Genomic DNA, 55516 nt, shown 5'->3' with positions numbered 1-55516 from the left:
CCTCATCGAGCCTGTACCAGAGCAGAAGCCCGTCCTCCGGACCTGCCTGCGCCGCCGACGGTGCGGCAACTATCGATAGGAGCGTTAACAAAGAAATGGCTGCGCGCCGGACAATCATCGACTCTCCCGCGTATCGGGTGCGTTGCCGAAGTGTTAACGCTCACACGAGTCGCGTCAAGGGTCTCGATGTCTTGCCTGATCACAGGCATGGATCATCCGTTCCGGCAATGCGGCCGGCGGTGTGCGACCGTTAACCTCGGTTGCCATGGAGGGTCCGTCCGGGCTGGACATCGCGGATCAGCTCGGGTCGGTGGTGGGCGCCACGGCAGGCGTGATCAGTGTCCTGCTGGTGCTGCGCTCGCGCGGCACCGCCGCCGGTTCCCGTCCCGCCACGACACGCTGGCTGCGGATCTGTGTCCCTCTCGGACTCCTCGCCGCGGCCGTCGGCGTCGCGCGGCTGCTCGGCGCCCGGACGCCGGGCCCCGCCTGGCTGCCCACCCTGGCGGCTCTCGTCCTCGGCCTCGCCTCGGCCGCGCTGTACCTGGCCGACCGGCGCCGCCCGCTGATCGGTGAGGACGAGCGCCTGCACGCCCTGCTGACCGCCGAGTTGGAGGACTCCACCGGCCACCGCTACGAGTACTTCGGCGTCAACGCCCCGCTCCTTCCCAAGATCTATGTCGAGCAGCGTGCCGATCGAGCCGGTGAGCACTCGGCTGTCCTGACGGTCCCGCAGATGCTCGCCCGCTTCGACGACGTCCTCGTGGTGGCCGAGCCCGGCATGGGCAAGTCCATGATGATCAGGCTGATCCAGCACCGGCAGGCAGACTGGTTGCTCGGCGCCCGCCGCGGCAGCCGGATGTCACGGGCGCCGTTCGGTCCGATCGTCCCGGTAGTCGTGCCGGCGACCGCGCTGGCCGACCGGAACCTGCCGGACGCCCTCGCCGAATACTGTGGCCGTCGCGCGAGCGTCAAGGTCGATCCGGCGCTGTTCCGTACGGCGCCGCTTCCCGGCGTGCGCTGGCTGGTCCTCGTCGACGGGCTCGACGAGGTGCTCAGCGGCACCGACCGCTCCGACGTGATCAATCGCCTGGCCGGCTGGCTCGACCGCGGCGACCCGGCACGGCGGTTCGTGGTCGCCACCCGGCCGCTGCTCTTCGGCGAGCTCTCCGACGTCCGGGGCAGCTCGGTTGCGGAGTTCGCGCTGCGGCGGTTCGACCCGGACGACCTGGTGGCCTTCGCCCGCAAATGGTTCGAGGCGCGCGGCGCGCCGGCCGCCGCCGATCCCTTCCTGAAGGCGGTCGCCGAGGCACGCCTCGGCCCGGCCGTCGAGGTCCCGCTGCTGGCCACGATCGCCGCTCTGGTCTTCGAACAGCGACAGGACAGACCACTCCCGGTCGACCGGACCGGCCTCTACCGCCAGTTCGTCCGGCACCTGCTGGACGGCCGCCCGGAGGTGGTCGACCAGCGGGCGCGGATGCGCGGCGCGTTCGCCCGTTACGGCGAGGCCGGCACCAGCGCCGGCACCTGGCTCGACGATCACCTGGTCGAGCTCGTCGAGCATCTCGCCGACATCCACCTCACCCTCGGCGTGACCGGCCTGGCCGAGGAGGCCCACCGATGGGTACGCGAACAGGCACCGGCCGAGACCCGCGACGCGGTGCCCGACCAGGACCGGCACGTCCGGATGCTGCTCGGCAGCACATCGGTGCTGGTCGAACGACACGGCGAGCTGGCGTTCACCCACCACAGCCTGGCCGAGTACCTGGCCGCCGGCCACCGCGCCCGCCACTTCGACGAGGCCCGCTGGTTCTCCGACGTCCGCGCGCCGGAACGCCGCAACCTGGCCCTGTTCGTACTGGGCCGGCGCACCTACGAACCGGCCGATCCGCTCGTGGCGGCCCTGCTCAGCGGACTCGACACGGATGTGCCGATCGCAGGGGAGATCCTCGCCGACGGTGTCGAGGTCTCCCCGTTCCTGCGGTCGCAAGTGATCATGGCGCTGTTCACTCATCTCCTCAGGGAGGACCCCACGGCGCCCGAGGCGCTGCGTGTGCTCACCGCGCTGGCCGTGGATCCGGTGATCGCGGAGTCCCTGTCCGACCTGGTCACAGACGCTAACACCCGGCCGTGGGTGCGTGTCCTGGTGGCGGAGGCCCTGGATGAGATCGGGGTGACGAGCGGGGGCCTGGAACGGCTCGCAGCCGAGCCCTCACTGCCCCGCTCGATCGCGGAGTGGCTGGGACGGCGGAGTTCCGGAGGCCGGGCGGGACCGATCGAGGACGGGGACGGCCCGGCGCCCAGTCATCTGCAGACCTACGCCTACCGGCGTGCGCTGTCCGAGGGAAGTAGCGAGCCGCGCTATCTGTTGATCATCGCGCTGCAACTGGCGGATGCCGGTGAAGAGTCCGGTCTGACGGCTTTGCGCGGATGCTGCGTCGAGCCGGAGTTGAGGCTCGACCTGCGGCTGCGTGCGGCGCGGGCGCTGCTGCGCGTGGATCCAGCGGGCCAGACGCAGTGGCTCCGGAGCCTTGCCCATGACCAGCGGCAGGCGCTCGACGTCCGAGCGGCGGCGGCGACCGCGTTGGCCGAGGTAGATGATGAGGGCTCGGCCCTGGTGATCCGGGAGCTCCACACCCTGGACGAGACACTGGACTCCCGGCTCCCGCCGATCATCGAGCCGGCACCGGCGGCGGTGACGATTCCGGCCCTGGCAGTGCGGACCGGAACGGACGTCGAGGCGCGCGCCGGTGCAGGCCAGATCATCACGTTCTTCTCCTACAAGGGTGGGACCGGGCGGACCATGGCCCTCGCGAACGTGGCGTGGCTGCTGGCTGCCGGAGGGAGCAGGGTCCTGATGGTCGACTGGGACCTGGAGTCGCCCGGGCTGCATCGATTCTTTCATCCGTTCATCGAGGACCCGATGCTCGAAACGTCCACCGGGGTGATCGACATAGTCCGGGAGTTCTCGTCGGCACTGCTCGAACCTTCCTTTGCCGAGTCCGCCTTCCTGGACTTTGCGGACGTGCGATCCCACGCCGTGCGCCTGAACTACAGCTTCCCCGAGGACGGCCGGATCGATCTTCTCCCGGCGGGTCGTCAGAGCAGGTCATATTCCCGCGCTGTGACCACGTTGGATTGGGGCGCGTTCCTGGACCGAGGCGGAACGGCCTTCCTTGAGGAGATGCGCGACCAGATGCGGCGGAACTACGACTACGTGCTCATCGACAGCGCCACTGGCGTGAGCCGGACCGCCGCGATCTGCACCGTCCTGTTCCCGGATGTGCTGGTCAACGGCTTCACCCTCCAGGTTCAGAGCATCGAGGGCGCGCTGTCGGTCACCCGGTCGATCCGCGCACAGCGAGAGAGGCGGCCGGTGCGCATCCTGCCGGTGCCGATGCGGGTGGACAGCGCCGAGATGCAGTCGACGTTCCTCGGCCGCCAGATGGCGCGTGAGCGATTCGACCCCATGCTGTCAGCGGACGATGTTGAGGATCGCGACGAGTATTGGGCCGAGACTGAGATTCCCTATCGGGCCTACTACGCATACGAAGAGATTCTGGCGATTTTCGCTGAGCGGACGGGGCAGGCGAATTCCCTACTGTCTGCCTACGAGCGGCTGACACGGCACATCGTCGGACGGCCGATCGAATACGCCGCACCGGACGCGGCGGAGCGTCAGCGCTGGCTCGCGATGTTCGAGCGACCCCGCCGCTCACCCAACGGCACGTTGCTGATCAGTTGCGCTCTGCCGGACCGGGTCTGGGCCGAGTGGATCGGGGCGCAGTTCCGGTACAACGGGTGGCACGTGGAGATCCGTGCTGTGCACGAGACGGCGGATGCCCTGGCACAGGCGGATCGGATTATCGTGGTGCTCTCGGCGGCCTATACGGAAGACAGCGGAAGCGAGGCGGTCATCGGCGCCGCCGCCGGCCGGGAACCGACCGAGGAGGGGCGGTTCCTGATCCCGGTCCGTGTCCATCCGGAACGCTCAATCACGCCCACGGCGATGGCGAGGATCCCGGTCGTGGACGTTTCCGGCGTGGGGGCTGACCAGGCACGCGACGTCCTGTTTCGCGCGGTCACGCCGTTTGGGCCGAAATCGCCGGATGTCGTGACGCCGCCGAACTACCCGGGCACCGGAGCCGAGTTCGTCGGCGGGCTCCGCCCCGCGCACCCGCACACGCTCGGCCGGGAACCCGAACTGTGGGACCTGCGCGAACGTTTGCTGGCCGGCGACCGCCGGGTCGTGGTGGCCGGTCCACCCGGTATCGGCAAGACCAACCTGGCCGCCCAGTACGCGAACCGGTTCGCGTCCGCCTACTCCCTCGTCTGGTGGATCGACGCGGCCGGCCGTGAACGGGCCGACGACCTGCTGGATCTGCTCGCCGCGCACCTGAAGACGCCGGAGACCGAAGCGCGGAACACCCTGCGGTACCGGTCGAACTGGCTGGTCGTGGTGGACGGCCTCGGCGGCGGCCTGCCGCCATGGCTGGCGAACATCGACGGCGCCCTGCTCGTCACCGCCCGCGGCGCGGCCGGCTTCGAGGCCGGTGACGTGCTCACCCTCGGCCCGCTGTCTCGCGAGCACGCGGCCGCCGTGCTGGCCGGCCCGGATCAGTCCATGCCCCGTGCGGACGCCGCAGCCATCGCCGGCCGGCTCGGCGATCACCCGCTTCTGGTGGGGGTCGCGGGAGCCGCGCAGCGGGCGGGTTACGTCTCAACAGGCGACCTTCTCCACTCCGCAACCGATGCCGGAACGCTGCTCGGTGCCTCGCTCGCCGGCCTGCGCAGCGCGGACCCGGCTGCGGCGCGCCTGCTCGAGCTGGCCTGCTGCCTCGGACCCGGCGAGATCCCCTTCCCGGCGCTGCGGGAACTGGGGCCGTTCCCGGCGCAGGCGGTCCGAGAGCTGGGCCGTGCCGGACTCGCGGTCGTCGACGCCGGCCGCGAGAAGCTCGTCGTGCACGATCTGATCCGTGACGCGGTCCTGGCCGAGGTGGACGCGGAGCGGATGGCGGCGAACCGGCGACTGGTGCACCGGGCGCTGCTCACGACGGCCGCCTCCGACGACGGGCTGCACCTGGTCCTGGCCCATCTGGAGCCCTCCGGATGCCTCGACTCGACCGAGCCCGAGATCCGCGATCTCGTAACCGGCGTGATCCGGCGCCTGTGGGTCTCCGGATGGCGGGCGACCGCCCAGGCGCTCGCCGATCGGGCACGCCCACCGGTCGGGCTGATCGACGGCCCCGCGGGTTCCGGCCGGGCCGCCGGGATGCTGCGCACCGGCGAACTGCTGCGTGGCCGCATGATCGCGGAGGAGACGGACAGTACCGCCGACGTGGCGGCGCTCGCCTTTCTCCTGCTCGGCGACTTCGAGGCGGCGGCCGCAGCGGACTGGGCGATCTACGGGCGATGCCTGCGCAGCGCCGGGCCGCGCGATCCCCGTACCCTCCTTGCCGCCGAACGCTATGCCCGCGACCTGCGTGCCCTCGGCGATCTCGCCGGCGCCCGGACATTGCTGGCCGAGATCCTCCCGGTAGTGCGTGACGTGCTGGGAACCGACGACCCGCAGACGTTGCGGACCGAATTGAGCTGGAACATCAACTCCCGGCTGCTGGGCGCCACCGGCTCCGAATCGCTGGTCGAGCGATTCCGGGCGGTCTTCGGCGCCGACCACCCCGACACCGCCGCCGCCGAGATCGAGACCGCCCTCGCCACCACCGACACCGCCATGGCCCGGCACGCCCTGGAGATCGTCAACGCCGCATACGGGGACGGGCACCCGACGTCGCTGGCGTTCGCCAACAACCTGGCGGTGGTGCTCTTCGCCGCGGGTGACGAAGTCGCCGCGCGGGAGCTGTTCGCGGCGACCGAGGAGAAGCTCGATGAGGAGCACGTCTACCGGCGAACAGTGGGGATGAACCGCACCGGCGCGAACCCCGCCGCCATTGAACCGGTCATTCTCTGAGCCCCGCTCAGATCCGGCCCGGCGGTGCCGATCCCCTCGGGTATGAGTCTCGACGCACCTCCCGCACAGGGCACCCGCTGGTTCGGCACCGGGCACAGCACGCTGACCGATCCGGCCGCGGCCGGCACCCAGGCTGCCGAGGCGGCGATCGCCGGGCGTACGCCGTCGGTGGTTTTTGTCTTCTGTTCGGTCGGCTATCAGTCGGCTGAGCTGTTCGGGGGGATCCGGGAGCGGGTCGGGCCGGAGACCGTGATCGTCGGGTGCACCACCTCGGGCCAGATCGCGAGCGGTGAGGAGAGCCGGGACGGGGTGGCGGTCACCGCCTGGGGCGGGCCCGGCCTGGAGGTGCGCACCCACGTCTCCCGTGACGTCACGGCCGACCTTCGTGGGGCCGGCGCGGCGGCCGCGGCCGGGCTGGGGACACTCAGCAGCCGGCACCGGGCCCTGCTGCTGCTCTGTGACGGGCTGACCGGAACCCAGCACGAGATCGTGCGCGGCGCCTACTCCGTGGCCGGCGCCGCCGTCCCGCTGGTCGGCGGGTGCGCCGGCGACCACCTGACCTACGTGCGCACCTACCAGTTCCACGGCAACCGTGACGGCGTCGAGATCCTCTCCGACGCGGTCGTGGGTGTCGCGCTCGGTTCGGATGCCCCGCTCGGCGTCGGGATCGCGCACGGGTGGCGCAAGCAGGGTGAAGCCATGATCGTCACGAGCAGCAGCGAGGGGCGGGTCTACGAGCTGGACGGCCGCCCGGCGATGGACGTGTTCCTGGAGCGGCTCGGGATCGACGAGTCGGTGACGCTGGACGAGGAGGCGTTCCGGCAGGCCGCGTTCCTGCATCCGCTCGGGTTGTCGCGGCGCAGCGGCGAGGACATCCGAGTGATCCACGGGGCGGACCGGACCGACCGGTCCCTCATCTGTCTCGCCGACGTGCCGCAGGGTGCCCTCGCGTGGCTCATGGAGAGCGACCAGGACTCCCTCGTGGACGGTGCCGGTGAGGCCTGCGCCCAGGCCCTCGACGCGCTCGGCGGGGAGCCGGCGCTCGGTGTGCTCGTGTTCGACTGCGCGGCCCGGAGGATCACGCTCGGCGAGGACGGCGTCGACCGGGAGAACGTGGCCATCGGCAAGGCGCTCGGCGGTGTGCCGTTCGGCGGTTTCTACACCAACGGTGAGGTCGCCCGGGTACGCGGCGCCCTCGGCATGCACCACTTCACGATGGTCACCCTGGCAATCGCCTGACACCGAGGGATATCGCACTGTGAACCACTGGTCCACCCACCAGCTCACCGAGTTCTTCGCGGCCGTCTGCGCCCCGCAGGACGAGCGGTCCGCCGTGGCCGTCGCGGTCGAACGGGCCACCGAGGTGCTGGAGGCCGAGGTCGGCGCCGTGCTGCGAGACGGCCGGGTGGAGGTGGCGTGGGGCTTCGACCCCGGGGACACACTCGTCCCCGGGGCGGCCGTCCTCGAGGTGCCGGGCCTCGGTGACCTGCACGCCGCCACAGCGCGCTTCGGCACGGCCGCGGGCGGCGCGATGATGGTGGGCCGGGCCGGTGACCCCCTCGACCCGGAGGAGCGGCAGCTGCTGCAGGCGATGGCGCAGTGCCTCGGCCTCGCCCTGCAGAACCTCAGCCTGCTCACCGCCGAGCGCCGCCTGGTCGACTCGCTGCGCGAGGCCCGGCACGACTCGCTGACCGGGCTGCCCACCCGGGTGCTCTTCCTCGAGCTGGTGGCCGCCCGCCCCGGCTCCTGCGTGCTCTTCATCGACCTGGACCGGTTCAAGGCGGTCAACGACAGCCTCGGCCACCCGGCCGGCGATGACCTGCTCGGCCACGTCGCCGCCCGGCTCCGCGGCTGCCTGCGCCCGGGGGACACCGCCGCCCGCATCGGCGGCGACGAGTTCGCGGTCCTGCTGGGGGACTGCGACGCGGACCGGGCGGTCCCGATCGCGTGGCGGCTCATCGACGCGATCAAACGGCCGTTCCGGATCGCCGGCCGTGACGTGTTCATCGGCGCCAGCATCGGCATCGCGGCCGGCGCCGCGGACCCGGGCGAGATGCTGGGCAACGCGGACGTCGCGATGTACCGGGCCAAGAAGGACGGTCCCGGCAAGGTCGTGGTCTTCGAACCGCAGATGCACGCGGAGGCCCTGGCCCGCCTCACCCTCGACGGGGACCTGCAACGGGCGCTCGAACTGGGTCAGTTCCGGCTGCAGTACCAGCCGCTCATCCAGCTGGCGACCGGGCGGCCCGCGGGGGTCGAGGCGCTGGTGCGGTGGCAGAAACCCGATGAAGGGTACGTGTCACCCGCCGATTTCGTACCGCTGGCCGAGGAGACCGGTCTCATCACCGACATCGGCCGCTGGGTCCTGTTCACGGCCGGCGAGCAGGCAGCACGCTGGCGCCGGAGCATGCCCGGCCTCACCCTCAACGTGAACGTGTCGGGCCGACAGCTCACCGATCCACAGTTCGTGTCCGACGTGCAGCTGATGCTCGCCGAGTGCGAGCTGCCCCCGGCGGCGGTGACCCTCGAGCTGACCGAGTCGGTGCTGATGAGCGATCCGCGTACCGCGATCGCCTCCCTCTCCGACCTGCGAGCCCTCGGCGTGGCCGTCTCCATCGACGACTTCGGCACGGGCTACTCGTCCCTGTCCTACCTCCAGCAACTCCCCGTCGACGAGCTGAAGATCGACCGCGCCTTCATCAGCCGCGCCGAACCCACCCGCGAGGACCTGGCCGTCGTCCGCGCGGTCGTCGAACTGGCCCGCACCCTGCGCCTGCGCACCGTCATCGAGGGCATCGAGACCGAGGCCCAGCGCCGCGACATGCGCCGCCTCGGCTGCGACCTGGCACAGGGCTACCACCTGTGCCGCCCCCTGCACCCGGAGGACGTCCTCCCCGCCCTGATGCCGCCGGCCTTGGCGGCCTGAGCCAGTATGGGGCGGTGACCCCTGAGCGGCTGCGACGGTTCGAGGACAATCGGCGGCGGCTGTTCGGGGTGGCGTACCGGATGATGGGCGAGGCGTCCGAGGCGGAGGATGTCGTGCAGGACGCCTATCTGCGCTGGGAGCGGCACGACTCGGCGGTCTCGCCGGAGGCGTGGCTCACCAAGGTGGTCGTCAACCTGTGCCTGGACCGGCTGCGGTCCGCGCGGGTGCGGCGGGAGAGCTACGTCGGGCCGTGGCTGCCGGAGCCGGTTCTCGCGGACGGGCGGGCGCTGGACCCGGTGGAGACTGTGGAGCAGCGCGAGATGCTGTCGATGGGCATGCTGGTGCTGCTGGAACGGCTGACGCCGCCGGAGCGGGCCGTGTTCGTGCTGCGGGAGGCGTTCGGGCACAGCCACCGGGAGATCGCGGACGTTCTCGACGCCGGCGAGCCGCACGTGCGCCAGCTGTACCGGCGGGCGCAGCGGAACGTCGACCTCGACCGCACGCGTTTCCCGGCCGAGCCGGGGCAGCACCGCAGGCTGCTGGAACGGTTCATGGCGGCCACTCTGCGCGGTGACGTGCCGGCGCTGGAGGACATGCTGGCCGAGGACGTACGGGCCTGGGGTGACGGCGGCGGCAAGGCCCCGGCGGTGCGGCACCCGCTGGCGGGCCGCGACGAGGTGCTGCGTTACCTGCTCGCGCTGGCCAGGTTCGCCGGGCGGATCCGGATGACGCCGGAGGTCGTCAACGGCGAGACCGCCGTCGTGATCGAGTTGGACGGCGAAATGGCCGGGGTCACCGTCATCGAGTTCGGCGGCGACCGGGTCACCGCGATCCGCAGTGTGGCCAACCCCGACAAGCTCGCCTTCCTCAAGCGACAGAAAAAGATCTGAGCCGCTGTCACGAATCGCGTCCCTGCCCCGTTCATCCGGTGCCGAACGAGGAAGGGACCTCTCATGACGACTCCGCGCATCGCGGTTCTGGGCGCCGGCTACACCGGTGTGTCGATCGCCGGGCTGCTCGCCAAGCGCACCGGCGCCACCGTCACCGTGGTCAACGAACGGGACCGGTTCGTCGAGCGGATGCGCAACCATCAGCTCGCCGCCGGGCGCCGGCAACGGCATCTCTCGCTGCGAGACCTGTTCGACGGCACCGGCATCCGGCTGGCCGTCGGCCGCGTCACCCGCATCGACACCGGCGAGCGGTCGGTCCAGCTGAGCGGCGGCGTTGCGCCGATCGATTACGACATTCTTGTGTACGCGCTGGGCAGTCAAGCCGAGACGGACGCGGTTCCCGGTGCGGCCGAGCACACGTACGCGATTGGGGTCGCGGAGCGGGCCGGGCAGCTGCGCGAGCGGATGCGCACCGCCGCGAGCGTCACCGTGGTCGGCGCCGGCCCGACGGGGCTGGAGACGGTCACGGACCTGGCCGAGGCGTACCCCGATCGTGCCGTGCGCCTGATCGCCCGCGGGATGCTCGGCGACTACCTGTCCGAACGCGCCCGCGACCACCTGCACCGCGTCATCGACCGCCTCGGCGTCCAGGTGTCCGAGAACGCCGCCGTGGTCAAGGCCGACGCGGGCGGCCTGGTGCTGGCGGACGGCTCCCGCGCCGACGCCGACGCGGTCGCGTGGACGGCCGGTTTCCGGGTGCCCGGCCTGGCGCGTGAGACCGGCCTGGCCGTTGACGAACAGGGGCGCGTGGTCGTGGACGCGACGCTGCGCTCGGTGTCGCATCCCGAGATCTACGCCATCGGCGACGCCGCCGCCGCGCACACCGGTGACGGCCGGGTGCTGCGGATGGGCTGTGGTCCGGGGCAGCTCTCCGCAGCGTGCGCCTACCACGCGATCACCGCTCGGCTGGCCGGGCGCACCCCGGCGCCGCTGCGGGTGACGAACGACGCCCTGTGCGTCAGCCTGGGCCGTCGCGACGGCATCCTGCAGCCCACCGACCTGGACGGCCGCCCACGCGGCCGGGTGATCACCGGTCGTCCGGTGACGGCGCTGAAGAGGCTCGTCCTGTCGGTGAACGGCCGGCTCACACCGCGGTATCCGGGACTGGTCGTGGCCGGTGCACGGCAGGGTTGACGGTCAGACCGGTGTGATCGCGAGCATGTAGCAGCCGTAGGCCACGTTCCGGGTGTGGATCAGGGCCACCGTGGGGTCGGCCAGGATCTTCTCGATGTCCGCGACCGGGTCCTTGCCGTCGGTCAGTCCGGTGGCGGGGTGGATCCAGCCGCGGCTGTCGTAGGCGCGCAGCACCTGCTTGCGGCCGTACCAGTCCGGCGGGTAGGGGAGCGCGTCGGCCGGGCCGGGGCAGGGGAGGGCGTGGGTGAAGACCGCGCCGACCTCGCGGTACGGGCTCGGCGGCAGCGGCGGCTCGTAGTTGAAGAGCATCAGCTCCTCGCCCGCGGCGGCGTCGCGCAGGCAGCAGCGCAGGGGCTCGCCCCCGCCGGCGGTCACGGACTCGGCCTGGCCGGCGGCTCGGACGTCATCCAGCAGGGCGGCCGAAATCGGGTCGATACGGTAAGCGGTCATGCTGTCATCGTCGGCGCGCCGGCCCGCGTACGTCTGGCGGGAATCGGCCGTCGAGGATGAGCCGGGACGGCGGCGGGCGCGGTCTACTCCTGGGGACGAGGAGAGGGGATCGCGGATGAACGTCCTGATGGAGGGGATCTCGTTCGGGGAGTCGCCGCGCTGGCACGACGGGCGGCTGTGGTTCGCGGACTGGGGTGCGGGGCAGGTCATCGCGCTCGCCCGGGACGGCAGCCACGAGGTCGTGGCGAGCGTCGACTCCTCTCCGCTGTGCATCGACTTCCTGCCGGACGGGCGGCTGCTGATCGTCGACTCGGCGCGTCAGCGGCTGCTGCGGCGTGAGCGGGACGGGACCCTGAGCACCCATGCCGACCTGGGCGGTTTCGGCAGCACGCCGTGGAACGACATCGTGGCGGGCGACGGCGGCAACGTCTACGTCAACAACCTCGGGTTCGACTTCCCGGGAGGCGAGGTCAAGCCGGGATTCGTCGTGCTCGTCCGGGCCGACGGGAGCGTCGAGCAGGTCGCCGGCGGGCTCGCGTTCCCGAACGGCATGGCGATCAGCCCGGACGGGACGACGCTGATCGTCGCCGAGTCCTACGCCAACCGCCTGACCGCGTTCCGCATCGACGAGGGTGGCGGGCTCAGTGGGCGGCACGTCTGGGCGGAGACCCCTGATGATCATCCGGACGGCATCTGCCTCGACGCGGAGGGCGCTCTCTGGTACGCCGATGTCGGCAATCGGCGCTGCGTGCGCGTACGCGAAAAGGGTTTGATCCTGGAATCTGTGGATCTCGACCGCGGCGCTTTCGCGTGCGCACTCAGCCGGGGCACTGATCCGCGTCTGTTCGTTGTCGGTCAGCAGTGGGACGACACGCCGGAGCCCAGCGGCCTGGTGCTGACGTTTCCGGCTCCCGCACCCGGCGCTGGACGGCCGTGACCCGCACCCGGCCGGGCGCCCCGCTGCGGACGCCCGGCCGGCCCGGCGATCAGCGCTTGCCGACGGCGGTGGGCCGGACGAAGAAGATCACCCGGTCGCCGGCGTCCTTCGGCACGTCGGTGCCGAACGGCGCGTCGTAGCGCTTGGCCAACTCGACGAAGAACGCGCCGGTGGGGTCGGGCTCGATGCGCTCGACCACGCCGCGGATCTCGATGTAGCGATACGGGTTGTCGCTGTCGATGATGGAGATCGCCACGGCCGGGTTGGCCTGGATGTTGCGGAACTTGCGGCGGAAGTTCGTGTGGGTGAACTTGAGGAACTCGCCGTCCCACGCGTACCACATCGGGTTGTTCTGCGGGGTGCCGTCCTCGCGGACGGTGGCCAGGTCGGCGAAGAGGGGCCGCTCCAGCAGGTCGTGAAGCTCGTCAGGGATGATCTCGGGCAAAGCGCTCTCCAGTCAGATGGTTCCTGCCGATCACCCACAGCCTATTTCGTGTTGCCGGGCGGCATCGTGGTGCCTAGCGTCGGCACCGTGACGCGGGATCTTTTCAACGCGGCCGCGATGTACGACGACGACCGGTCTCGACTCCTCCGCCGTCTTCCTGGACCGGCCGATTCGAGGTGGCACGCACCGTCATCCGCGACGGCCGAGCGCGTCGTCAAACGGCTTTTCGGCTTCCCGGAGATCCGGGACTGGTGCCTGGCCGCCGGTTTCACAACCGTTCAAGGGTACGGGGAGAACGGCACCGCCCTCACCGTCGACGACCGCCGGATGATCGTTGTGGCGGGCCGTCAGGAGGCTTGACGAACGGGTCTCTCGGCGAGCCAGACGTCGGCCAGCTCGTTGAGCGGCACGTCGAGCGCCTGGCTGAGACAGACCACCACGCCGAACGCCGGTGCGGGCAGGCGGCCCGCCTCGATCTTGCGCAGGGTCTCGGGCGAGATGCCGGCCGCCAGGGCCACCTCGACGAGGCTCCGGCCGGCCCGCGCGGCCCGGAGGGCGACCCCGAGGCGCTGGCCCGCTGCGATCTGTTCGGCGGTGAGCGGTTGGCGAACCATGGCAGCAGCATATATCGCGTGGTATAAAAATACCGGTATAAAAATACCGGATCGAGGGGGAGTCTGTCGTGATCGAGCTCAAGTCCGCCGAGGAGATCGGCCGGATGGCGGTGGCCGGCCAGTTCGTCGGTGAGCTGCTCGCCGAGCTGCGGGGCGTCGCCGCGGTCGGCGTCAACCTGATGGACATCGAGCACCACGCCCGGCGGCGGATCAGGGAGCGCGGCGCCGACTCCTGCTACTGGGACTACGCCCCGTCGTTCGGCCGCGGCCCGTTCCGCAACGTGCTCTGCCTGTCCGTCAATGACGCGGTGCTGCACGGCCTGCCGCACAGCTACGTCCTGCGCGACGGCGACCTGCTCAGCATTGACATGGCGCTCGGCATCGACGGCTGGGTGGCCGACTCCGCCCTCTCCGTCGTCGTCGGCACTCCCGACCCGGACGACCTGAAACTCATCGAGGCCACCGAGGTCGCCCTCGAGGCCGGCATCGCCGCCGCCCAGCCCGGCGGCCGCCTCGGCGACATCTCCGCCGCGATCGGCGAGGTCGCCCACTCCTACGGATACCGAGTGAACAACGAGTTCGGCGGCCACGGCATCGGCCGCACGATGCACGAGTCCCCGCACGTCGCCAACAGCGGGCGCCCGCGTCGCGGCATGAAGCTCGAACCCGGCCTGACCCTGGCGATCGAGCCCTGGTTCTGCCGTTCCACCGACCGGATCAGGTACGACAAGGACGGCTGGACGATCCGCTCGGCCGACGGCTCCCGTACCGCGCACTCCGAGCACACGGTCGCGGTCACCCCCGCCGGCCCCGAGGTTCTGACCCGGCGTCCCGCTCGATCCGCAGATCCTGCTCCAGTTCCGCGATCAGCTCCCGCAGGTCGTCCAGCCGCTGACTGAGCCTTTTTCAACGTGGCGAGGGCCTCGGTTGCCGGCGCTGGAGAACGGCCCGGCAGCCTCAGGCCCGATGCCAGGTTGAAAATTGCTCACTGATCATGATCCGGTCGATCTCGTCGGGGACGCCGTCGTGGTCCTCGTCGGTGCCGAGGTGCTCGGTCATCTCGAGCCGGCGCGCCTCCTCCATCGAGTTGACGATGACGGCGATCAGAATGTTGAGCAGAAGATTGACCGTGATCAGCACATAGCTGACGTAGTAGACGAGCGTCCACGGTGACAACTCCATGCCCTGCTGAAGGAGATCCGGGAGCGTCTCCAGGGAGAGCAGGACGAAGAGCGTCAGGACGGCCTTGCCGATGTCACCGTAGTCGTCGGGCTGGCTCTCCCCGAAGATCAGCCAGCCTGCCATTCCGTACACATAAAGCGTCACCAGCGCCAGCGCGAGAAAGCCGCCGACGCCCGGCAGGCTGCGCAGCAGCGCCGTGACAATGGTCCGCAGGCCGGGGGAGAAACGACAGCCTATTCTTCGGCGATCGCGGCCATGACGGTGTCGGCCACCTGCCGCGCGCTCAGGCCGTCGGTGTCGATGCGGAGATCACCGAGCGAGGTCCGTTCCAAGGCTGCGGCTTCTGCCGCCGCACTCCGGGCGACTTCGGAGAGGTACGAGGAAAGCCTCCCGATCAGAGGATCGCCCGGCTGTGCCCAGCCGCCGAGGTGACGCCTGAGCTGGATCCGATCATGCAACTCGCCGGGCGAGGCGTGCAGGCGCGCCACGGTCAGCGTCGCGGCGGGCAGCGCCCGGGCGTAGGTTGCGATCGCCGCCGCGTCCTCGGCCGGCCCGACCATGGTGAGCGTCTCGGCGCCGGCCCGGTGGAACGTGTGCCACATGCCGGCCAGGATCCGCGCGCGCATCTCGTGGCCGCCCGGCGCGAACCCGATCTGGTCCAGGTCCACATAGGCGCCCGGCAGCCGCCGGAGGTAGACGTCGAATCCGGCGGTGGACTTGCCCACGCCGGTCGCGCCGCACAGCCAGAGGATCCGCCCGCCGGGCGGGTGCGGTATTTCGGGCGGCACTTGTTCGCCGGCGCTGTCCAGCCAGCCGGTCGTGCGTTTCTTCACCAGTGCGACCACCTCGGCCACGGTCAGGCCGCTGGTGTCGATCCCGTCGTCGTGGTCCGGAGCCGTCAGCGCCGCCTCGACGAAGCCGGCGCCGGCGTTGCGCCCGACCAGCCGGCGGCGCAGAACCTCGGGGGCGGCGCGCAGGTGGCACCGGGTCACGGTGAGGCCGGGCAGCCGGTCGGTCAGCACACCACGGCCGGGATCCACACATCCCGAGACGATCAGGGCCCTGGCGCCGGCGGCCCGGTGCCCGGCGGCGACCGCGACGAGGTTGTCGGCCGCGATCCCGAAGCGCCCCGGATCCCGCGCGGTCTCCGGGTAGCACATGTTGATCTGGTCGATGTCGACGAACCCGACGTCCCGCTGCTCCTCGCGCAGCGCCCAGGCAACGGTCGTCTTGCCCGCTCCGGGTGTTCCGGTCAGCCACAGCACCGGCATGCTCATCCCCGGATTGTCGTACCCGGCACGTACTCTCGGCGCGTGGGGGAACGAAAGATCGACGTCCTGGTGGTGCGGTGGTATGAGCGGGCCGGCCGCGATGACATCGCCGCACGGTGGCTGGACGCCGCCCGCGAGCACCTGCCCGAGGCGATGCCGCGCCGTTTCGGCGACACCGAGCCGCTGCGGGGCCGCCTGGACCGCGACGGCGAGGAGGGCTTCCTGCGCGCCTACGACAGCGCCGATTCCCTGCTCTTCATCAGCGGCAAAGGTCCCGTCCATCACGCCTCCCTCTCCGCCACCCGCCCTGGCTACTTCGGCCCGACCGTCGCCCACAGCCTCCACGCCGAACTACCCGCCACCGACCCGCGCGTGCACCGATTCGCGCGCGCCCTGCTCCACCCGTCGACCATCTACGTCTCCGCCTCGATCGAGGGCGGCGAGATCCTGGACGGCGACACGCTCTACGGCCCACCCGAACGCCCCGGCGAACCCTTCCTGGCCCCGGTCGGCGACTGGCTCGGCCTCCCGCCGCGGCCGCCGATCTGGTGCTGGTTCGGCCCGGCCTACCAGCGACTCGTCCGCCGCCAGGTGACCGGTGAGAAGGTGGCGGACGGCCTGTTCTGGTCCGGCGGCCCGTGGGTGCGAGAGCCCCTGCACGCCCGCCTCTCCGAACCGGACCCCAACCACAGGGCCGCACTTCGAACACCGCGCGGCCTGCGCCGCTCCACGTTGCAGATCATCATGGCGGGCCTGCACCGATGACCTGAGCACGCCTGCGGGTGGATCAGGCTGTCTGGCGGTAGGTGACTTTCAGCTCCGGGGTCCGGGTTTCGGTGCCCAGGTGGTTCTTGGCTCGGGCGGACAGGCGCCACTCCACCGTGACCGAGCCGCCCGGTGGGGGTGTCTGGGTCAGCTCGGCCGTCAGGTCCAGGGCCTCCAGCATGATGCTGGCCTCGCTTGCCTGCTGGCCGGGGGATCTCTGGGGGACGCTGCTGACGAAGCGAGGGTCGCGGACCTCGGGCTGGGAGACGGAGCAGGGGTCGCCCTCGCAGCGGGTGATGGTCGGGATCAGCCAGATCTCCAGGCTCTGAATGCCACTCTCCGGGTCCTTCGCGGACGCGGCCAGGTTCAGGTGACCGGTTTTGGCGTGCAGCGTCATCGACTGGGCGGAACCACCACCCGACACCGCCGCGCTCTCGCCTCCGCTCGCGGTGGCCGCTGCCTGGAGGGTCAGGGTCGGGCCGGTGCCGTCGGACTCCGGGATCGTGATGCCGCCCGAGTCCGACCCGGGGCGGCCGGGGCACGCGGACACGACAGGCAGGAGCAGGCACAGGGTCACCGCGGGCAGCGCACGTCGTAGCAGCACATCGACGACTCTCCGCCGCGGCGGGATCATGCAGAACCGAGCGGTCCTTGATCGGACAGGCGGGATCGGGCCTGGAGGTTGCCGAGAGCGAGCGCGCAGAAGTAGAGGACGGTCACGACCACCGCCCGCGGGAGGATGTCGGACAGGTCGCGGGTGGGGGTGGAACCGTTCGCCGACGAGAAGGCGACGGCTACCGGGTGCAGCGCGATCGAGATCAGCGCCGGGACCACGGAGACGACGGCGAGCCAGCGCAGGGGACGGCGGGCCGGGAGCCAGCGGGCGGAGCGGTGGCCGAGGCGGAACAGCAGCTCCAGGACGATGGGCAGGCCGATCAGGGTGGAGTACCGCAGGCTCATCGCGACCGAGTGGGCGGGGTCGTCGGCCGGCGGGGGGACGAAGCCGCCCACGACGCCCGCTACCACGGAGCTGACAAGCCAGGACAGAAGAGCCAATGCGAGGGTACGAGACGCGAGCCGGCCGCGGGACATCGGCGGCGGGGCCGGAGTCGCGGCTGAGTGGGCGCGCCTCCACGTCAGCCACGCGAGCGGGACGGCGGCTACGGCGGGTGTCCAGAACGCGGCCGCTGCCTCGCTCGCGCCGGCAGCCAGGAGGGCGAAGTAGAGCGGTACCAGGAGGACGACGATCAGGATCACGATCGAAGTATCCGAATGTCGCGCGAGATCCACAACGGGGAAGCGCTTTCTCGAACAGGCGCCTCGGAGGGTGGTGTGGCGCGACTCCGGCGGTTCCGGAACTTCGCCGGCCTCTTAGCTGCGACAAGCCTCTGAGCTGGGCTAATTCGGAACCGGTGCCGCAACCGGTTCCGGCCGGCCATTGACACTCTTCAAGAGCGATGCCACGGTGTCGGGCAAGAGAGCGCTTTCACAGGTTGTTCCCCACCTGGAAACAGCTTCGACACACCCCCGAGGAGTCCCGTCCATGATCGCTCCTGTTCGACAACCGGCGCGCTTACGCCGTACCCGTGCTGTTGCTCTTGCCGCAAGCCTCGCCGGCCTGATGGCCGGGTTCCTCAGCCTGACCACATCCCCGGCCTCCGCCGCTGAGGTCCTGGTCTCGCAGGGCAAGCCGGCGACGGCCTCGTCCACCGAGATCGCCGGCGCCTACCTCGCCGCCGAGGCGGTCGACGGCAACAACGGCACCCGCTGGGCCAGCGCGTTCTCCGCATCACAGTGGTTCCAGGTCGATCTCGGCACCGCCACCGCGGTCAGCCGGATCGCGATCAACTGGGAGGCTGCCTACGCGCGAGGCTTCACCATCCAGTTCTCGACGAACAACAGCACCTGGACGCAGGCCTACGCGACCACGACCGGTGGTGGCGGGCAGCAAAGCATCCCTGTCTCGGGCACCGCGAGGTACGTGCGGATCAACCTGACCCAGCGCGCGCTCGAGGCCTACGGGTACTCGTTCTGGGAGTTCCAGGTGTACACCGGCGACACCACGACGCCGCCGAGCACGCCGCCGACCAGCAACCCGCCGGGCACCGCTCGGCTGCTGTCCTATGCGAAGCCCGCGCAGGCTTCCACCTGGCAGAACGACGTGAACTGCAACCCGTGCAGCCCGGACAAGGCGTTCGACAACGACCCGGCCAGCCGCTGGGCGACCTCGTCGACGAACGGCTGGGTGGACCCGGGCTGGATCTCGGTCGACCTGGGCGCCACCGCTCAGATCAGCCAGGTCGTCCTGCAGTGGGACCCCGCTTTTGCGCGTTCCTACCAGATTCAGGTTTCCGGCGACAACGCGAACTGGTCGCCGATCTACACGACGACGACCGGTGACGGCCTCAAGGATGTTCTGAACATCTCGGGCACCGGCCGTTACGTCCGGATGTACGGCACCGCCCGCAGCAGCGTCTACGGCTACTCCCTGTGGGAGTTCAGCATCTACGGCACCGGCGGCAACCCGACGAACCCGCCCGCCAAGCCCGCCGACCCGGCCTTCCCGGCGACCCGGCTGGTGTTCTCGGACGAGTTCAACGGCGCCTCCGGATCCAAGCCGGACGGCTCCAAGTGGACGATGGACCCGGGTGTCCCGCAGAACGGCGAGATCCAGTACTACACGCCGAACAGCGAGAACGCGTCCATGAACGGCGCCGGCCAGCTGGTCATCGAGGCGCGGCGGCAGGACTACCAGGGCCGTCAGTACACCTCGCACCGGATGAACACCAGCAACAAGTTCAGCGTCCAGTACGGCCGTATCGAGGCACGGGTCAAGGTGCCGAAGGGCAACGGGCTGTGGCCGGCGTTCTGGCTGATGGGTGACGACTTCCTCACCGGGCGCCCGTGGCCGTACAACGGTGAGATCGACATCATGGAGGTCCTCGGGCGCAACACCAGCGAGGCCTACTCGACGCTGCACGCGCCGGCCTACAACGGCGGCGGAGGGTACGGCCAGAAGTACGCAACAGTGGACCTGTCCCAGGACTTCCACGTGTGGGCGGCCGAGTGGGACAGCAAGGGCATCCGCTTCTTCCTGGACGGCCGGCTGGTCTTCGACGCCAACAAGGAGACCGTGGAGAACACCCGCGGCCCGTGGATCTTCGACCACAAGTTCTACCTGATCCTGAACCTCGCCGTCGGTGGTGACTTCCCCGGTCCGATCGACGCCACGACCCCGTTCCCGAGCCGGATGCTGGTGGACTACGTCCGCGTCTACCAGTGAGATGAACGCTAGGGCGCCCTGGGACTTCAGGGCGCCCTAGTATTTTCGGCATGGCTGAGTGGATCTACTTCCTCCATCCACCGCGCACCGACTTCGCGGCGACCATGACTCCCGCGGAGCAGGAGGTCTGGGGCCGCCACTTCGAACGGCTGCAACGGCTGCTGGCCGAGGGCGTGCTGATCCTGGCCGGTCCGACGCTCGGTGAGACCAACACCGGGGTGTGCGTCTTCTCCGCGCCCGACGAGGACGCGGCCCGCCAGATCATGAACGACGACCCGGCGATCGCGAGCGGGTTCGCGACCGGCGAACTGCGCCCGTTCCGGGCATCGCTGCTGCGAGGGCGGACCAGCGTGCGCAGTCCCAGCCTCGTCATCGACTGCCCGGACGCGGGGGAGCTGGCCCGCTTCTACGCGGCGTTCCTCGGCTGGGAGGCGGACATCGACGACGGGTGGGCCGACATCCGCTCGGACAACGGGCAGTGCATCTCGTTCCAGCAGGTCGACGTGTTCACCCCACCGTCGTGGCCGGATCAGGAGCACCCGCAGCAGATGCATCTCGACCTGGTGGTCGAGGATCTCGACTCGGTCTCGGCCGAGGTCATCAGGCTGGGCGCCAGGAAGCACGAGCACCAGCCCGGCAAGCGGTTCCGGGTCTTCCTCGATCCGGCGGGGCACCCGTTCTGCCTCTGCCTGGACTGACCTAGGCGATCCGGTCGTCCGGTGCTGCGGCCAGGGCCTCGAAGCACGGCCGCAGCAGATCGGCGATCTGTTCCGGTGCCGCGTCCGCCAGGTGACCGAACCCGAGCAGGTACCGATCGATGATGATCCCGTGCACGATCGCACTCAGCAGACTGGCCCGCAGGTCCGCATCGGCGGCCGGGATCGCCGCGCTGATCTGTCCCAGCTGGGCGTGTGCGGCTGATCGGTAGCGGTCGGCTGCGCTCTGGTTGGTGAGCATCGAGCGCAGTAGCGCCAGCGATTCCAGGGGTTCGCTCTCCAGCCTGCTGGTCAGCGATGACAGCAGCGTCTCCACCATCTCGCCGGTCCGGGCGGGCTTCCCGGTCTGCGTGGGTTCCCCGGGTGGCGTGGGCTTCCCGGTCCCGGCGGGCTTCCCGGTCCGCGTGGGCTCCCCGGGCGGTGCGGGCTCTCCGGGCGGCGTGGGCTTTCCGGGCGGCGCGTGCTCCCCGGATGGCGCCTCCCCGGATGGCGCCTCCCGGGGTGGCGCCTCCCGGGGTGGCGCCTCCTCTGTGGCGCGGGCGAAGAGGTTCTCCTTCGAGCCGTAGTAGTGCATGACCAGGCCGGGATCGACGCCGGCGGCCTTGGCCACCCCGCGGATCGTCGTGCGGTCATAGCCGAGCTCAGCGAACAGTCCGCGGGCGGCGTCCAGGATGGCCTCTTCGGAGCGGCGGCGCTGTTCGGCACGGGTCGGGGGAGTCACGTGTTCATTCTACGGATGTTGAGCGAACGCCGCCTTCGTTCTACGGTCGTTGAATGACGACAACACGCAAAATCGTGGAACGAGTGCTCCGGGCCGGCCGCGACACGGACGTCGAGGCGATCGTGGAGTTGATGGCACCGGACGGCTACATCGAATGGCCGTACCGGCCGCCCGGTGTTCCCGCGCGAATCACCGGTCGTGCCGAGATTCGCGCGTTTCTCACCGAGGCGGCGCACGGTTTCATCAGGTTCGACGAATACAGAGACGTGGTCATCCACGAAACCGCCGATCCGGAGGTGGCGATCGTGGAGTACACGGCGCACGGGACCGTCCTGCGTACCTCCGCGCCCTTCGAGCAGACGGTGATCGCGGTGTTCCGGGTGCGGGGCGGCCTGATCGTGTCCTATCGCGACTACATCAACCCGCTGCCGCTGGCGGAGGCACTCGCAGGCCGTTGATCAGCACGCCGATCATGCGCCGAGCGTCGTACCGGGGGTCACGCCCGGCACCGATGCACAGGTTGCCGACGGCGTGCATCACCTCGACCGCCTCGTACCCTTGCTTGATCTCGCCCGAAGCGACCGCCGCGCCCAGCAGATCGGCGCAGACCGGGACGAGGCGGTCGAGGAAGTACGCGTGCAGCGACAGGAACGTGGCGTCGCCCGACTGCAGTGCCTCGGCCAGGCCGTGTTTGGTGACCAGGAAGTCGGCGAAAACGTCGATCCAGTGGACCAGGGCGGCGTGCGGACTGGCGGCCTCGGCCAGTAGTGCTGGTCCCGCCGCGGCGCACTCCTCGACCTGGTGCCGGTAGACGGCCACGACCAGATCGGCGCGCGTGGGGAAATGCCGGTAGATCGTGCCGACACCCACTCCGGCTCGTGCCGCGATGTCGCGTACCGGCGCGTCGACCCCCGCCGCGACAAACGCCGCGGCCGCCGCCTCGAGCAGCGTCTGTTCGTTGCGCCGCGCGTCGGCCCGCTTGGCCATGGGTTACCTCCGTCACACCACGGGCATAAACGGAACCATGTTCCGTATCGTCGTCTGTGGCGGAACGCGGTTCCGCTTAGCCCATGATCTCAGGGAGTTGCCACCATGCACCACCCGACCCCCGTCCTCTCCATCGCGCCGATCGACCTGCCCGCCGTCCAGGTCCGCGCCTCCGCTCCCGCCGCTCCCGCCGCCGCGACGAACGCCGCCGCGACGAACGCCGCCGCGACGAACGCCGCCGCGACAAACGACGGTGCGACAAACGACGCCGCGACAAAAACCGGCGCCGCACTGCCGCTCATCGTCTTCTCGCACGGATTCGGCCAGTCCATGCGGGCCTATCAGCCGCTCGCCGACCACTGGGCGGCCAACGGTTTCGTCGTGGTCCAGCCCACCCACCTCGACTCCCGCACCCTGGGAGTCGGCCCCGACGACCCGCGCTACCCGGACATCTGGCGCATCCGCGTCCAGGACCTGCGGCACGTCCTCGACGAACTCGACCGGATCGAGGCCGCCGCCGGAGTTCGCATCGACCGCAACCGCATCGCGGTCGCCGGCCACTCCTGGGGCGGGCAGACCGCAAGCATGCTGCTCGGCGCGAGGGTGGCTGGTGACGACGCGGACTTCACCGATCCACGGGTCAAAGCCGGCGTACTCCTGGCCACAACCGGAACCGGCGGCCCGGACCTGACCCCGTTCGCCGCGGAACACTTCCCGTTCATGAGCCCCGAGTTCGGCGGCATGACGACTCCCGCGCTGGTGGTCGCGGGCGACAAGGACCAGTCGGCCCTGTCGACCCGGGGCCCGGACTGGTTCACCGACGTCTACCACCTGAGCCCCGGCCCGAAGGCCCTCCTCACGCTGTTCGGCGCGGAACACTCACTCGGCGGGATCGTCGGCGAGTCGGTCACCGAGACCACGGACGAGAGCCCTTCGCGCGTCGCCCTGATCCAGCGGATCACCACGGGCTACCTGCACAGCGTGCTGGGGCCGGCACCCGCCGACTGGACCGAGCAGTCCGAACTCGGAGTCATCGAGTCCAAGTGAGCCACTTGCTCGCATAGTCAGATCATCTTTATATTGGCGCTCATGCGCGAACCCACCTTCTGGATCCTGACGGCCCTGGCGGCTGTGCCCCGGCACGGTTACGGCGTCATCCGCGAGGTCGAGACCCTCTCCCAGGGCCGGATCAGACTCCAGGCGGGCACGCTCTATGCCGCGCTGGACCGCCTGTCCGCCGAGGGCCTGGTAGAGCTCGACCGAGAGGAGACGGTGGACGGCCGGCCGCGCCGTTACTACCGGCTGACCTCCTCCGGCGCGACGGCTCTCGACGAGGAGGCGACACGTCTGAAGGCGGGCGCCGAGGCCGCATCGGCCCAGCTGGCAGCCCGCCGCCGGTTCGGGCTGGGGTTGTCGTCATGAGCGATCGGCTGGCGCGGCGTTACGCGATCCTGCTGCGGGTCCTTCCACCCGGCGCGCGGCGAGCCGAGATGCTGGGGACGCTGACCGAGTGCGCACCGCCGGGCCGCACGCGACCCACGCTCCGGGAGTTTTTCAACATCATTGCGTACGGGCTACGCGCCCGACTGGGACGACCTGCCAGCCGCGCCGTCGTCGTCCTGGCCGGGCTCGTAGCCGTCGCATCCGGGCTGCTCGGCGCGGCGGGCGCGGCGGCCGCCGGTTGGACCGTCGCCCCGTCCCTGGCCTCCCATGCCGCCATCGGCACCACCGTCTTCCCCGGCCTGCAGGTGTTCGGAGGCGGTGACTCCGAACCGTTCGTGTCCTCAGGCGACGGCGAGTCCACCATCTACGGCTACGTCGACTACTGGGTAAAGAACACAGACGAGACACGAGATGTCCGGACATATGCTGGCGGTGCGCGTGACCGGCTTGAGGCAGCCGGGTGGGACGTCCGCAGTGACGTGATCTTCTCGCAGGAGGTGGCATCCGAGCCCCCCACCTCGACCGCGTCCTTCTGGGCGACGAAGGGCGACCTGGTCCTCTCCTACGAGGGCGTCTACTGGGAGAACCGCGCCTGGTACGACTCCGACGGCGCAGCCAGCTACACCCTCTCCCGATCCGCACCCTGGTGGCTGACCGCCCTCGCCGTCACCGGTTTCACTCTCGGCGCCCTTTTCGGCTGGCTGCTCACCGGCTGGGCCAGCCGCCGAACCGAGCAGAAACCGTCACGATCGATACCCGCGTCCGCCCTGGCCTGGACCGCAACCCTGCTGACCCTGTTCACCACCCTGATCGGCGCCCTGTGGTCCTGGAACCCCGACCGCCCCGGCGACGAGGTCATCTGGCTGGGCCTCCACACGCTGACCACCCCAACCGGCGCATTCATCCTGCTGCTGGCCCTCACCGCCCTGGCCGCCGTAACCCTCCGCGCCCTGATCCCCGGCGCTCTGGCCCTCGTCGTAGCCGGCGGCGCAACCTGGTGGCCAACCGCGGCCCTGGCCTCCTGCACCCCGTCCGGCCCACCCGCCCCGGCCCCGGCCTCCGCCGTCACGCACAGCCGCCTAGCCCACGTCTACATCGCGCAGAACTCGACAACCGACCAGCGAAACCTGGCCGAAGCCGCCATCTTCAGGGTCTGGGGCACACGATCGCTCTGGTTCCACTACGACCCGACAGATCCGGAATACCGAACCGCCTACTGCAACGGCGGCCACCTGACCACCGACTCCGGAATGCGCATGCCCTACTTCTGGGACGTCGGCCTCTCCAGCCCAGGCGTCTTCCCCGCCCTGCAAGCCGAACTGACCCAAATGCCCGGCATCCTCGCCGTCCGCCAAGCCCCGGAGTAGCCCGCCCCGCCCTCGCCCCCGCCCGGCGCGACCGCCCACTCGTCCCCACACCACCTCGCGCCGCCACCTCGCGCCGCCACCTCGCGTCGCGCCGTCGCCTCGTGCCGGCCTCGTCGCGCCGTCACCTCGCGCCGTCGCCTCGTGCCGGCCTCGTCGCGCCGTCACCTCGCGCCGGCCGCGTCACGCCACGCTTGGCCGTGTCCCGTCCCAGCCCGGATCCGCAGACCTCGGGCGGGCGAGCCGCTCCCGCCTGGTTCTGATGCCCATGATCGCTAAGTGTTCTGGCTCATCATTGACCACACCTCACAGATCTTGGGCGTCTTTGCTGCGAAGGTCCCTCGGCGCCGGCGGCGGACGACGGCCTGGGGTGTTCAGCGGGTGCGGCGGTAGCGGCCCGGTGCCAGGCCGAAGCGCCGTTTGAAGGCGGCCGCGAAAGCGAACTCCGACGCATAGCCGACCTGGGCCGCGATTCCGCTCAGCGGTGTATCGGTGCGGCGCAGCAGGCCGGCGGCGACCGTCATGCGCCACCAGGTCAGGTACGTCATCGGCGGCTGACCCAGCACCTCCGCGAAGCGGCGCGCGAAAGGTGCCCGCGACAGCCCGGCCTCGGCGGCCAGTGAGGCGACCGTCCAGTCGTGGGCGGGTTCGCGGTGTATCGCCTGCAGGGCCGCGGCGGTGACCGGGTCGGCGAGGGCTGCCGCCCAGCCGGTCGGGTGGTCGCCGCTCAGCCAGGTTCGCAGGAGATAGACCAGCAGCGTGTCGAGAAGTGCCGGGATCAGCGCCTCGGTGCCAGGCCCGGGGTGGGCCAGCTCGCCGGCGAGAAGGTCCATCGTGGCCCGCAGATGCGGGTGCCGGCCCAACTCGGCAGGAACGTGGATGAGGTCCGGCAGATCGCGCATCAACGGATGCACAAGGTCAGGGTCCAGCTCATAGGCGCCGCAAAGCGTGACCGCGACGCCGGCAAGAGCGCTGCCGGCCGACCCTGCGACTGCGCGGCGCGGCTGGCCGGGCGAAGGGGCGGCTGAGCCGGCGACCGCGGGGTGCACCTGATCGGGCGGGGCGGTGGGTGGGTTCGTGGGGGAGCCGACGACCGCGTAGCGGGGCAGGTTCACGAGATCGGACGGGGCGCAGGGTGGGGTTGCCGAGTGGGTGGTGGGGGCGTCGGCGAGGGTGTGGCTGTCGCCGTGGGGGCGGAACACGATGTCGCCCGCGGCCAGGGGGAGGGGAGCGGCGTCAGCGCGCAGAAGTACGCACGAACCACGTAACACCACGTGGAAACCGGCGGAACCGGGGACGGCTGCGAACTCCTGGGCCCACGGCGCGTGCCAGGTCACGAGCGCGGAGCGCACGCGGCCGGTTCGCATCACCGCCAGTACGTCGCTGAGGACATCCATGCGCGCAGCATACTGATGGCGAGACGATCACGTATAAAACCGGGATCCGAGCGCATGGATCATCCTGGGTGGGACGCTTACGGTCGGTGCATGAGGGCGATGCGCATGCATGAGTACGGCGGAACCGACAAAATTCGACACGACGAGATCGATCGGCCGGCTCCGGGACCCGGTGAGGTGCTGGTGAAGGTGGCGGCCACGTCGTTCAACCCGTCGGAGATCGGGTTGCGCCGGGGACTGCTCGCCGCGGTGATCGAGCTCGATCTCCCGTACGTCATGGGTTGGGATCTGTCGGGAACCGTGACCGGAACGGGTGAGCGAGTCATCGGCCGGCTCGATGGTGGCGCAGCCGCCGAGTTCGTCGCCGCACCCGCGAACCTGCTGGTCCGCGCCCCGAAGAATGTCCCGCTCGCCGATGCCGCAGCCCTGCCGATCGCCGGAGTGACCGCGTGGCAGGCCGTTTTTGAGCATGCGAACGTCAAGCCCGGCGACCGCGTGCTGATCAACGGGGTGGGCGCGATCGGCCGCTACGCGATCCAGCTGGCCCGGCATGCCGGCGCCCATGTGATCGCGAGAACGCGCAATGTGGACGCCGCGCGAGCCGCCGGCGCCCACGAGGTGGCGGACCCGGCAGAGCCGCAGACCGCCGCCGCCCATGCGTTGGGGGACGCGAGAAAGCCGCGGGCCTCCAGCGTTCCCGCGGTGGCGGACGCGAGAAGGCCGGTGGCGGATGCGGGAAGGCCGGTGGCGGAGCCGACGGAGCCGCGGGCTGCTGACGCCGATGCGGTGGCGGAACCGATCGAGCCGGTCGACGTGCTGATCCACCTTGTTCCGGCGCCGCCGCCGATCGGGTGGCTGCGGACCGGTGGCCGGCTGGTCTCCGCCACGACGCCGGCGGCCGAGTTGCCGGACGGTGGGATCCACTTCGTCGTGCGCAACGACACCGCTGACCTCGCCGCGCTGGTGGAATTGGTCGAGGCCGGGATCGTCACGGTCGACGTGGCCGGGCGGAGGCCGCTGGCCGACCTGCCGGACGTGCATCGCGAGGCCGAAGCGGGGCGGTTGGCGGGGAAGACCGTGCTCCTGGCCTGAGCCTGCGGCCGCAGCGGTTACAGCACACCGGTGGGCAAGCCGGTGTCCAGGGCGTGCAGGGCGTTCTTGACGCGCGGCGGAACGTCCACGGTCACGTCGCTGAGGATGCCGTCGTCCGGCTGTGTGCTGGGTTTGTCGGCCGGTGTGTCGGTGGGTCTCTCGGCCGTGCCCGCCTCCGCCGGGACGCACAGCAGCAGGGCTCCCGCCGCCGCCATGCCGACCAAGCCGACTTTCACAGCCTTCTTCACGTTTCTTCCTCCTCGTGCCCGATTCTGCCGGGCACTCTATGGGAAACACGGACGTTATGGGTTGTTTACCCGATTTGGTCGCTCCGCGTTTCTCTCCGGTCGCGCCGTGGCCCTGGGACCGGGATCCCAGGGCCACAAAGGCACTCAGGTACGGAACGGTCCGGTGACGCAGTAGGTGATTCCGCCCGACGACGAACCCGACGTCCCGCGCTGCGAGGAGAAGTACAGGCGATTGCCGGCCGGTGTGAACGCCGGGCCGGTCAACTCCGACGAGCCCTGGCCGCTGACCCGCAGGAACACCGAGATCTTGTCGTCCGGAGTGATCAGGCAGATCTCCATGTTTCCGCCGTCCTCGGCCACATAGAGATCGCCGAACGTCGAACCTGTCACGTTGTCGACACCCGTCAGCGGCGCGGTGCCGGGGGTGACCAGGTTGTCGTCGTACGCAAGCTCATATGTGCCGGTCAGCAGATTGACCTGCCAGACCCGGTTGTCACCCTTGGTCGTGAACCACACCGTGTCGTTCGCGTAGTGACACCCCTCGCCGCCGTTGAACGACTTCGACCCGGACACCTGATTGCGGGTCTGCGTCGGCGAACCGTCCGGGTCCGGCACGTTCTGCCAGGTGAACGAGCCCGACGTCGCCGTGCCGGCCTTGAACACCTGCAGCGTCCCCGAGGACAGGTCGCCCCAGGTCGTGGGGATGAACCGGTAGAACCGGCCGTCCGTCTCGTCCTCGGTCAGGTAGATCACCCTGCGGACCGGGTCGGCCGCGGCCGCCTCGTGCTTGAACCGGCCCATCGCCGGCCGGACGACCGCGGTGCCGCCGAGCGGGTACGTCTCCCACACCCGCCCGAGCGAGACCTCCTCACAGGACAGCCAGGTGTTCCACGGGGTCTTGCCGCCCGCGCAGTTCTGATTGGTCCCGCTGAGGATCCGTGACGCGCCGGTGACGTTGCCGCTCGCGTCGAAGAGGATCCGCGACGCCCCGCCGCCCGCCGAGGAGGACACCTCCGAGTTGGACACGTAGATCCATCCGCTGCCGTTGGGGATCACCGCCCCGCCGTCGGGCGCGTCGTGCCAGGTGTACGACGTACCCGGCACCACCTGCCGCGACCGCGCGATCACCCGGCTGGTGAAGCCGGCCGGCAGCTGGATCCCGTTCGCGTCGGCGGCCTGGAGTGGCCCGTACGGCCCGGTCGCGTTCTGTGCCGGTGCGGCGTACGCGGCCGACCACGCGGTAAAGGGCAGGGCCAGACCTCCCGCTCCCGCCATTGTGGCGCGCAGCAGTGATCGCCGGTCCATGGAACCTCCTGGATTTCCCGTTCGAGGGGTGAGGTTCCAGATAGCCGGGCGTTGCTGTCCGGCGGCCGAGTGCGCGGTGAACGACCAGGAAAATCAGCGAGTATCAATGAGGAGGTCGAGCTGGTGCCGGACGGCGGCGGTCACGCGCTGTTCCTCCCCGGTCGCCAGCAGGTCGAGCAGCCCGCCGCGGAGCACGGCCAGGACCAGGGTGTGGCGGACCGAGCGGTCCGGACCGTCCGGTTCGGCCGCGGCGAGGAAGCCCAGCCAGTCACGCACCGTGGTCTCGGCGAATCCGGCCCACGCGCCGCCCGGCTCGACGAGTGATCGCGCGTAGGCCTCCACCCAGAGCCGCAGCAGCGGCCGGTGCTCCTCAGCCGCGAGCCACGCCCAGACCCGCTCCGCCGCGGACATCAGGCCCAGGGGCCCACCGCCGTCCCGCAGAAACCGCAACTCGTCCTCCCGTGCCCGCGCCAACAGTGCGCGAACCAGGCCCTCCTTGCTGCCGAACAGATAGATCAGCACCCGCGGGCTGGACCCGATCGCGGCCGCGAGAGGCCGTAGCGACACGTCGGCGAGCCCGTTGGCGAGCGCGTACCGATATGCGGCCTCCAGCAACTCGGTCTGGCGGGCGGAGGACATGAGGAGTAGCTTACCGTTACTGAAACGACCGTTTCAGTGGGGTGGGAGTCAGCATGACGCAGCAGACGACAAGGGTGACGGTGCGCCGCGCGGACCGTCCCGGCGACCTCGGCTGGGCGGTGATGGCGCACGGCGAGATCTACCACCGCCAGTTCGGATACGACATGGCGTTCGAGTCGCTGGTCGCGGGCATCGTCGGCGACTTCGCCACCGATCACGACCCGGCCCGCGAGGCGATCTGGATCGCCGAGGTCGACGGCGTCCGCGCCGGCTGCGTCATGCTGATCGCCGACGCCGAGCCGGACACCGCCCGCCTGCGGATCCTGCTCGTCACACCGGTCGCGCGGGGTCACGGCATCGGCTCCCGGCTGGTCGGCGAGTGCCTCATGTTCGCCCGCGAGGCCGGATACCGCCGGATGGTGCTCTGGACCACCGACGATCAGACCGCCGCCCGCCGCATCTACGAGAAGGCCGGCTTCACGCTCAGTGCCGAACGGCCGGAACACCGCTGGGGTCACGACGTGATCGCCCAGGACTGGGCGCTGAACCTGACCTGACGGCCTGCCCGGCGGAGGCCAGCAGCGCCAGCTTCTCCGCGTCGGCCGACCCGGCGTCCGGGTGGAACACGACCAGCATCAGCGCGTCGGTGCCGCCGATGCTCAGCCGCTCCCGGTTGAGGGTCAGCTCACCGACCTGCGGATGGTTGATCCGGATCGGCGTACCGCGCTGGCCGCGCACCTCGTGCCGCGCCCACAGCCGGCGGAACCGGGGACTCGCCAGCGAGAGCTCGCCGGTGAGCTCGATGAACCGCGGATCGTCGATGTCGTTGCCGATCGCCTGCCGCAGGTTGGCGACGAAGCACTCCGTGACGTTCTCCCACTCCGGGTGCAGTGCCTGTTCCGCCGGATTTAGGAACAGGTCGCGCAGTTGATTGCCGCCCGCCGCCAGGCCGGGCGAGAGCGCCCGGGCGAGATCGTTCGACGCCAGGATGTCGAAATACCGGTCCTCGATGAACGCGGGCTGGGTCAGGGCGTCCAGCAGTTTCAGCGCGCCGGGCGGCGGGGTCTCCCGGCGGGCCCGGCGCGGGTGTTTCCGGGAGACCTCCGAGACCAGCGTCAGCAGATGCGCGAAGTGGTCCTCGTCCAGTTGCAGCACCCGGGCGATCGACTCGATGACCTGCAGCGACGGGTTGCGGTTGCGCCCACGCTCCAGGCGCAGGTAGTAGTCGGCGCTGATCCCGGCGAGCATGGCCACCTCCTCCCGCCGCAGCCCGGGCACCCGCCGCACGCCCACGTCCGGGATGCCCGCCTGCTCCGGTGTCACCAGCTCGCGGCGGGCGCGCAGAAAGGCGCCCAGGGCATTCGTCTCGCTCACCCGACCAGCGTAGGTCGCCGCCCGCACGACAGAGGGGGTCCTCTCATACCCCTGGCACGGCAGTCACTGGTTGGTGCCGCGAGCCCCGCCTAGCGTTCCCGGCGGCACAAGCGACAGGAGACGAGAATGACCGTCACATTGATCACCGGGGCCAACAAGGGCATCGGTTTCGAGACCGCCCGCCAGCTGCGGGAGCTGGGTCACGTCGTCTACGTCGGCGCGCGGGACGTCGAGCGCGGTGAGAAGGCGGCCGCGACGCTGGGCGCGCGTTTCGTCCAGCTCGACGTGACCGACGACGCCTCGGTGAGTGCGGCGCTGGCGGCGATCGACGCGGCCGAGGGCCGGCTTGACCTGCTGGTGCACAACGCGGGCGTTCTCGCGGACGGCGCCGTCGACGGACCGGCGGCCCTGCGGGCGTTCGACACCAACGCGGTGGGCGTGGTCCGGGTCACCGAGGCGGCGCTGCCCCTGCTGCGCAGGGCGGAGAACCCCGCGGTGGTCACGGTTTCGAGCAGCATGGGATCTTTCTGGGCGGTGACAAACCCCGAGAGGCAAGAGTACGCGCTGCCGCTCAAGCTGTACGCGGCGTCCAAAGCGGCGGCCACCATGCTGACCGTCCAGTACGCCAAGTCCGAGCCCGGCATCCGGTTCCACGCGGTCGAACCGGGCGCGACGGCCACCGACATGACCGCCGCGTACGGTATCGGCCGCGCTCCGCAGGAGAGCGCCCGCGTCGTCGTGCGGGTGGCCACCCTCGGCGCGGACGGCACCCTGGTCGACGAGAACGGCGTGCTCCCGTTCTGATCCAGGGCAGGGAGCTCGGACTTAAACCAGACCGCGGTCGATCAGGCTGCTCGCGGCGGCGAGGATGGCCTCCCCGGCCGGGCGGGCCTGCCAGCCGAGGACCCGCCGGGCCTTCTCGCCGGAGACCTTGCGGACGAGACCGAGGTCGGGCAGCGGCGGCGTGACAAGGGAGTCCGGGATCACGTTCGCCGGCACCTTCGCCGCGGCGTCGCCGAGGTTGTCACGCAGCACAGCCGCGATCTCGCTCATCGACATCGCCGGGCCGCCGGCGGCGAGGAACCGCTGGCCGGCGGCTTCGGGGCCGGTCATCGCCAGCAGGTGGGCGGCGGCGACGTCGCGGACGTCGACGATCGGGAACCAGAGGTTCAGCAGTCCGGGCATCTGCCCGGTGAGCAGCCGCTGGACGACGTGGTTGGCGCCGGAGACGCTGTCGCCGGTCAGCGGTCCCATCACGGCGACCGGGAGGATCGTGGTGAGCTCGGTGGCGCTGCCGTCGAGCAGATCCCAGGCGGCCCGCTCGGCGAGGGTCTTGCTCCTGCCGTACGCGTCCACCCCCGGCCCGTCGAGCACCGTCCAGTCGTCCTCGGTGAACGTGTGACCGGTACGCGGGTGACCCCAGCCCACCGCGTGGAACGCCGAGGTGAGCACCACCCGCTTCACACCGGCGTCACGGGCCGCCCGCAGGACCCGGAGCGTCCCCTCGCGGGCCGGGACGATCAGGTCGTTCTCGTCGGCGACCGGGCCGGGCCGGACCGGGGACGCCACGTGCAGGACGTAGTCCCGATCCGCCACCGCCTCGGCCCAGCCGTCGTCCGCGGTCAGGTCGGCCCGGACGAACTCGGTCGCGCCGAGGCGCGGCGCGCGGCGCGGGTCGCGGGCGGTCGCGCGGACGTCGTGACCCTGGTCCAGCAGCTGCCGGATGATGTGGCCGGCGAGAAACCCGGAGCCGCCGGTCACCAGCACTCGTGATGTCGTCATGTCATCACTGTCCGGCGCCGCCCGGAGCCCAGCCAGGGCTCTGCCAGGACCCCCTCTGTTCGGCGGGCCCGCGCCTACCGTGGGAGTCATGAACCTGCTGGGGGAGTTTCTTCGGGCGCGCCGGGAGCTGGTCACACCGGAGGAGGCGGGTGTTCCGGTCATCGGCGTGCGGCGCGTGCCGGGGCTGCGCCGGGAGGAGGTGGCGATGCTGGCCGGGATCAGCTCGGACTACTACCTGCGGCTGGAACGCGGCCGGGACCGGAACCCGTCGGTGCAGGTCCTCGAGTCCCTGGCCCGGGTGCTGCGCCTGGACGCCGCCGGCCGGGAGCATCTGCTCGGGCTCGCCTCGGAGAAGCCTCACCGCCGTGCCCGCCGCCGGGTGGAGAGGGTGCCGCCGAGCACCGCCCAGTTCGTCTCCCTGATGCCGTTCCCGGCGTTCGTCGAGGGCCGGTGCATGGATGTGCTGGCCGCCAACCCGCTGGCCGGGGCGCTGTCGCCGTGCCTCACCGCCGGGCGCAACCGGCTCAAGGACGTCCTTCTCGACCCGGGGGAGCAGGCGCTCCTCCCGTTCTGGGAGGAGGGTGCCGGGGTGATGGTCGGTCATCTGCGCGAGGCCGTGGGCACCGACACCTCCGACCCGCGTTTCGTCGAGCTGGTGGGGGAGCTGTCGGTGGCGAGCCCGCTGTTCCGGACCCTGTGGGCTCGGCATGACGTGCGGCCACGGGGTTCGGCGGCCGTGCCGTTCGAGCATCCCGTTGTCGGAAACATCGTTCTCAACCGCGAAAAACTACACATCAGCGGTACGGACGGCATGATGCTCGTCGCCTACCACCCCGACCCGGGCTCGTCGCACGCGGAGAAGCTCGCCCTGCTCTCCTCGCTAGCCCAGGTCCATCTTGGCGACCGTGGTGACCTCGCCGCGGCGGATCGTCACGAGGGCGGGCCACGGTGACGTCTCACCGTCGGTCGTCGCGAACTCGTCGAAGCTCACCCGGCAGGTACCGCCGAGCGTCTGCCGATCGACGCACTTCGCCCGGTCCCGCCGGTAGTCGAGATACACCGGCTCGGCGGCGATCGGCACGGTGACCTGAACCCCGCTCGCGACCGGCACGAACCTGTCCGCGCACTTCGGCGATCCCTGCGCCTGCGCGAACCGCCGGCAGTACTCCTCGCCGGTGAGGAACTCGGCCGGCTCCAGGATGGACACCCGGCCGAGGTCGTACAGCATGTGCACCCCCGCGGTGAACTGGGCGTCGCCGCTGGTGAACGCGGGCAGCGGCGGGACGGCCGGATCGGCGCCGGACCGCAGCTGGGCGTCGGTGAACGTGACGTCGGCGCGACCGCCGGACGGGTTCACCGCGCCGATCAGCACCCGCCCGCTGAGCAGCGACGACTCGGTCAGCACACCCTCCAGCACCGCGTTGCCGTCGATCGAGACGACGCTGTCGCGCTCGTCGGCGACGACCTGGATCCGCTGCGCGGCGCCGACCGGGCTGTTCCGGTCCACCGTGGCGACCACGTTCTCGTCGCCGTCCCGCGTGCTGATCAGCGTCACCTCCGCCGGGCACACCGTCACCCGGTAGGCGTCGGCGAAGGCGTCCTCGGGCTCCTCCGGCGAGGCCCGGAACCAGATCCCGGCGCAGGAGCGGTCGCTGTTCAGGGTCGCGGTCACGCTGACGTTCTGGCTCGAGGCAAAGACCGTTCGGGGGTACGGGCCACAGAGCATCGACCGCCCTGCCCTGGCGGTGACGCGCAGCCCGCGCCGGTATCCACACTCACCGTTGTCATCCTTGACCGCGCTGAACAGCGAGTCCTTCCGCAGCGAGTCGAATATCGCCGGCCCGGTGACCGGCGGTCGTGCCGCGGCTGCCGGCTCCGGCGCCCTGGGTTCGTCACGCTGCCGCAGGCCGGCCCCGATGGTCGCCCCGGCCACCGCCACCGCGACAACAGTGGCCGCGGCGAGCACCGCGACCCGGCGGCTCCGGCGGGCCCGCTTCGCCCGCTCGCCGGTGCCGGATGTTCTGGACTGCTCGGTCCGGCGGCGGGGCTGGAGCGGGCCGGCGTGCTGGGCGGCCTCGGCGTCGCGGCGCAGGCCGGCGGGGAGCGGGGGAGCGCTGGGTGCGCCCGAGACGAGCAGGCGGTCGAGGAGTTCGGGTGCGGTCGGCCGGTTCTCCGGTTCCTTGTCCAGGGCGGCGATCACGAGCTCGGCCAGATAGGGCGGCAGGTCACCGATCCGGGGTGGCTGCGTCAGGATCCGGGCCGCGGTCACTGCCGGGCTGTCACCGCCGAACGGGGTGCGGCCGGTTCCGGCGTACGTGACGACCGCGCCCCACGCGAACACGTCCGCCGCCGGAGTGAGGAGCCGGTCCGTCTGGGGGTCGAGGCGTTCCGGCGCCATGTACGCCAGAGTCCCCACCATCTCCTCGGCCCGGGTGTGAAAGCTCGTCGGTTCCAACGGCCGCGCGATCCCGAAGTCGATCACCTTGGGCGTACCGAGCGCGAACAGCACGTTGCGCGGCTTCAGATCACGGTGGATCACGCCGGCCCCGTGGATCGCGGCGAGCGCGGCCGCCACACCGACGGCGACACCGTGCAGGCTGCCGCCGGTGAGCGGGCCCTGGTCGGCGACGACCTCGCTGAGGCTGGGGCCGTCGACGTACTCGACCACCAGGTACGGCGTCTCGTGGTCCGGATCGGCGTCGAGAACCTCGGCCGTGCAGAACGGCGGGACCTCCCGCGCCCGGCTGACCTCGCTGCGAAAACGCGCGCGGTACTGCTCCTCGTGCGCGTACTCGGCTCTAATGATCTTGACAGCGACAGGCCGGCCGGCGGGGTCCTCGGCGAGGAAGACCGAGCCCATCCCGCCCTCGCCGATCCGGCGCAGGATGCGATATCGCCCGATCTGCCGGGGATCGGTGGGTCGCAGGGGATCAGCCACGATAGGACAACCTACGCCGATCGCATGGATGGGATGGAGTGGCCCACTTCCTTCGCCCCGTGAAATCCGGTTGCCGCCGCCGATAGTCTCGGGTCATCCAAGCGGGGGAGCAGCGGCGATGGCACGGCAGCGGGTCGGACAGCGGGCAGCTCAGCCGCGCGCCCCCTATCGCGGACCGGGCTGGAAGCAGCTGCCCACCCTCGGCGTCGACGTCGGTGGCGTGATCGTCACCCTCGCCGGCCGCGACGCCGACACCTCCTTCTTCGGCACCCGCCCCTTGGCGACCCCGGCGGTCGACGGCGTCTTCGAGGCCCTCGCCCTGCTGACCGCCGACCCCTTCGCCGGCCGAGTCCACATCGTCTCCAAGGCCGGCCCCAAAGTCGCCGCCAACACCCGCGCGTGGCTGGCCCACCACGACTTCCACACCCGCACCGGCATCCCCGCCGCCAACGTCCACTTCGTCCGCGAACGCCGCGACAAGGCCCCAGTCTGCGCCCGCCTCGGCATCACCCACTTCATCGACGACCACCTGGACGTCCTCGCCCACCTCGACTCGGTCGACCACCGCTACCTCTTCCTCGGCGGCACCACCGCCCCCGCACCCCGGCAGCCCCTGCCCCCCTGGGCCACCGCAGCCACCCTCTGGACCGATTTGGCAGAAGTCCTGCGTGCCAGCGGCCGAGGGGAGTAACACGCCGACGACCCGAACGTGCCCGCCGGGGACCGCGCCGGATCTGGGCGCCGTCACCGATGCGTGCAAGGGGGACTGGGAACAACGGTGTAACTCCTGATCAAGGAGACGCACCTGATGACCGTCTGACGGATGCCGTGGATACTTCCGCGGTGGCGAAGAAGAAGGATTCGGCGAGCACGCCCGAAGGTGTGGACGCCGAGCTGGTCGGCCGGCTGGTCGAGCAGGCCCGCGCTGACTGCCGTCGAACTGGTCCGCTCCTTCGCCGACATGATGACCCATCTGCACGGCGAACGTCTCACCGCGCGGATCACTGCAGCCGAGCAGGCCGCATTACCCGGAATCAGCCGCTTCGCCACGCGTCTGACCGCCGACCTCGCCGCGGTCAACGCCGGCCTGAGCTTGCCTTTCAGCTCCGGGCCGGTCGAAGGCAACGTCAACCGGATCAAAATGATCAAACGACAGATGTATGGCCGAGCCGGCTTCGACTTACTCCGCAAGCGCGTGCTCCTGACCAGATAAGCCCGATCAGGCGCGGAGGGCGCGCGTCGCCGTGGAGGACACGGTCGCCACGCCGGGACGTGCAGGGACCAACAACGTGGTGATGCCCAGGTTCTCGTTCATCGCCGCCAGCTGATACTCGTGCCCCAGGTCGGTGGAGTTCCGGACGCCGCGGACGATGACGCCGGACCGGTACTCATGACAGAACGCGGCCGTCAGCCCCGCCCATGCCATTACTGCCACGTTGCTCCAGTCCGCCGGGAGCGAAATACGCAAAGCCTTCAGCCGCTGCTCCAGCGTTGTCGCTGGTTGCTTGTCCCCGTTCACCGCCACAAGCACGGTGACTTGATCGAACAAGCGCCGCACCCGCTCGACCACGTCCGCATGCCCGGCTGTGAAGGGGTCGAATGTTCCCGGATAGACCGCATGCGCGCCGCGCTGGCCACTCCACGTCAGGTCGGACATCGATTGAGGCTAGCCACATCGGGCTGACGGCCGGTAAGGACGGCGGGAACTCCCGCAACGGTGCCCGTGCCAAGACGGTGCTCACCGATGTCGGCCCGGTCGAGATCACCGTGCCGCGGGATCGGGACGGCTCGTTCGAGCCGCAGATCGTCCGTAAGCGGCAGCGTCGGCTGACCGGGGTCGAGGACTCGGTCCTGTCGCTGTCGAGGAAGGGCCTGACGACCGGGGAGATCAGCGCTCACCTGGCCGCGGCAGACGATCTCCACGATCACCGACAAGGTTATGGAACGGCATGGCCGAGTGGCAGAACCGGCCGATCTATGTCGTGTTGGCGGTCACCGTCGAGGGAACCCGTGACATCCTCGGGCTGTGGGCCGGCGACGGCGGTGAGGGCGCCAAGTTCTGGTTCAGCGTGTGCACCGAGCTGAAGAATCGTGGTGTCGAGGACGTGCTGATGGCCGTCTCTGGCCGGCCTGCCTGAGGCGATCAACACTGTCTGGCCGAAGACCGTCGTGCAGACCTGCGTGGTGCACCTGCTGCGCAACTCGTTCAAGTACGCCGGCACCTGTTCACGAAACGTCCGTCGCGGGCAGGAGTGCGCTGCGCAGACCAGGCGCCGGACTCGCAGCTGCACGACGACCGCGCGCCCGCCGACCGGAAGATCAGCCAGGCACCGCTGGTGATAGGCATGCACCCGCTCGCTGAGCTGCCCGCAATCCGGGCAAGCCGCCGCAGCCGAGGATGTCCGGGCGACCACGCCCATAGTCGTCCCCTGATCAATCACCTGCTCGATCACCGGCGAAGACAGGCCAGGGAAGATCGTCCCGATCAGATCACACGGGCATCATGATCACGATCCGTCGGACCACGAAGGACGGCGGGCCGCCCGACCACCGTCTCTGCGCCAGAGCCGTTTTTCTTGACGCTCCCGGGCAAGGACGAGTCAGCCCTTGATGGGGGCCTGGAAGCGGATCTGGACTCCGCTGCCGCCGGCGTAGTAGCCGTAGGAGCCGTCTGGGGAGCAGGCCAGGGTGATGGGTTCGGTGGTTACGCGCCAGTCGGACCAGACGGTGTATTCGGGTAGGCCGCCGGTGGGGTCGTAGGTGCAGTAGATCTCGATGCGGTAGCCCCAGATGCGGCTGGCGTTGGTGCAGGAGCCCTCGATCTGCTGCAGGCCGGTGGGGCGGGTGGTGCAGACCGGCGGTTCGATGGCCGCGGCGGCGGGTGCGGTGGTGGCGAGGGTGCCGGTGGTGGCGAGGAAGAGTACGGCCAGTGTCCTTCTCATGGGCGCGAGCGTGGCAGGGCGGTGCGGGGTGGTGCTTCGGTGGAATCACGCAATTTCGTACCGGGTCCAGATCGAGCCGTGGCTGCCCAGGGTCACGTCGACGGTTCGGAGGTGGCGGGGCGGGAGGGGTGGGCCGTCCATGATCGAGGGGGTGGTGAGGCCGCCGACCAGGGCCGGGACGGTGATGACGTGTAGTTCGTCGACCAGGCCGGCTCGGAGGAGGGCGCTGTTCAGGGTGCCGCCGGCCTGGGAGTGGACGCAGGTGACGTTCAGGTGCAGGTGCATTTTCGACAGGGCGGCGGGAAGGTCGACGTGGTCGGTGCCGGTGATGAGGTACGGGATGTTCTCGCGGCGCAGGTAGGCGAGGTAGGGCCGGGGTGTGGCGGAGCTGACGAGCAGGAGCAGGTGGGTGTCCCCGTCCCGCTTGTAGGACCACTCCACGCGTCCACGGCTGTCCACCACGGCGAACCACTTCGCGCTGTCGAAGGGCAGGAAGTCCTCGGTGAGGTCGTCGCCGGTGGGCGGCAGGTCGAGCGGGCCGCGGTCGTCGGGCACGAACGTTCCGCTGCCCTCGAGGATGACGGTGGGGCTGTGGAGTTCTTCGATCAGCGCGGTTCGTCGTGCCAGGAGGTCCTCGACGTCCGGTGGCCACAGCGATCGCCAGCGTTCACCCGCTGCCGGGTCGAGCAGGCGTGACTCGCGGTCGAGCGCCACGCGGCCGTCGGCCGTGGCGGTGACCGAGAGGATGACGCGGGGACGTTGATCAATGCCCATGGCTCGACACGGTAGTCGCCGGACCACCCGGCGCGGCGCCGTAGGTCGCCGGGCGGCCCGGTGCCGCAGTCCGGTCGCGCCGACTCATGAGAGGTGGTGGGTCGGCTCGTACCCTATGTTTTTCGCCCTGCTCGCCTTGCCGCGTCGATCACCGGATCCGTCTCGTCGTCGAACTGGCCGATGACCTGCTCGAGGAGATCTTCCAGGGTGACCAGGCCGATGACGCCGGAGTCGCCGGAGACGAGCGCGAGGTGGCTGCGGCGCTGGCGCATGGTGGCGATCGCGTCGAGGACGCTGGCGCCGGCGGTGAGCGTGACCGGTTCCGACATCAGGGAACCGGCGGTGGCGGGCACGTCGTGGCTGGTCGCCTTCGCGGCGTCGCGGATGTGGACGACCCCCGCGATGTCACCGTCGGGGCCGGTCACCGCGAGGCGGCTGCGGCCGGTGCCCAGGCTGCGGAGTTCCACGGTACGCGCGTCCGCGCCCACCGGCACCGAGACGATCTCGCCGATCGGGACCATGACCTGCTGGATGCTCGTCGACTGGATCTGGAGCATCGCGGTGAGCAGCTCGTGCTCGGCCTCGGCGATCGTGCCGTGTTCCCGGGACGTCTCCAGCAGCATGCGCAGCTGCTCGGCGTTGTGCACCTGGGCGAGCTCGTCCTGCGGGGTGACCTTGACGAGGCGCAGGCACGCGTTGGCGAGGCCGTTGAGAGCCGCCAGGATCGGGCGCAGGACGGTGGTGAAGCCGACGAAGGGGATGGCGAGCAGCTGGGCGGAGGTCTCCGGATGACTGATGGCCCACGACTTCGGGGCCATCTCGCCGACCACGACATGCAGAAAACCGACAAGAGCAACAGCAAGGACAAAAGCGATAGCGTACGCGGCGCCATCCGGAAGTCCGGCCGCCGTGAACAGGGGTTCGAGCAGGTGGGCGACGGTGGGTTTGGCGAGCGCGCCCAGCCCCAGCGTGCACAGGGTGATGCCGAGCTGTGCGCCGGCCAGCATCATCGACAGCCGGCGGGTTCCGGCCATCGCGGCGCGCGCACCGCGGGAGCCGTCGGCGGCGGCCTGTTCGAGGCGGTGGCGTTTCGCGGCGACCAGGGCGAACTCGGCGGCGACGAAGAACGCGTTGAGCGCCAGCAGCACCAGCGAGACGATCAGGGCCGAGGTGGTGCTCATGACGTGACCGTCAGCGAGACGCGGTCGGGGACGTGCCGGTGGATGCCGAGCACGGTGAGACGGGCGACGCCCTGGGGCTGGGGTTCGCCGTCCTCGTCGACGAGCGGGGGCAGTTCGACGTGGATCTCGTCGCCGGGTTCGGGCAGGCGGCCGAGGCGGGCCAGGATCAGCCCGGAGACGGTGTCGTAGACGTCGTCGTCCGGCAGCCGCACACCGGTGGCCTCGGCGATCTCGTCGACCCGGGCGCGGCCGGGGACGCGCCAGCCGCCCTCGTCGCGTTCGATGACCGGTTCCGGCAGGTCGTCCTCGTCGCGGATCTCGCCGACCAGCTCCTCGGCGACGTCCTCGAGGGTGATGATGCCGGCGAAGCCGCCGTACTCGTCGACGACGATCGCCATCTGCCGGTGCGCGGCCTTGAGCCGGTCCAGCACCTCGGGCAGCCGGGCCGACTCGGGCAGGTCGACGGGCGGGGTGGCGAGATCGCGCACCGGCGTGGTCAGCCGGGCCGGCGGCTCCAGAGCGACCACGTCGGCGATCGCCACGACGCCGATCACGTCGTCGAGACCGTCGCCGGTCACCGGGAAGCGCGAGTGGCCGGTGTCGAGCAGGTCGACCACACGGGAGGCGGGCTCGCCGGCACCGATCGTGGTGACGTCGACGCGGGGGCGCATGGCCTCGGCGGCGGTACGCGCCCGGAAGTCCAGCCCGTGGTCGAGCAGCCGGGCGGCACGGGAGTCGAGGGCGCCATGCGTGCCGGCGGTGGCGATGATCCGGTCCAGGTCCTCGGCCGTGGCGCCCTGCGGCAGCTCCTCGACCGGTTCGATGCCGACGGCGCGCAGCAGCCTGTTCGCCGTGGCGTCGAAGAGGCGGATCACCGGCCCGGCGACGGTCAGGTAGATCATCGTCGAGCGCGACAGCACCCGGGCGAGCGTCTCCGGCTTGGCGATGGCCAGGTTCTTCGGCGCCAGCTCGCCGAGGACCATCTGCACGACGGTGGCGAACAGCAGCGCGATCACCATGGAGACGGATGCGGTGACGCCGTCCGGCAGCCCGGTGGCGCCGAGCAGGCCGGCGGTGCCCCGGCCGAGGAACGGCTCGGCGACGTACCCGGCGAGCAGCGCGGTGATCGTGATCCCGACCTGCGAGCCGGAGAGCACGAACGAGAGCTTCTGGGTGACCTGCAGAGCCCGCGCGGCGGAGGCGTCGCCCTGGTCGGCCATCGCCTTGAGCTGCTCCCGGTCGACCGCGACGTAGGCGAACTCCTGCGCCACGAAGTAGCCGGTCGCCGCGGTGAGCAGCACGATGCTCAGGATTCCGATGGTGATCAGCATGGGTTGTCCCAAACTATCAGGTCCGGCGGAGCGGAAATCCGCTGTCCGCGCGATCGCGCTGCTGGCAGGATCGGCCGCCGTGGGGAACTCGGCGGTGTACCGGATTTCTACCGGCGACGACATGGACGAGGCGCTGGCGATGGCGCGACGGCTGCTGGCACTGCGGTCGGTCGGCTGCTGCCCGCAGGACGTCTCGGCGAATGTCTGGACGCGGGCGGCGGGCGGCTATCTCGGTGTGGACGGGCTGCTGGTGAGTGGCACGGTCATGGAGGAGCTGACCGAGGAGGTCGTCGCGGGGCTGCCGGAGGGGCCGGTCGAGCTGTGGACCAGGGACCTGCCACTGGACAGCGGCATCGTGGAGCAACTGGTCGCGGTCGTGGGCCCGGATCCCGCGACGATCAGCTGGGACGTCTGCTGGCCGGGGAACCACACGCGCTGCGGGTTCGAGGTCGGGCTGAACGGGGCGGCCCTGTGGCATCCGGTGTCACCGGCGGGGCACAGCGTCTATGTACACGTGTCGCCCTCACATGCGGAGCAGGCGCATGAGCTGGCCGCGGCGGTCGGCGGCCGGGTGATGGGTGAGCCCGCGACGGGCTGGTAGGACGGCTACCTCTGATGACCACCGGCGAGTGAGGCGGCTGCCGGGATCTGGACGCGCCGGGAACGAGCGTGCGGCGGCGCGCTTACGCTCCGAGCCGGGAGGCCGGGATGCGCGATCGTCTGGTGCTCGGTCTGTGGGACCGGCTGAACAGGTATCAGGATTCCGGGAGCCCGGGGCCGGTCCTCGACGATCAGGCGATGAACGAGGCGACGGAGCTGGCCGTCACCTTCGAGGGCGACGCGACGTACGTCGATGCCGAGGCCCTCGCCGCGGTGGTGTATCTGCACCTGGCGCGGGCCGCCGCCCTGCCGGAGGCGGAGCGTGGCCGGGACCTGCGCTGGGCCGTGCTTTTCCACCGGTTGCTGGCCGGCGCCGACGTGCTGCCGGAACCGGTCGTGGCGCACCTCGACCGGCTCGACGCGGAGCTGCCGGCGTGCGGCTTCGTCCACGACGACGGGTACTCGCTGCTGCGGGAGGCCGGTGACGACCGCGAGGCGGTGGACCGCGCCGTCCGGACGCTGCGGCAGGCTGTCGACGCGGCACCGGCGGACGAGCCGGAACGGAACGGCCCGTCTTCGGTGCCTGTCGTCGCTGACCGCGACGATGCCCCGGCTACGGGAGAGATTCCTCGCCGACGGCCTGCCCGTCATCGACAGTCCCCTGCTGGAGACGCTCACCCGCGAGATCTACGACGACGTGCTCGACCTCTACAGCGTCGCGGCCACGGCGCGGGTCGCCGAGCGCGAGCGGGCGACGGCCGCGCGCAACCGGCTGCGTGCCACCGGCCTGCGGTCGATCTTCGGCAGAGACGTCACCGCCGTCCGCCTGGTCGCCGCCATGAGCCTCGTCGGCGACCGCTTGGCCATGATCACACCCGATCTGGCGGGAGACACCTACGGCCAGCTCATGCTCGCCAAGCTCTACTTCCTCCCCGACGAGGACGACGCGAGCCTGAGGGCGTGCCTGGACGGGGTGGTCGCCCGCGACGCCGACTCCCTCGTGCTGGCGCAGCTCGAGGATCGCCTCGTGATCTTCGCCTAGCGGGCCGGTCAGGACTGGGTGAGGAGGTGGCGGGAGGGTAGGTAGTCGATTTTGGTCTCGGCGTAGACGCCCAGCGTGCCGTCGGTGAGGCAGCGCAGGCCGACGCTCATCCAGTACACCTCGCCGTCGTCGGTGAGGGCGAAGCCGACGGCCACCGCGAACTCCTCGCCGCCGCACGGGCAGGCGCAGTTGTCGTAGTCGTCCTCGTCCCAGTAATCCGCGCTGTCGCCGATGAACGTGGTGGTGTCGCAGGTGCGGCACACCCGGCGGGTGTTCTCGTCCTCGTCGATCTCCAGGACGAAGGCCCGGCCGTCGCAGGAGGCGCAGCGGGACTCCACGACGGTGTCCACCGGATAGCCTCCGGCGGCGAAGTGACGGATGTAGGCGGCGAGGTCGTCGAAGGTTTCCCCGCGCCACAGCTTGCCCGACTTGTCGATGGCCACGGTTGGATTCTGCCACCTCGTTGAATAGTTAAAAGATGATCTCCGTAGTCACAGCGCCGAGGTCGGGCTCTGGCTTCTGAAACGATCCATACTTAACCCGCCGGAAACCGTTGACCGTCGCGGTGTGGCGGTGCACACTGCCAGGAAAGCGCTTTCCTACTGCGATGTGCATCGATGCGAAGGGGTGCGAGTGAGCGCGCTCGGTGAGCTCCACAAACTGCGACATTCCCGATCCGGCGCGCGGCCCAGGGACAACAGGGCGGCGTTTCTGTTCCTGTTGCCGTGGTTCGGCGGTCTCGTGCTGATCACGGCCGGCCCGATCGTGGCGTCGTTCGTGCTCGGGTTCACCGACTACAACCTGATCCAGCCGCCGGAGTTCAACGGCGTCGAGAACTGGACCCGGATGATCGGCGACGAGCGGCTGCACCAGGCCCTCGGCGTCACGTTCAAGTACGTGTTCGTCTCGGTCCCGCTGCAGCTCGCCGCCGCACTCGGGCTGGCGATGCTTCTGGACCGGGGGCTGCGGGGGCTGGCCTTCTACCGCTCGGCTTTCTACCTGCCCTCGCTGCTCGGCTCCAGCGTGGCGATCGCGGTGCTGTGGCGGCAGATCTTCGGTGCGGACGGTCTGGTCAACCAGGCGCTCGCCCTGATCGGCGTCGAGGGGAGGGGCTGGATCTCCGATCCGGACACCGCGCTGGGCACGCTGATCGTGCTGAACGTGTGGACCTTCGGCGCCCCGATGATCATTTTCCTGGCGGGGCTGCGGCAGATCCCGGTCATGTATTACGAGGCCGCGCAGGTCGACGGCGCCGGCCGGTGGACGCAGTTCGCGCGGATCACGGTGCCGCTGCTGTCACCGATCATCTTCTTCAACCTGGTGCTGCAGATCATCCACGCGTTCCAGTCGTTCACCCAGGCGTTCGTGGTGTCCGGGGGATCGGGCGGCCCGTCGGACTCCACGCTCTTCTACACGCTCTACCTGTACCAGCGCGGCTTCAACAACTTCGACATGGGCTACGCCTCGGCGCTGGCCTGGCTGCTGTTGCTGATCATCGCGGCGTTCACCGCGGTCAACTTCTGGGCCGCCAAGCGATGGGTCTTCTACGATGACTGACCTCCGGGACCGCCTCGCTCCGGTGATCCCGGCCGAGGACCCATCACCGGCGCGTGCGGGACTGCCGCCGGCGATCAGATCCACGATCAAGCACACCGGCCTGATGATTCTCACGCTGGTGATGCTTTACCCCGTACTCTGGATGGTTGTAAGTTCTTTAAGGTCGAATAATGCGATATTTCGGTCGCCCGGGCTGGTCCTCAGCGACCTGGAACTGCAGAACTACGGCGAAGGTTGGAACGCCCTCTCCTCACCCTTCGGACATTTCCTATTAAATTCGGCAATAGTCGTTGTCGGCTGCATCATCGGCAACCTGGTGTCCTGCTCGATGGCGGCCTACGCGTTCGCCAGACTCGAGTTCTCCGGCAAGCGGCTCTGGTTCGCGATCATGCTCGGCACGATCATGCTGCCGATCCACGTGCTCATCGTTCCGCAGTACATCATGTTCTCCAACCTCGGCTGGGTGAACACGTTCCTGCCGCTGATCGTCCCCAAACTCCTGGCCACGGACGCGTTCTTCGTCTTCCTGATGGTCCAGTTCATCCGCGGCCTGCCCCGTGAGCTCGACGAGGCCGCCCGGATCGACGGCGCCGGCCACCCGCGCATCTTCCTGCGGGTCATCCTGCCGCTGATGCTCCCCGCGCTGGCCACCACGACGATCTTCACGTTCATCTGGACCTGGAACGACTTCTTCTCCCAGCTGATCTATCTGACCGACCCCGACATGTACACCGTCCCGGTCGCGCTGCGCTCGTTCGTCGACGCCACCGTCGCCACGTCCTGGGGCTCGATGTTCGCGATGAGCGTCGTCTCCCTGCTCCCGATCTTCCTCGCGTTCCTGATCGGCCAGCGCTACCTGATCAAAGGCATCGCCACCACCGGCATCAAATAGGAGGTTCCCCCGTGCGAAATGCGATGACGCGCCGCTCCCTTCTCTCCCTCGGTCTCGGAGTCGGCGCGGCGGCCACGCTCGCCGCCTGCGGCGACAGCGGTGGCGATGCGAGCGGAGAGATCTCCTCCGACGCCGTGAAGCTGCGGTTCACCTGGTGGGGGTCGGACGCCCGGCACAAGCGGACGCAGCAGGTCATCGACCTGTTCACGAAGAAGCACCCGAACATCACGGTGTCCGGCGAGTTCAAGGAGTGGAACGGCTACTGGGACAGCCTGGCCACCACGGTCGCCGCCAACGACGCGCCCGACATCATCCAGATGGACGAGCTCTACCTGGCGTCCTATGCCGAGCGAGGCGCCCTGCTCGACCTGGGCACGGCGAGCAAGCACCTCAAGACCACCGACATCGACGCCGCCGCGCTCGACACCGGCAAGGTCGGCGGCAAACAGTACGCGATCCCCACCGGCCTCGCCGCGTACTCGATCATCGTCAACACCGACCTGCTCGCCCAGTACAGGATCCCGGTCCCGGACGACAGCAAGTGGACCTGGGACGACCTCAAGCGGATCGGCGCCGAGATCTCCAAGGCGTCCGGTGGCAAGGTGACCGGCGTGCAGTCGTGGGGCTTCGACTCGGGTGGCGTCAACATCTGGGCGCGTCAGGCCGGCGCGGCCCTCTACGACGCCGACGGCAAGGTCGCGATCCCGCCGGAGGTGCTCGCGTCCTACTGGCAGTACCTTCTGGACCTGGCCAAGCAGGGCATCGCCCCGGCGCCGTCGGTCACCGTCGAGCGCGCCGGCGCGCCGCTGGACCAGTCCGGCACCGCCACCAACACGTCCGCGTTCGGCACGTGGTGGAACACCCAGCTCACCTCGGTGTCCGCGGCGTCCGGGCAGAACCTGAAGCTGCTCAAGCTGCCCACCAACGGCCAGCCCGCCGCGGCCACCGCGCCGTACTACAAGCCGTCGATGTTCTGGTCGGTGTCGTCGCGGTCGAAGCACCCGGCCGAGGCCGCGCTGTTCGTCGACTTCCTGCTCAACACGACCGAGGCCGGCGACATCCTGCTGACCGACCGGGGCGTGCCGTCCAACGCCACGGTCCGCACCGCGATCACCCCGAAGCTGACCGCCACCGACAAGGCCGCCGCCGAGTACCTCACCACGATCTCGGTCGGCGAGGCGCCGCGGGTCACCCCCAACGGCGCCAGCAGCATCGAGGCCATCCTCAAGCGGCACACCGAGGAGGTGCTCTTCGAGCGCCAGACGCCGCAGAACGCCGCCGCCGGCTTCATCAAGGAACTCCAGGCCGAGATCGACGCGGCCTGACGCCGCATCCCCCGAAGGAGAACCGCCATGAATCCCCGCATGGTGGGCGTCGCTGCCGTGTGCACGACGACCCTGCTGCTTCTCGGATCACCCGGCACGGCCGCCCCCGCACACGGCCGCACCGGCATCACTCTCGAACGTCTCGACCGCGGCCTGGTCGCCGTCCCCACGGCCGAGGGCGTCTTCCTCAGCTGGCGCCTGCTGAAGCAGGAGGCCACCGGTGCGTCGGCGACCGGCCTGACCGGGCGGAACTTCCCCGTCTACCGCGACGGCAGGCGCATCGCGACGGTCACCGACAGCACCAACTATCTCGACACCGGCGGCACGGCGACCTCGCGCTACCAGGTCGGGGGCGCCACGGTCACCCCGTGGGCGACAAACTACAAGGAACTGCCGCTGCGCAAGCCTGCCGACGGGGTCACGCCCAGCGGGGAGATTTATTCGTACGCGGCAAACGACATGAGTGTCGGCGATGTCGACGGCGACGGGACGTACGAGTACGTCGTCAAGTGGGATCCGTCGAACTCCAAGGACGTGTCGCAGGTCGGGTGGACCGGGCCGGTCTACATCGACACCTACCGGGCGGACGGCACCCTGCTGCACCGCATCGACCTGGGTGTCAACATTCGTGCCGGTGCGCACTACACCCAGTTCCTGGTGTACGACTTCGACGGCAACGGCCGGTCGGAGATGATCCTGAAGACGGCGCCGGGTGTCCGCACGATTCGCTACGACAAATCGGGCAATGTCGTTTCCGAGCGCTTCGTTCGCGGCGAGAGCGGCCCCGACTATCGCATGAGCGCCGCCGACTACTACGACCACATCGTGTCGACGTTCCAGGGCTGGCACTCCCACCCCGAGGTCCGGAACGGCCACTGGCCGGCCACCCTGGAGCAGGCGTTCGGCATCGCGCCGGCCTATGAATACCCTCTGAGCAGGGAAGATGCTTCGAAGCTCGCCGACTATTTCATGGACGTCTACGCACCGTCGCGCAGCACCCGCAACAATTTGCGCGCCTTCGAGGGCTTCATCGTCGACGGCCCCGAGTACCTGACCGTCTTCGACGGCGCGACCGGCCGTGAGCTGCAGACCATCGACTACCAGCCGGGACGCCACGACGACGGGCTGATGTGGGGCGACTACGCGATGGCCCGCATCGAGCCCGGCAACCGCGTCGACCGGTTCCTCTCCGGTGTCGCCTATCTGGACGGCAAGCGGCCCTCCGCCGTGTTCGCGCGCGGCTACTACACCCGGTCCACGCTGGTCGCGTACCACTGGGACGGCCGGCGGCTGAAGCAGAACTGGTACGTCGACAGCGGCTGGGCGCCGATGACCAACCCGTTCAACGACTCGCCGCACGGCCGTGACGGCACCGATCCGGTCTACGGCACGCTGACCACGCAGGGCTTCCACTCGCTCAGCGCGGCCGACGTGGACGCCGACGGCAAGCAGGAGATCGTCTACGGCTCGGCCACCATCGACCACGACGGCAGCCTGCTCTACTCGTCGTTCGGCACGCTTCCCGAGGGGAGTGCCGCGCCGGGCACGCCGGCACGCCTCGGGCACGGCGACGCCATGCACGTCACGGACATCGACCCGGATCGCCCCGGCCTGGAGATCTTCACGGTCCACGAGGGCGCGACCTGGGCGCCATACGGCATGGCGATGCGCGACGCGGCTTCCGGAGAGGTTTTGTTCGGTACGTACTCCGGGCGCGACACCGGACGCGGGATGATCGGGGACGTCCTGCCCGAGGTGCGCGGCATCGAGTCGTGGGCGAGCATGCCCGGCGGGTCGGAGGCACTCGGGCTGCACAGCGCCACCGGTGAGGTGCTGACGAACACGATTCCCGGTACGAACCAGAGCATCCGGTGGGCGGCCGATCTCACCACGCAGATCGTCAACGGTGCCGGGGACGTCACCCCGACGATCGATGACTGGAAGCGGGGGCGGTTGCTGACGGCTGAGGGTACGCGTACGAACAACGGCACGAAGGGCAACCCGAGCCTGGTGGCCGACATCCTCGGCGACTGGCGTGAGGAACTGCTGGTGCGCACCGCCGACAGCAGCGCGATCCGGATCTATCTGAGCACCGAGGTGACGAACCACAAGCTCTACACGCTGATGCACGACCCGCAGTACCGCGTCGAGGTGGCGCGTCAGCAGACCACGTACAACCAGCCGTCGTACCCGAGCTTCTACCTCGCCACCGACGCCGACTGGAATCGGGTGCCATGATACTTCCGTGACTTATCCACCACCGATCTATCACGGCGACAAGGGCGAGGTCAGCGCGCTGTACCGCCCGGACGGAACCGAGCCGGAACTGGTCTATCCGAACGGCACCCGCGTGCACTACCTGTCGTCGGGTGAGTCGACCGGTGGCCTGTTCGGCCTCTATCGCTGGGAGTGCGGGCCGGGCGTGACCGGTCCCGACCCGCACTTCCACAACACGATCACCGAGTCGTTCTACATCCTCTCCGGACGGATGCGGATCTATAACGGCGAGGAGTGGCTCTCCACCGGGCCCGGCGACTATGTGCACGTGCCGGCCGGCGGCATCCACGGCTTCAAGAACGAGTCCGGGGAACCGGCGTCGATGCTGCTGCACTTCTCACCGGGAGCACCCCGGGAGGGCTACTTCGAGGGCCTGGTGCGGCTCGCCGAGATGAGCGACGAGGAACGCCGGGAGTTCTACCTGGAACACGACAACCACTGGCTCGACGGGCGTTAGGGCCGTCTTCAGGCGACGTCGAGCATTAAGGGGCCGTCCTCAGGCGACGTCGAGCACCCAGGTGACGCCGAAGCGGTCGGTGACCATGCCGTACAGCGGTGACCACTGCGACGGGGCCAGGTCGACCACCACGGTGGAGCCCTCGGCCAGCCTCTTCCAGTAGCCGGAGACCTCCTCGGTGTCCGTGCCGCGGACCGAGACGAAGAACGGGTTCTCGCCGCGGCTCCATGGCTGGGAGGGCGGGACGTCGAAGGCCATGACGTGGAAGCCGGCGGGGGAGGTGACCTGGCCCCACAGGACCTGGCCGGGGTCCTCGGCGTGCGGGATCGCGACCAGGTCGCCGCCGAACACCCGCTGGTAGAACTCCAGCGCCTCCCGGGCGTTGCCGCGCAGGTTGATGTGGGTGACGGTCGTGATGCTCATCGTTGCTCCTTCTCGGTTGCGGACAGGAACCAGGCTGTCAGCGGTAGAGGACAGGTTGTGGCCTCTACTTCCGGAAGGATCGGGAGCATGCCGAAGACGTCGGGACGGTTGCTCTCGCTGCTCTCGCTGCTGCAGGCGCGGCGGGACTGGCCGGGCGCGCTGCTGGCCGCGCGGCTGGAGGTGAGCCCGCGGACCGTGCGGCGCGACATCGACCGGCTGCGCGAGCTGGGGTACGCGATTGCGACCGTCAAGGGTCCCGACGGCGGCTACCGGCTCGCTCCGGCCAACCGCATGCCGCCGCTGCTCTTCGACGACGACCAGGCGGTGGCCATCGCGGTGGGCCTGCGGGTCGCGGCTGTCTCCGGTGCCGGTGTCGAGGCGGCGGCGGCGCGGGCGCTGAACACGCTCCGGCAGGTCATGCCGAGCCGGTTGCGGCAGCGGATCGACGCCCTCCCGATCGTGCCGGTCGCGGGCGCCGCTCCGGTCGTGGACACCGCGGTGCTCACGGCCGTCGGCGCCGCGGTGCACTCCCGGGAGATCCTGCGGTTCACGTACGGTCCGGACGTGCGCCGGGCCGAGCCGCACCACCTGGTCACATGGGGCGCGCGGTGGTACCTCGTGGCCTGGGACACCGACCGCCGCGACTGGCGTACCTTCCGGCTGGACCGCCTGACCCCGCTGGCACCGGCCGGTCCGCGCTTCACACCGCGCCCGCTGGACGTGACCGCGTTCGTGATCAGCCGGTTCCGCGGTTCCGCCGGTGGCTGGCCGTGCCAGGGCGAGGCCGTCCTCGACCGGCCCGCCGCGGAGATCGCGCCGTTCGTGCCGGACGGTCTCGTCGAGGAGGCCGGCCCCGGACGGTGCCGGGTCGTCATGGGCTCCTGGTCGTGGGTGTCGCTGGCCGCCGCGTTCGGCAAGTTCGACGCGGACCTGTCGGCTGTCGGGCCCGCGCCGCTGGTGGAGGCATTCGCCCGCCTCGCCCAGCGGTACGCCACCGGCTCGGGGCGATGACGATTTCGTCAGGCGGACTTGACGACGGTGAGCAGGAGAACGCTGTCCTCCAGGGCGTCGAGGCGATGGCGTACGGCGGGGATGACCAGCAGCTCGCCCGCGCCGGCCTCGGCGGATCCGGAGCCGGCGGTCAGGCGCACGTGTCCGCGCAGCACCTGAAGCGTGGCCTCGCCGGGGCTCTCGTGGTCGTCCAGCCCGCGGCCCGCGACGATCGCGATGACGGTCTGGCGCAGGGCGGCGGTGTGGCCGCCGAGCACGGTCTCCGCGCTGCGGCCGCTGGTGGCGCCCCGGGCAAAGGCGAGCTGCTGATCACCGAGGGCGGTGAGCGAGGTCTTCTCCATGCGGCCAGTCTGTCCCGGGGATCGGCACGGTGAACGGGTCGTACGGTACCGGCCGGGCGGGTCTAAAGACCCCCGCATCCGTGGCCCCTACAGGTCAGGCGTTCGGGTGAGCCACCATCAATCATCGATCTGTCACTATGCGAAGAAGATCCCGGTCGTAATACGCCTTGTCCTATCCCTTTGGGACACTTCCGGGCATGCCCGCCGGGGATCTTCATCTGGCCGTCGACATCTCCGCATGGTGGACCACCGCGGTGTACGAGTCCGGCGGAGTCGTTCAGCCAGTCGTCTTCGATGGCCAGCCCCGGCTCCCCAGCGGAGTGTTCCAGGCGCCCGACACGCACGCCCTCAGCACCGGCACGCCCGCGCTGGTGGCCAGCGCCGCGCTTCCGGAGAACTACCGCCCCGACCCGATGACCCTGCTGCACACCGGCACGCCGTCGCCGGGTGCCCGCTTCAACCCGGTCGCGGCCGTGTCGGCGGTGCTGGCCCAGGTTGCCGAAGCGGCTGTGGCGCAGGCGGGTGGGGCGGTCACGGGGCTCACCGTCCTGACCACGCAGACCTGGGGACACCGGGCCCGCCAGCGCCTGCACCAGGCGGCGGCGGGCGCCGGGCTGCCGCCGCCGCACATCGTCACGGCGGCCGCGGCGGCAGCGGCGGCGGCGCTGGGTGAGAGCGTGCGGCCGGGCTCGTTCGTCACGGTCTGCACCACCGGCGACGCGACCCCGGAGCTCACGGTTCTCGACGCCGGGCACGGGTTCCGGCAGCTGTCCGCGGCGCCGGTCCGCGACCCCGACGCCCCGACTGTCGACGAGGCGCTCATCCAACTGGCGGCGGAACGCGCCACGCCGGGAGCGGACCCGTCGGCCGCCCTGGACGACTGGCGGGTCGCGCGGGAGATCCAGCAGGCGCGCCTGGCCCTGGCGGTTCAACAGCGCGCGCCGATGCTGCTGCCCGAACCACACCCGGCCGTCGTGCTGACCCGTGAAGACCTGACGACGGCCACGGCGGTGCACCTGGCTCGTTTGCGAGAGACCGTGAAGCAACTGCTCGCGGACGCGGATCTCGACACGCGCGACGTGGGCGCAGTCGTGCTCGTCGGCGACGACGGAACCCTCCCGGAGATCCAGGCGGGCCTCACCGCGGCCGGGCTGCCACCGACGGTCACGGTCCGCGACTCGCACGCGGTGCTGACCGGCGCGGTGCGCCTGAGCCGCCCGCTGACGGGCCTGACGGCAACTACCGTACGACTGCCGCGCAGCCGCCCGACCCTCTTCGGCGCCGGGGGAGTGGTGGTCCTGGCGGTCAGCTCGGTCGTGATCCTGTTGCAGGCTTTGAGTGCTTACGCCGTACCCTTTCCTCTGGAGAACCTGACGTTGGCAGCGGCCCTGGCCGCGCTGACCACCTGGGCCGCCGCCCAGCTCGCGCCGACCGCACGTCCGGAGCCGGCCCCCGCCCAGCCCGCTCAGCCCGGCCGGCCCGCTCAGCCCGCTCAGCCCGGCCAGCCCGCTCAGCCCGGCCAGCCCGCACAGCCCGGCCCGCCCGCTCAGCCCGCCCAGCCCGCGCCGACCGCCCGTCCGGAGCCGGCTGCCGCCCGGCCTGCGCCGACCGTTCGTCCGGAGCCATTGGACGCCGGCCTCCTCCTCCGCCGTGCCTTTCTCGCAGCGTCCGCCGTCGGTGTCGTGCTCGCCTGGGCGTGGGGTCTCGTCGCCGGGATAAACGCCGACGGCAGCCTGCGCGCGGCCCTGGCCGGAGCCCTGCCGATCGCCGCCTGCGCAGCGGTGATCGGATTGGCAGCACCGCGCATACCGGCCGATACCCTGCCGGAGTGGTTACGCACGGCCCGACCACCCATCCTGGCGATCGTGGCAGCGGCAACAGGCGTCCTCCTTCAGCCGTTCAGCGACGCCGACATGCCCCTCGACATGATCGGCGCGACACTGCTCGGCATCGCGACCGGCCTGACGGTTCCCCTCGCCCCGACACTCCGCCTGGTCACCGCCCTCCTGCTGGGCGCCGGATACGCCCTGGTCACGGCAGCGGGAACGATGCGCTACCCGACAATCGCGTACGTCGCGGTACTCGCCTGGTGGGCCGCAGCAACAACGGTCAATGCGGTGACCACCCCGCCCCGCTCACCCTGAGCGGTGTTTAGAGTCTGCGCTGTGACAGGGCTCTCTCAGCGCGCGCAGGCCATGGCGCCGTTCTACGCGATGGAAGTCGCCAAGCACGCCGCGATGCTCGAGGCGGACGGCCGCTCCGTGATCCGCCTGAACATCGGCGAACCCGACTTCGGCGCACCCCCGATCGTCCGCGAGGCAATGCGCGAGGCAATGGACGGCAGATCCATGGCCTACACGGCCGCCCTCGGACTCCCCGCACTGCGAGAGGCGATCGCAGGCTTCTACGCCACCACACACGACGTAGCCGTCGCACCCGAACAGGTAGTAGTGACCGCCGGCGCGTCAGCGGCACTCCTCCTCACCACGGCCGCCCTGGTCGACGACGGCGACGAGGTGATCATCGGCGACCCCTCCTACCCCTGCAACCGCCAGATCATGGAGAGCTTCGGCGCCCGCGTGAACCTGGTACCCACCACCCCCGCCACCCGCTTCCAACTGGACGAGGACCTGGTCCGCTCACACTGGACACCACGCACCGCCGGCGTCATGGTGGCAACACCCTCCAACCCGACCGGCACCTCAGTGCCATTGGCCTCCCTGGACGCGATCTGCTCCCTGGCCCGCTCCCGCGGCGCCTGGCGACTGATCGACGAGATCTACCTCAACCTGCACACGCTCGCGCCCTTGCAGACCGCCCTGGCGATCGACCCCGGCGCAGTAGTCATCAACAGCTTCTCCAAATACTTCGGAATGACAGGCTGGCGCCTCGGCTGGTGCGTGCTGCCTATGGACCTGGTGCCGGCCATGGAACGCCTCGCCCAGGACTACTTCATCTGCCCGTCGACGCCGGCCCAGGTAGCGGCCCTCCAGTGCTTCACACCCCAGGCCCTGGAGGTTTGCGAACAGCGCCGTCTGGAGTTCGTCACACGGCGCGACCTGGTGCTGGAGGGACTCGCGCGCATCGGGTTGCCGGTGCCGGTGCGCCCGGACGGAGCCTTCTACGCCTACATCGATGTGAGTGGCACCGGACTCTCATCGTGGGAGTTCTGTGAGCGAGCGCTGCAGGAGGCGGGGGTCGCGCTGACACCCGGCCGCGATTTCGGCTCGCACAGCGCGGAGACACACGTGCGACTCTCATACACCGCGTCCGCCGACGACCTCCGCGAGGGCTTGGCCCGCCTGGGCGAGTTCGTCACGGGCCTCCCCACCCCTTCGAGCTAGCGGTAGTTTGTCGCCTTTATGGGGGTAGATAGAGGTTGAGGGCGTGGCCGTTTCCGACGGCGTTGAGTAGTTGCTGGAGTTCGCGGGGTGG

At 70.2% G+C, this 55516-nt stretch carries 57 protein-coding genes and 2 pseudogenes (1 of these 59 cut by a window edge); 32 read left to right on the top strand and 27 right to left on the bottom strand.

Annotated features, from left to right (window positions below; genetic code table 11):
• Positions 1-91 carry the beginning of a family 43 glycosylhydrolase gene (locus AB0M02_RS38635; protein ID WP_364236504.1) on the bottom strand. 4799 nt of this gene lie to the left of the window's left edge, so only the first 91 of its 4890 coding nucleotides appear in the window; the start codon lies at positions 89-91; its stop codon lies off the left edge, out of view.
• Between the two features lie 174 nt (positions 92-265).
• On the opposite strand from AB0M02_RS38635, the gene AB0M02_RS38630 reads away from it, so the two are divergent.
• The 5 genes from AB0M02_RS38630 to AB0M02_RS38610 all read left to right on the top strand — a co-directional run bounded on the left by AB0M02_RS38630 (position 266) and on the right by AB0M02_RS38610 (position 10975).
• On the top strand, positions 266-5965 hold the full coding sequence (locus tag AB0M02_RS38630) for a TIR domain-containing protein (protein WP_364236502.1): 5700 nt from the start codon (positions 266-268) through the stop codon (positions 5963-5965).
• Between the two features lie 42 nt (positions 5966-6007).
• Positions 6008-7204 (top strand): FIST N-terminal domain-containing protein, encoded by a 1197-nt coding sequence (locus AB0M02_RS38625; protein ID WP_364236500.1) that lies wholly within the window; start codon positions 6008-6010, stop codon positions 7202-7204.
• Positions 7205-7223: 19 nt separating this feature from the next.
• A complete protein-coding gene (locus AB0M02_RS38620; RefSeq protein WP_364236499.1) occupies positions 7224-8891 on the top strand; it encodes an EAL domain-containing protein in 1668 nt (555 codons plus the stop codon).
• Positions 8892-8905: 14 nt separating this feature from the next.
• Complete coding sequence (locus tag AB0M02_RS38615; protein WP_364236497.1) at positions 8906-9781, top strand: RNA polymerase sigma-70 factor; 876 nt, start codon at positions 8906-8908, stop codon at positions 9779-9781.
• Between the two features lie 63 nt (positions 9782-9844).
• A complete protein-coding gene (locus AB0M02_RS38610; protein ID WP_364236495.1) occupies positions 9845-10975 on the top strand; it encodes an FAD-dependent oxidoreductase in 1131 nt (376 codons plus the stop codon).
• Positions 10976-10978: 3 nt separating this feature from the next.
• On the opposite strand, the gene AB0M02_RS38605 is transcribed toward AB0M02_RS38610, so the two are convergent.
• Complete coding sequence (locus tag AB0M02_RS38605) at positions 10979-11425, bottom strand: DUF1203 domain-containing protein (RefSeq protein WP_364236492.1); 447 nt, start codon at positions 11423-11425, stop codon at positions 10979-10981.
• A 115-nt stretch (positions 11426-11540) separates the two neighbouring features.
• On the opposite strand from AB0M02_RS38605, the gene AB0M02_RS38600 reads away from it, so the two are divergent.
• Positions 11541-12362 (top strand): SMP-30/gluconolactonase/LRE family protein, encoded by an 822-nt coding sequence (locus tag AB0M02_RS38600; protein WP_364236490.1) that lies wholly within the window; start codon positions 11541-11543, stop codon positions 12360-12362.
• Positions 12363-12411: 49 nt separating this feature from the next.
• Here the strand turns inward: AB0M02_RS38600 and AB0M02_RS38595 are convergent, their stop codons facing one another.
• Positions 12412-12807: a PPOX class F420-dependent oxidoreductase gene (locus AB0M02_RS38595; protein WP_364236487.1), complete on the bottom strand. Its 396-nt coding sequence runs from the start codon at positions 12805-12807 to the stop codon at positions 12412-12414.
• Positions 12808-12894: 87 nt separating this feature from the next.
• Here AB0M02_RS38595 and AB0M02_RS38590 point away from each other — a divergent pair, with 87 nt between their 5' ends.
• The gene (locus AB0M02_RS38590) at positions 12895-13167 is read left to right on the top strand and encodes a hypothetical protein (RefSeq protein WP_364236485.1); all 273 of its coding nucleotides are present in this window, start codon (positions 12895-12897) and stop codon (positions 13165-13167) included.
• On the opposite strand, the gene AB0M02_RS38585 is transcribed toward AB0M02_RS38590, so the two are convergent.
• Positions 13155-13421 carry a helix-turn-helix transcriptional regulator gene (locus AB0M02_RS38585; RefSeq protein ID WP_364236482.1) on the bottom strand — a complete coding sequence of 89 codons (267 nt, stop codon included), beginning with the start codon at positions 13419-13421 and terminating at the stop codon, positions 13155-13157. The two genes, AB0M02_RS38590 and AB0M02_RS38585, sit on opposite strands and share 13 nt — an antisense overlap.
• 68 nt (positions 13422-13489) lie before the next feature.
• On the opposite strand from AB0M02_RS38585, the gene map reads away from it, so the two are divergent.
• Positions 13490-14320, top strand: coding sequence for a type I methionyl aminopeptidase (gene map / locus AB0M02_RS38580; RefSeq protein WP_364236479.1), 831 nt, complete (start codon positions 13490-13492; stop codon positions 14318-14320).
• A gap of 58 nt (positions 14321-14378) precedes the next feature.
• Here the strand turns inward: map and AB0M02_RS38575 are convergent, their stop codons facing one another.
• Together AB0M02_RS38575 and AB0M02_RS38570 are read right to left on the bottom strand one after the other, a co-directional pair.
• A complete protein-coding gene (locus AB0M02_RS38575; protein WP_364236740.1) occupies positions 14379-14840 on the bottom strand; it encodes an ion transporter in 462 nt (153 codons plus the stop codon).
• Positions 14837-15880, bottom strand: a complete 1044-nt coding sequence (locus AB0M02_RS38570; protein WP_364236477.1) for an AAA family ATPase — start codon at positions 15878-15880, stop codon at positions 14837-14839. The genes AB0M02_RS38575 and AB0M02_RS38570 overlap by 4 nt, the downstream gene beginning before the upstream one ends.
• A 36-nt stretch (positions 15881-15916) precedes the next feature.
• On the opposite strand from AB0M02_RS38570, the gene AB0M02_RS38565 reads away from it, so the two are divergent.
• Positions 15917-16639, top strand: a complete 723-nt coding sequence (locus AB0M02_RS38565; RefSeq protein ID WP_364236474.1) for a hypothetical protein — start codon at positions 15917-15919, stop codon at positions 16637-16639.
• 22 nt (positions 16640-16661) lie between these two features.
• Here AB0M02_RS38565 and AB0M02_RS38560 read toward each other — a convergent pair whose 3' ends face one another.
• A complete protein-coding gene (locus tag AB0M02_RS38560; RefSeq protein ID WP_364236472.1) occupies positions 16662-17243 on the bottom strand; it encodes a hypothetical protein in 582 nt (193 codons plus the stop codon).
• A 26-nt stretch (positions 17244-17269) separates the two neighbouring features.
• The gene (locus AB0M02_RS38555; protein WP_364236469.1) at positions 17270-17896 is read right to left on the bottom strand and encodes a hypothetical protein; all 627 of its coding nucleotides are present in this window, start codon (positions 17894-17896) and stop codon (positions 17270-17272) included.
• 286 nt (positions 17897-18182) lie between these two features.
• Between AB0M02_RS38555 and AB0M02_RS38550 the strand changes: the two genes are divergently transcribed.
• The gene (locus tag AB0M02_RS38550) at positions 18183-19922 is read left to right on the top strand and encodes a discoidin domain-containing protein (RefSeq protein ID WP_364236466.1); all 1740 of its coding nucleotides are present in this window, start codon (positions 18183-18185) and stop codon (positions 19920-19922) included.
• 50 nt (positions 19923-19972) lie between these two features.
• Positions 19973-20620 carry a VOC family protein gene (locus AB0M02_RS38545; RefSeq protein WP_364236464.1) on the top strand — a complete coding sequence of 216 codons (648 nt, stop codon included), beginning with the start codon at positions 19973-19975 and terminating at the stop codon, positions 20618-20620.
• 1 nt (position 20621) lies between these two features.
• On the opposite strand, the gene AB0M02_RS38540 is transcribed toward AB0M02_RS38545, so the two are convergent.
• Positions 20622-21359, bottom strand: a complete 738-nt coding sequence (locus tag AB0M02_RS38540) for a TetR family transcriptional regulator (protein ID WP_364236461.1) — start codon at positions 21357-21359, stop codon at positions 20622-20624.
• A 53-nt stretch (positions 21360-21412) separates the two neighbouring features.
• On the opposite strand from AB0M02_RS38540, the gene AB0M02_RS38535 reads away from it, so the two are divergent.
• Entirely contained in the window at positions 21413-21817 is a 405-nt protein-coding gene (locus AB0M02_RS38535) for a nuclear transport factor 2 family protein (protein WP_364236458.1), read from the top strand.
• Here the strand turns inward: AB0M02_RS38535 and AB0M02_RS38530 are convergent.
• Complete coding sequence (locus AB0M02_RS38530; protein ID WP_364236455.1) at positions 21777-22346, bottom strand: helix-turn-helix domain-containing protein; 570 nt, start codon at positions 22344-22346, stop codon at positions 21777-21779. The two genes, AB0M02_RS38535 and AB0M02_RS38530, sit on opposite strands and share 41 nt — an antisense overlap.
• 105 nt (positions 22347-22451) lie before the next feature.
• Between AB0M02_RS38530 and AB0M02_RS38525 the strand changes: the two genes are divergently transcribed.
• The 3 genes from AB0M02_RS38525 to AB0M02_RS38515 are packed head-to-tail and all read left to right on the top strand — an operon-like array spanning position 22452 to position 25156.
• Positions 22452-23393, top strand: coding sequence for an alpha/beta fold hydrolase (locus AB0M02_RS38525; protein WP_364236452.1), 942 nt, complete (start codon positions 22452-22454; stop codon positions 23391-23393).
• Positions 23394-23435: 42 nt separating this feature from the next.
• Positions 23436-23768, top strand: a complete 333-nt coding sequence (locus AB0M02_RS38520) for a PadR family transcriptional regulator (protein WP_364236450.1) — start codon at positions 23436-23438, stop codon at positions 23766-23768.
• Entirely contained in the window at positions 23765-25156 is a 1392-nt protein-coding gene (locus AB0M02_RS38515; RefSeq protein ID WP_364236447.1) for a hypothetical protein, read from the top strand. Before AB0M02_RS38520 ends, AB0M02_RS38515 begins: the two co-directional genes overlap by 4 nt.
• A 371-nt stretch (positions 25157-25527) precedes the next feature.
• On the opposite strand, the gene AB0M02_RS38510 is transcribed toward AB0M02_RS38515, so the two are convergent.
• The gene (locus tag AB0M02_RS38510; protein ID WP_364236444.1) at positions 25528-26550 is read right to left on the bottom strand and encodes an AraC family transcriptional regulator; all 1023 of its coding nucleotides are present in this window, start codon (positions 26548-26550) and stop codon (positions 25528-25530) included.
• Positions 26551-26640: 90 nt separating this feature from the next.
• Between AB0M02_RS38510 and AB0M02_RS38505 the strand changes: the two genes are divergently transcribed.
• Complete coding sequence (locus tag AB0M02_RS38505) at positions 26641-27642, top strand: NADP-dependent oxidoreductase (protein ID WP_364236441.1); 1002 nt, start codon at positions 26641-26643, stop codon at positions 27640-27642.
• A 17-nt stretch (positions 27643-27659) separates the two neighbouring features.
• Here the strand turns inward: AB0M02_RS38505 and AB0M02_RS38500 are convergent, their stop codons facing one another.
• The 3 genes from AB0M02_RS38500 to AB0M02_RS38490 form a co-directional block, all read right to left on the bottom strand.
• Positions 27660-27890, bottom strand: coding sequence for a hypothetical protein (locus tag AB0M02_RS38500; RefSeq protein WP_364236438.1), 231 nt, complete (start codon positions 27888-27890; stop codon positions 27660-27662).
• A gap of 144 nt (positions 27891-28034) precedes the next feature.
• Positions 28035-29195, bottom strand: coding sequence for an alkaline phosphatase PhoX (locus AB0M02_RS38495; RefSeq protein WP_364236436.1), 1161 nt, complete (start codon positions 29193-29195; stop codon positions 28035-28037).
• 93 nt (positions 29196-29288) lie between these two features.
• On the bottom strand, positions 29289-29834 hold the full coding sequence (locus AB0M02_RS38490) for a TetR/AcrR family transcriptional regulator (protein ID WP_364236433.1): 546 nt from the start codon (positions 29832-29834) through the stop codon (positions 29289-29291).
• Between the two features lie 53 nt (positions 29835-29887).
• Between AB0M02_RS38490 and AB0M02_RS38485 the strand changes: the two genes are divergently transcribed.
• Positions 29888-30391 (top strand): GNAT family N-acetyltransferase, encoded by a 504-nt coding sequence (locus AB0M02_RS38485; protein WP_364236431.1) that lies wholly within the window; start codon positions 29888-29890, stop codon positions 30389-30391.
• Here the strand turns inward: AB0M02_RS38485 and AB0M02_RS38480 are convergent.
• The gene (locus AB0M02_RS38480; RefSeq protein ID WP_364236429.1) at positions 30318-31208 is read right to left on the bottom strand and encodes a helix-turn-helix transcriptional regulator; all 891 of its coding nucleotides are present in this window, start codon (positions 31206-31208) and stop codon (positions 30318-30320) included. The two genes, AB0M02_RS38485 and AB0M02_RS38480, sit on opposite strands and share 74 nt — an antisense overlap.
• A 126-nt stretch (positions 31209-31334) precedes the next feature.
• Between AB0M02_RS38480 and AB0M02_RS38475 the strand changes: the two genes are divergently transcribed.
• A complete protein-coding gene (locus tag AB0M02_RS38475) occupies positions 31335-32012 on the top strand; it encodes an SDR family NAD(P)-dependent oxidoreductase (RefSeq protein ID WP_364236427.1) in 678 nt (225 codons plus the stop codon).
• Positions 32013-32033: 21 nt separating this feature from the next.
• On the opposite strand, the gene AB0M02_RS38470 is transcribed toward AB0M02_RS38475, so the two are convergent.
• Entirely contained in the window at positions 32034-32990 is a 957-nt protein-coding gene (locus AB0M02_RS38470) for an aldehyde reductase (protein WP_364236425.1), read from the bottom strand.
• 88 nt (positions 32991-33078) lie between these two features.
• On the opposite strand from AB0M02_RS38470, the gene AB0M02_RS38465 reads away from it, so the two are divergent.
• Complete coding sequence (locus AB0M02_RS38465; RefSeq protein ID WP_364236423.1) at positions 33079-33942, top strand: helix-turn-helix transcriptional regulator; 864 nt, start codon at positions 33079-33081, stop codon at positions 33940-33942.
• Here AB0M02_RS38465 and AB0M02_RS38460 read toward each other — a convergent pair.
• Entirely contained in the window at positions 33871-35928 is a 2058-nt protein-coding gene (locus tag AB0M02_RS38460; protein ID WP_364236421.1) for a serine/threonine-protein kinase, read from the bottom strand. The two genes, AB0M02_RS38465 and AB0M02_RS38460, sit on opposite strands and share 72 nt — an antisense overlap.
• A 118-nt stretch (positions 35929-36046) precedes the next feature.
• On the opposite strand from AB0M02_RS38460, the gene AB0M02_RS38455 reads away from it, so the two are divergent.
• Both AB0M02_RS38455 and AB0M02_RS38450 read left to right on the top strand, forming a co-directional pair.
• Positions 36047-36619 (top strand): hypothetical protein, encoded by a 573-nt coding sequence (locus AB0M02_RS38455; RefSeq protein ID WP_364236418.1) that lies wholly within the window; start codon positions 36047-36049, stop codon positions 36617-36619.
• A gap of 132 nt (positions 36620-36751) precedes the next feature.
• Positions 36752-37141 (top strand): transposase, encoded by a 390-nt coding sequence (locus AB0M02_RS38450; protein ID WP_364236415.1) that lies wholly within the window; start codon positions 36752-36754, stop codon positions 37139-37141.
• Between the two features lie 6 nt (positions 37142-37147).
• On the opposite strand, the gene coaD is transcribed toward AB0M02_RS38450, so the two are convergent.
• Complete coding sequence (gene coaD / locus AB0M02_RS38445) at positions 37148-37585, bottom strand: pantetheine-phosphate adenylyltransferase (protein WP_364236412.1); 438 nt, start codon at positions 37583-37585, stop codon at positions 37148-37150.
• Positions 37586-37611: 26 nt separating this feature from the next.
• Between coaD and AB0M02_RS38440 the strand changes: the two are divergent.
• A pseudogene (locus tag AB0M02_RS38440) lies at positions 37612-38145 on the top strand (transposase); the annotation flags it as partial.
• 47 nt (positions 38146-38192) lie between these two features.
• Here AB0M02_RS38440 and AB0M02_RS38435 read toward each other — a convergent pair.
• The 5 genes and pseudogenes from AB0M02_RS38435 to AB0M02_RS38415 form a co-directional block, all read right to left on the bottom strand.
• Positions 38193-38348 (bottom strand): annotated as a pseudogene (locus AB0M02_RS38435) (transposase family protein); the annotation flags it as partial.
• A 180-nt stretch (positions 38349-38528) separates the two neighbouring features.
• Entirely contained in the window at positions 38529-38870 is a 342-nt protein-coding gene (locus AB0M02_RS38430; protein WP_364236410.1) for a hypothetical protein, read from the bottom strand.
• 45 nt (positions 38871-38915) lie between these two features.
• Complete coding sequence (locus tag AB0M02_RS38425; RefSeq protein WP_364236408.1) at positions 38916-39644, bottom strand: dihydrofolate reductase family protein; 729 nt, start codon at positions 39642-39644, stop codon at positions 38916-38918.
• A 113-nt stretch (positions 39645-39757) separates the two neighbouring features.
• The gene (locus AB0M02_RS38420) at positions 39758-40825 is read right to left on the bottom strand and encodes a hemolysin family protein (protein WP_364236405.1); all 1068 of its coding nucleotides are present in this window, start codon (positions 40823-40825) and stop codon (positions 39758-39760) included.
• Positions 40822-42156, bottom strand: coding sequence for a hemolysin family protein (locus tag AB0M02_RS38415; protein ID WP_364236403.1), 1335 nt, complete (start codon positions 42154-42156; stop codon positions 40822-40824). Before AB0M02_RS38415 ends, AB0M02_RS38420 begins: the two co-directional genes overlap by 4 nt.
• A 94-nt stretch (positions 42157-42250) precedes the next feature.
• Here AB0M02_RS38415 and AB0M02_RS38410 point away from each other — a divergent pair, with 94 nt between their 5' ends.
• Positions 42251-42757, top strand: coding sequence for a hypothetical protein (locus AB0M02_RS38410; RefSeq protein WP_364236400.1), 507 nt, complete (start codon positions 42251-42253; stop codon positions 42755-42757).
• A gap of 5 nt (positions 42758-42762) precedes the next feature.
• Here the strand turns inward: AB0M02_RS38410 and AB0M02_RS38405 are convergent, their stop codons facing one another.
• The gene (locus tag AB0M02_RS38405) at positions 42763-43407 is read right to left on the bottom strand and encodes a hypothetical protein (RefSeq protein WP_364236397.1); all 645 of its coding nucleotides are present in this window, start codon (positions 43405-43407) and stop codon (positions 42763-42765) included.
• Between AB0M02_RS38405 and AB0M02_RS38400 the strand changes: the two genes are divergently transcribed.
• Complete coding sequence (locus AB0M02_RS38400) at positions 43361-43798, top strand: hypothetical protein (protein WP_364236394.1); 438 nt, start codon at positions 43361-43363, stop codon at positions 43796-43798. The two genes, AB0M02_RS38405 and AB0M02_RS38400, sit on opposite strands and share 47 nt — an antisense overlap.
• Before the next feature lie 8 nt (positions 43799-43806).
• Here AB0M02_RS38400 and AB0M02_RS38395 read toward each other — a convergent pair whose 3' ends face one another.
• A complete protein-coding gene (locus AB0M02_RS38395; RefSeq protein WP_364236392.1) occupies positions 43807-44241 on the bottom strand; it encodes a hypothetical protein in 435 nt (144 codons plus the stop codon).
• A 190-nt stretch (positions 44242-44431) separates the two neighbouring features.
• On the opposite strand from AB0M02_RS38395, the gene AB0M02_RS38390 reads away from it, so the two are divergent.
• Genes AB0M02_RS38390 through AB0M02_RS38370 form a run of 5 tightly spaced genes read left to right on the top strand, consistent with a single transcriptional unit; the run spans position 44432 to position 50306 of the window.
• A complete protein-coding gene (locus tag AB0M02_RS38390; protein WP_364236389.1) occupies positions 44432-45355 on the top strand; it encodes a sugar ABC transporter permease in 924 nt (307 codons plus the stop codon).
• The gene (locus AB0M02_RS38385; protein ID WP_364236388.1) at positions 45348-46247 is read left to right on the top strand and encodes a carbohydrate ABC transporter permease; all 900 of its coding nucleotides are present in this window, start codon (positions 45348-45350) and stop codon (positions 46245-46247) included. Before AB0M02_RS38390 ends, AB0M02_RS38385 begins: the two co-directional genes overlap by 8 nt.
• Before the next feature lie 11 nt (positions 46248-46258).
• Complete coding sequence (locus AB0M02_RS38380) at positions 46259-47572, top strand: extracellular solute-binding protein (protein WP_364236386.1); 1314 nt, start codon at positions 46259-46261, stop codon at positions 47570-47572.
• 27 nt (positions 47573-47599) lie between these two features.
• Positions 47600-49810, top strand: a complete 2211-nt coding sequence (locus AB0M02_RS38375) for a rhamnogalacturonan lyase (protein ID WP_364236383.1) — start codon at positions 47600-47602, stop codon at positions 49808-49810.
• Positions 49811-49817: 7 nt separating this feature from the next.
• The gene (locus AB0M02_RS38370) at positions 49818-50306 is read left to right on the top strand and encodes a cupin domain-containing protein (RefSeq protein ID WP_364236381.1); all 489 of its coding nucleotides are present in this window, start codon (positions 49818-49820) and stop codon (positions 50304-50306) included.
• A 39-nt stretch (positions 50307-50345) separates the two neighbouring features.
• Here AB0M02_RS38370 and AB0M02_RS38365 read toward each other — a convergent pair whose 3' ends face one another.
• On the bottom strand, positions 50346-50729 hold the full coding sequence (locus tag AB0M02_RS38365) for a VOC family protein (protein WP_364236379.1): 384 nt from the start codon (positions 50727-50729) through the stop codon (positions 50346-50348).
• A gap of 87 nt (positions 50730-50816) precedes the next feature.
• Between AB0M02_RS38365 and AB0M02_RS38360 the strand changes: the two genes are divergently transcribed.
• Positions 50817-51740: a WYL domain-containing protein gene (locus AB0M02_RS38360; protein ID WP_364236376.1), complete on the top strand. Its 924-nt coding sequence runs from the start codon at positions 50817-50819 to the stop codon at positions 51738-51740.
• 8 nt (positions 51741-51748) lie between these two features.
• Here the strand turns inward: AB0M02_RS38360 and AB0M02_RS38355 are convergent, their stop codons facing one another.
• Positions 51749-52081, bottom strand: coding sequence for a cupin domain-containing protein (locus AB0M02_RS38355; RefSeq protein ID WP_364236373.1), 333 nt, complete (start codon positions 52079-52081; stop codon positions 51749-51751).
• 197 nt (positions 52082-52278) lie between these two features.
• On the opposite strand from AB0M02_RS38355, the gene AB0M02_RS38350 reads away from it, so the two are divergent.
• Positions 52279-54225: an Hsp70 family protein gene (locus AB0M02_RS38350; protein ID WP_364236370.1), complete on the top strand. Its 1947-nt coding sequence runs from the start codon at positions 52279-52281 to the stop codon at positions 54223-54225.
• Positions 54226-54246: 21 nt separating this feature from the next.
• Positions 54247-55425 (top strand): aminotransferase class I/II-fold pyridoxal phosphate-dependent enzyme, encoded by a 1179-nt coding sequence (locus AB0M02_RS38345; RefSeq protein WP_364236367.1) that lies wholly within the window; start codon positions 54247-54249, stop codon positions 55423-55425.
• The last annotated feature ends 91 nt before the right edge of the window (positions 55426-55516 follow it).

Source organism: Actinoplanes sp. NPDC051861 (assembly GCF_040681145.1).
GTDB lineage: Bacteria > Actinomycetota > Actinomycetes > Mycobacteriales > Micromonosporaceae > Actinoplanes.
This window is presented reverse-complemented; position numbering and strand designations above follow the sequence as displayed.

Coding starts and splice junctions, on each gene's coding strand:
- AB0M02_RS38625 (WP_364236500.1), top strand. CDS start 6,008: ATGAGTCTCGACGCACCTCCCGCACAGGGCACCCGCTGGTTCGGCACC.
- AB0M02_RS38520 (WP_364236450.1), top strand. CDS start 23,436: ATGCGCGAACCCACCTTCTGGATCCTGACGGCCCTGGCGGCTGTGCCC.
- AB0M02_RS38405 (WP_364236397.1), bottom strand. CDS start 43,407: ATGACGGGCAGGCCGTCGGCGAGGAATCTCTCCCGTAGCCGGGGCATC.
- AB0M02_RS38535 (WP_364236458.1), top strand. CDS start 21,413: ATGACGACAACACGCAAAATCGTGGAACGAGTGCTCCGGGCCGGCCGC.
- AB0M02_RS38420 (WP_364236405.1), bottom strand. CDS start 40,825: ATGAGCACCACCTCGGCCCTGATCGTCTCGCTGGTGCTGCTGGCGCTC.
- AB0M02_RS38450 (WP_364236415.1), top strand. CDS start 36,752: ATGCCGTGGATACTTCCGCGGTGGCGAAGAAGAAGGATTCGGCGAGCA.
- AB0M02_RS38610 (WP_364236495.1), top strand. CDS start 9,845: ATGACGACTCCGCGCATCGCGGTTCTGGGCGCCGGCTACACCGGTGTG.
- AB0M02_RS38400 (WP_364236394.1), top strand. CDS start 43,361: ATGCCCCGGCTACGGGAGAGATTCCTCGCCGACGGCCTGCCCGTCATC.
- AB0M02_RS38425 (WP_364236408.1), bottom strand. CDS start 39,644: ATGGGCATTGATCAACGTCCCCGCGTCATCCTCTCGGTCACCGCCACG.
- AB0M02_RS38550 (WP_364236466.1), top strand. CDS start 18,183: ATGATCGCTCCTGTTCGACAACCGGCGCGCTTACGCCGTACCCGTGCT.
- AB0M02_RS38515 (WP_364236447.1), top strand. CDS start 23,765: ATGAGCGATCGGCTGGCGCGGCGTTACGCGATCCTGCTGCGGGTCCTT.
- AB0M02_RS38510 (WP_364236444.1), bottom strand. CDS start 26,550: ATGGATGTCCTCAGCGACGTACTGGCGGTGATGCGAACCGGCCGCGTG.
- AB0M02_RS38630 (WP_364236502.1), top strand. CDS start 266: ATGGAGGGTCCGTCCGGGCTGGACATCGCGGATCAGCTCGGGTCGGTG.
- AB0M02_RS38430 (WP_364236410.1), bottom strand. CDS start 38,870: ATGAGAAGGACACTGGCCGTACTCTTCCTCGCCACCACCGGCACCCTC.
- AB0M02_RS38505 (WP_364236441.1), top strand. CDS start 26,641: ATGAGGGCGATGCGCATGCATGAGTACGGCGGAACCGACAAAATTCGA.
- AB0M02_RS38375 (WP_364236383.1), top strand. CDS start 47,600: ATGAATCCCCGCATGGTGGGCGTCGCTGCCGTGTGCACGACGACCCTG.
- AB0M02_RS38470 (WP_364236425.1), bottom strand. CDS start 32,990: ATGACGACATCACGAGTGCTGGTGACCGGCGGCTCCGGGTTTCTCGCC.
- AB0M02_RS38350 (WP_364236370.1), top strand. CDS start 52,279: ATGCCCGCCGGGGATCTTCATCTGGCCGTCGACATCTCCGCATGGTGG.
- AB0M02_RS38385 (WP_364236388.1), top strand. CDS start 45,348: ATGACTGACCTCCGGGACCGCCTCGCTCCGGTGATCCCGGCCGAGGAC.
- AB0M02_RS38455 (WP_364236418.1), top strand. CDS start 36,047: ATGGCACGGCAGCGGGTCGGACAGCGGGCAGCTCAGCCGCGCGCCCCC.
- AB0M02_RS38490 (WP_364236433.1), bottom strand. CDS start 29,834: ATGTCCTCCGCCCGCCAGACCGAGTTGCTGGAGGCCGCATATCGGTAC.
- AB0M02_RS38530 (WP_364236455.1), bottom strand. CDS start 22,346: ATGGCCAAGCGGGCCGACGCGCGGCGCAACGAACAGACGCTGCTCGAG.
- AB0M02_RS38465 (WP_364236423.1), top strand. CDS start 33,079: ATGAACCTGCTGGGGGAGTTTCTTCGGGCGCGCCGGGAGCTGGTCACA.
- AB0M02_RS38415 (WP_364236403.1), bottom strand. CDS start 42,156: ATGCTGATCACCATCGGAATCCTGAGCATCGTGCTGCTCACCGCGGCG.
- AB0M02_RS38475 (WP_364236427.1), top strand. CDS start 31,335: ATGACCGTCACATTGATCACCGGGGCCAACAAGGGCATCGGTTTCGAG.
- AB0M02_RS38570 (WP_364236477.1), bottom strand. CDS start 15,880: ATGAGCATGCCGGTGCTGTGGCTGACCGGAACACCCGGAGCGGGCAAG.
- AB0M02_RS38600 (WP_364236490.1), top strand. CDS start 11,541: ATGAACGTCCTGATGGAGGGGATCTCGTTCGGGGAGTCGCCGCGCTGG.
- AB0M02_RS38365 (WP_364236379.1), bottom strand. CDS start 50,729: ATGAGCATCACGACCGTCACCCACATCAACCTGCGCGGCAACGCCCGG.
- AB0M02_RS38495 (WP_364236436.1), bottom strand. CDS start 29,195: ATGGACCGGCGATCACTGCTGCGCGCCACAATGGCGGGAGCGGGAGGT.
- AB0M02_RS38605 (WP_364236492.1), bottom strand. CDS start 11,425: ATGACCGCTTACCGTATCGACCCGATTTCGGCCGCCCTGCTGGATGAC.
- AB0M02_RS38545 (WP_364236464.1), top strand. CDS start 19,973: ATGGCTGAGTGGATCTACTTCCTCCATCCACCGCGCACCGACTTCGCG.
- coaD (WP_364236412.1), bottom strand. CDS start 37,585: ATGTCCGACCTGACGTGGAGTGGCCAGCGCGGCGCGCATGCGGTCTAT.
- AB0M02_RS38485 (WP_364236431.1), top strand. CDS start 29,888: ATGACGCAGCAGACGACAAGGGTGACGGTGCGCCGCGCGGACCGTCCC.
- AB0M02_RS38525 (WP_364236452.1), top strand. CDS start 22,452: ATGCACCACCCGACCCCCGTCCTCTCCATCGCGCCGATCGACCTGCCC.
- AB0M02_RS38585 (WP_364236482.1), bottom strand. CDS start 13,421: ATGGTTCGCCAACCGCTCACCGCCGAACAGATCGCAGCGGGCCAGCGC.
- AB0M02_RS38355 (WP_364236373.1), bottom strand. CDS start 52,081: ATGGAGAAGACCTCGCTCACCGCCCTCGGTGATCAGCAGCTCGCCTTT.
- AB0M02_RS38360 (WP_364236376.1), top strand. CDS start 50,817: ATGCCGAAGACGTCGGGACGGTTGCTCTCGCTGCTCTCGCTGCTGCAG.